The organism is Streptomyces sp. NPDC004667, from assembly GCF_040609475.1.
Lineage (GTDB): Bacteria > Actinomycetota > Actinomycetes > Streptomycetales > Streptomycetaceae > Streptomyces.
In genome coordinates this window covers 1-45,810 of sequence record NZ_JBEXKC010000064.1, presented here as the reverse complement: position 1 = coordinate 45,810, position 45,810 = coordinate 1, and the positions used below count along the sequence as shown (strand labels likewise).

The window sequence follows — 45,810 nt, the reverse complement described above, 5'->3', positions numbered from 1 at the left end:
CCGGCGCGCAGCCCGTCCCGGCGGCGGGCGGCCCGGGCCGCTCCGGGGGCGACTCCTCCTACTTCACCGAACTCCCGCCGCTGGTCAGCCCGCAGCCCCCGGCCGTGCTGCTGCCGGAGGACGGGCGGACGGCCGGGCAGCCGACGCCCGGTCCGACCCCCGACGCCGCGGCCGGGCAGGCGCCCGGGCAGAGCGTGGTGCAGGTGGTGTGGGAGGGCGCGCAGGGGATCCCCGCGAGCGTGCTCGCCGCGTACCGGGAGGCCGAGCGGAAGGTGGGGGAGGGCGACCCCGGCTGCGGGCTGCGCTGGCAACTGCTCGCCGCCATCGGCAAGGTCGAGTCGGGCCAGGCGCGCGGCGGGCAGGTCGACGCCGCCGGAACCACGCTGCGGCCCATCCTGGGGCCCGTGCTCGACGGCAACGGCTTCGCGAACATCTCCGACACGGACGGCGGGGCCTACGACGGCGACGCCCGCCACGACCGGGCCGTCGGGCCGATGCAGTTCATCCCCTCCACCTGGGCGGCCTGGGGGGCGGACGCGAACGGCGACGGCCGGCGCGACCCGAACAACGTCCACGACGCGGCCCTGGCGGCCGGCCGCTACCTGTGCGCGGGCAACCGCGACCTGCGGACCGGGGCGGGCCTGGACCGGGCGGTGCTCTCCTACAACCAGTCCGCGGAGTACCTGAGGACGGTGCGGTCCTGGTACGCGTACTACCTCCAGGGCACGCACGAGGTGCCCGACGCGGGCGGTACCGGCGCGGGCACCGGCGGCGGTTCGGGAGCGGGTACGGGTACGGGTGCCGGTGCGGGGCAGCCGACCGTCCCGACCCCGAAGCCGACTCCCACGCCGACCCCGACCCCCACGCCGAAGCCGGACCCGACGCCGAAGCCGACGCCGACTCCCACGCCGAAGCCGGACCCGACGCCGAAGCCGACGCCGACTCCCACGCCTACGCCGACCCCCACGCCGACTCCCACGCCTACGCCGACCCCCACCCCCACCCCCACGCCGAAGCCGACCCCCACCCCCACGCCGACGCCCACACCGACCCCCACCCCCTCGGCCACCCCGACGCGGACCCCCACCCCCGCCGCCTCCCCCAGCGCCAAGCCCACCGCGTCCGCCCCGCCCGCGGCGAGTCCCGCCCCCGCCCCCACGCGGACCCCGTAACACCCCCCGCCCCGGCGCCGCCGGGGACCCGCGCGCACGGTCCGCCCGTCCGCGCAGGTCCCCGGCGGTTCTCATCTCGCCCCCGCGTTGCTACGGTACGCCTCCCTGACGCCCCATCAGATATCGGAGGCCCCGGCATGCGCGCACTCGTCGCCGCCGCCATCGGGCTGGCCGCCGCGCTGGCCCTCGTCCTCGCCGTCACGGCGTTCGGGGCACCGGAGGGCAAGACCTCCCCCAAGCCCCTGCTCACCACCGCGCCCGCCGCGCCCGGAAAGTAGAGGAGGCCGGCCGTGCGACGCAGAGCGAGTCTCGTCCTGCTTGCCCTCGCCGTGTTCTGCGCAGCCCTCGCACCGCTGCTGCGCTGGTACGCGTACCCCAGGCTCGCCAAGATCCCGCCGGGCCAGTACCAGGAGATGGTCCTGGAGGCCAAGGACGCGACCCTCCTCGACTACTCGGGCGGCATGCAGCCGAAGAAGGTCGACAAGGTCACCATCGTCCAGACCCTCAAGGGCAACGTCGAGGCGTCCCGCGAGGTCGAGGCCGACGCCGGCAAGGACGTCGTCGTCTGGGACACCCTGACCTACATCATCGGGCCGGACGGCAAGATGGTCTCCCGGATCCCCGAGCGCTACCTCTTCGACGCCCACACCCAGGACCCGGTGCACGCCACCGGCGAGATGGTCGACGGGGACCCGGTCAAGCGCGAGGGCATCGAGTTCAAGTGGCCGTTCTTCACCGAACCCCGCGACTACCTCTACTTCGACGCGCAGACCCGCACCTCCTCCCCGATCCACTACGTCGGACCGCGCACCTACCGGGGCATGGAGGTCTACTACTTCGAGCAGAGCGTCCCCTGGACCAAGGTGCCCATGCCGAAGAAGATGCCCATCGAGGGCATCGACCCGGCGACGATCGAGCAGACCACCGGCACCACCCTCTGGTACACGGTCAAGGCCCGCTTCTGGGTCGACCCCGTCACCGGCGCCCCCGTCAACGCCGAGCAGGACATCCAGCAGGAGATGCGCGGCGGCATCGCGGCGAGCGCCCCCGACGGCAGGCTCACCGCCTTCGCCGGGCACGTCACGATCCGGCCCGACTACGCGAAGTACACCTTCGACCTGGTCGCCTCGAACCGTACGAAGGTCCTCGCGCTCCACACCTACGCCCCGGCCGGCCTCGCGGCGGCCGGCCTGGCGCTGCTCGCGGCCGCCCTCTGGCTGGAGGCCCGCGGCCGCCGGAGGGAGGACGGGGTCAGCGCCTGAGCCGGGCGTTGGTGTGCCGGGTCGGCTCCGCGGTCGCCGGGTCCTCGGGCCACGGGTGCTTGGGGTAGCGGCCGCGCAGCTCGGCGCGGACCGCCCGGTAGCCGCCCTGCCAGAAGGAGGCCAGGTCGGCCGTGACGGCGGCCGGCCGCCCGGCCGGCGACAACAGGTGGACCAGGACCGGTACCCCGGCCACGCGCGGGGTCTCGGCCAGCCCGAACAGCTCCTGGAGCTTGACCGCCAGGACGGGCTGCTCGGCCGCGTAGTCCACGCGGATCCGGGAACCGCTGGGCACCTCGATCCGCTCCGGGGCCAGCTCGTCGAGCCGGGCGGCCTCACCGGTCGCCCACGGCAGCAGCCGGTTCAGGGCCTGGCCCGCGTCGATCCGGGCCAGGTCGGCCCGGCGCCGGGCCCGCGAAAGCTCCGGCTCCAGCCAGTCGTCGGCCCGCTCCAGCAGTGCCGCGTCGTCCGCGACGTCGGGCCAGGCGCCGCCCAGGGTGCGGTGCAGGAACCCGAGGCGGGCCCGCAGCCCCTGCGCGTCCGCGGACCAGCGCAGCAGCCCGAGACCCTCGGCACGCAGCCCGTCCAGCAGGGCGGCCCGGACCGCCGCCGGGTCGGGGTCGCGCAGCGGGCGCGAGGCCAGCTCGATCGCACCGAGCCGGGTGACGCGGCGGGCCACGAGGTCCCCGTCCTCCCAGTGCACCTCCTCGCCCCCGGTCCGCAGGTGGGCCGCGGCGGCCAGGGCGGTGTCCTCGTCGACGACGGCGGCCAGGCGCACGCGGGCGGAAGCGGAGTGCGGGGCCCGGTCGGCGACGGCGACGGCCAGCCAGGGCGCGCTGCGCAGCCCCGACCCCTCACCGGTCTCGGCACCGGTCCCGGAGGCCATGAGGAACCCGCCGCCCCCCTTGGCCCTCGCCACCCGCTCGGGGAACGCCAGCGCGGCCACGAGCCCGGCGGCGGAGTCATCGGGGGCGGCCCCGCCGCCGGGGCTCCGCCCCGGACCCCGCTCCTCGAACGCCGCAAGGGCTGGATTCCGGCCGCTGCCGCCCGCCGGGCGCGCAGTCCCCGAAGGGTCCGGAGCGGAGCCCCGGGAGCGGCGGCCGGGGTCGCCGGCCCCGGTTTCGGGAAGGGGCGGGGTGGGGGAGGGGTCCCGCGCGTCGGCCCCGCCTCCCCGGGCCCCGGCGTCGGCCGTGTCTGCCGGGGACACCGCGCGCTCCAGCCGGCGGACCTCCGCGCGCCAGCGCCCCGCGTAGCCGTCGGCGCCCCGGCGGGCCGACCGCCAGGCGGCGGCGAGGTCGTCCCCGTACTCCCGGGGCGGTTCCTCGCTCAGCAGCGCCACCAGCTCCGCGGCCCGCCGCGCCCCCAGTGCCCGCGTACCGTCCAGCAGCGCCCGCGCCAGCCTTGGATGCAGCCCCAGCCGGGCCATCCGCAGCCCGCGCGGGGCCGGCCGGCCCGCGGGGTCGACCGCGCCGACGACCGACAGGACCTCCCGCGCCGCGGCCATGGCCCCGGTCGGCGGCGGGTCCAGCAGGGCCAGCCCGGAGGCGTCCGGGTCGCCCCAGCAGGCGGCCTGGAGCGCGAACGCCGCCAGGTCCGCGGTGCGGATCTCGGGGGAGGGGAAGGAGGGCAGCCGTGCGTCCTCCGCCTCGGCCCAGCAGCGGTACACCGTTCCCGGCGCCTCCCGCCCGGCCCGCCCGGCCCGCTGCCGGCCCGCCGCGCGCGACGCCCGTACGGTGGCCAGCGAGCCCAGGCCCCGCGCGTGGTCCACGCGGGGTTCGCGGGCGAGACCGGAGTCCACGACCACCCGTACGCCGGGCACGGTCAGGCTCGACTCCGCGACGGCGGTCGCCAGGATCACCCGGCGGTGCGCCGCCGGGGTCAGCGCCGCGTCCTGGACGGCAGCGGGCGCCCGGCCGTGCACCTGGAGCACCTCCGCGTCCACCGCGCCCAGCTGCCCGGCGACCCTGGCCAGCTCGCCCACGCCGGGCAGGAAGCACAGCACGTCGCCGGAACGTTCCGCCAGGGCCCGCCGGACCACCGACGCCACGTGCGCCAGCTGCGCCGGGTCCACCCGCATCCCGTGCGGGGGCCGCACCGGCCGGGCCGGCGGCGCCCACACCGTCTCCACCGGGTACGAGACGCCCGCGGCCTCGACCACCGGCGCCGGGGCCCCGTCCGCGCCGCCGAGCAGCCGGGCCCAGCCCGCCGCGTCGGTGGTCGCCGAGGCCGCCACCAGCCGCAGCTCCGGGCGCAGGGTCTCGCGTACGTCGAGGAGGAAGGCGGCGGCGGTGTCGGCGTCCAGGTGCCGCTCGTGGCACTCGTCCAGGACCACCACGTCCACGCCGGGCAGCTCCTGGTCCCGCTGGAGCCGCTGGAGCAGGACACCGGTGGTGACCACCTCCACGCGGGTCGAGGGCCCCACGACCCGCTCCCCGCGCACGGTGAAGCCCACCGAGGCGCCCGGCTGCTCGCCCAGCAGCCACGCCATCCGCCGCGCGGCGGCCCGGGCGGCGATCCGCCGGGGCTCGGCCACCAGCACCCGGCGCTCCGGGCCGCCCCCCACCAGCCCCACCAGCCCCGCGAGCACCAGCGGCACCAGCGTGGTCTTGCCGGTGCCGGGCGGGGCGCACAGCACCGCCGCGCCCCGGTCCTCCAGGGCGGAGAGGAGCGCGGGCAGGGCCTCCCGTACGGGCAGGGCGTCGAGGGCGGAGCTGCGGATCATGTCAGTCGCGCTCGCAGACGAAGATCGCGGTTCCCGGGATCAGGTTGCCGCGCAGCGGGGACCAGCCGCCCCACTCCTGGGTGTTCCACGCGGGCCATTCGGGCTCCACCAGGTCCAGCAGGCGGAACCCGCCCGCGACCACGTCCCGGACCCGGTCGCCGAGGGTGCGGTGGTGCTCGACGTAGACGGCGTGCCCCTGCTCGTCCTGTTCGACGTACGGGGTCCGGTCGAAGTAGGAGGCGGCGACGGAGAGGCCCTCCGGGCCCGGCTCGTCGGGGAAGGCCCAGCGCAGGGGGTGGGTGACGGAGAAGACCCAGCGGCCGCCGGGGCGCAGCACGCGGTGGACCTCGCGCATCACGTTCACCGGGTCGGCGACGAAGGGGACGGCTCCGTAGGCCGAGCAGGCCAGGTCGAAGGATCCGTCGCGGAAGGGCAGCCGGCCGGCGTCGGCCTCGACGAGCGGGACGTCCCCGCCGATGCGCAGGGCGTGCTGGAGCTGGCGGTGGGAGAGGTCCAGGGCCACGGGGCGGGCGCCGCGGGCGGCGAGCCAGCGCGAGCACTGGGCGGCTCCGGCGCCGATCTCCAGGACGTCCTTGTCCTTGAGGGAGGCGGCGGGGCCCAGCAGGGCGGCCTGCTCCTCGTCGAGGCCCTCCGGGCCCCAGACGAAGCGGTCGTCGCCGAGGAAGGCGCCGTGTTCGCTCTGGTAGTCGTCGGCGTTGCGGTCCCACCAGCCGCGGCTCGCCCGGCTGCTCTCCGCTTCCCCGGCGTCACGCCGGGTGGCCTCGGCGTCGTCCCCGTCGGTGCTTTCGGCGCCGTACGCGTCTTCGGGGGCGTAGTCCTCTTGGTTCATGGGGCCCGTCGTCGTAGTCTGCGGATGGGTTCCGGATCGCTCATCGGGGCGTCCCCGCCCACGAATTGTGCCGGTTGTGCGGTGATCTGCCCGGGGTGTGCGCCTTCGCGCATTGACCCTGTCCGGCTGCCCCCGTATGCTACAAGTTGCGCTGCGAGCCTGTGCTCCTCAGACCTAGCAGGCTGCGCTTGCATCTGTTGATGTCCCCTCGGTTTTCGAGGCCCTTCCCCCTGTGGGGAATCCGGGCTTCTTTGGCTGTCCGGCTTCTTCGGCAGATGCCGATAAGGGCTCCCGGCGTAGCAGTACCTACGACTTTCTGTCCGTAACCGGAGCCCTTTCCCACATGACGAGCAGCACCGAGACCACCGCCACCACCCCTCCGCAGGTAGCGGTCAACGACATCGGTAACGCGGAAGCCTTCCTGGCCGCGATCGACGAGACGATCAAGTACTTCAACGACGGCGACATCGTCGACGGCGTCATCGTGAAGGTCGACCGGGACGAGGTCCTGCTCGACATCGGTTACAAGACCGAAGGCGTGATCCCGAGCCGCGAGCTCTCGATCAAGCACGACGTCGACCCGAACGAGGTCGTCAAGGTCGGCGACGAGATCGAGGCCCTGGTTCTCCAGAAGGAGGACAAGGAAGGCCGCCTGATCCTGTCCAAGAAGCGCGCTCAGTACGAGCGTGCCTGGGGCACGATCGAGAAGATCAAGGAAGAAGACGGCATCGTCACCGGTACCGTCATCGAGGTCGTCAAGGGTGGTCTCATCCTCGACATCGGCCTCCGTGGCTTCCTGCCGGCCTCTCTCGTCGAGATGCGTCGCGTCCGCGACCTCCAGCCCTACGTGGGCAAGGAGCTCGAGGCGAAGATCATCGAGCTGGACAAGAACCGCAACAACGTGGTCCTGTCCCGCCGCGCCTGGCTCGAGCAGACCCAGTCCGAGGTTCGCCAGACGTTCCTCACCACCCTGCAGAAGGGTCAGGTCCGCTCCGGCGTCGTTTCCTCGATCGTCAACTTCGGTGCCTTCGTGGACCTGGGCGGCGTCGACGGTCTCGTGCACGTCTCCGAGCTGTCCTGGAAGCACATCGACCACCCGTCCGAGGTTGTCGAGGTCGGCCAGGAAGTCACCGTCGAGGTCCTCGACGTGGACATGGACCGCGAGCGCGTCTCCCTGTCGCTGAAGGCGACGCAGGAAGACCCGTGGCAGCAGTTCGCCCGGACCCACCAGATCGGTCAGGTCGTCCCGGGTAAGGTCACCAAGCTGGTTCCGTTCGGTGCGTTCGTCCGCGTGGACGAGGGCATCGAGGGTCTGGTCCACATCTCCGAGCTGGCCGAGCGCCACGTGGAGATCCCGGAGCAGGTCGTCCAGGTCAACGACGAGATCTTCGTCAAGGTCATCGACATCGACCTCGAGCGTCGCCGGATCTCGCTGTCGCTGAAGCAGGCCAACGAGTCCTTCGGTGCCGACCCGGCGTCGGTCGAGTTCGACCCGACCCTGTACGGCATGGCCGCGTCCTACGACGACCAGGGCAACTACATCTACCCCGAGGGCTTCGACCCCGAGACCAACGACTGGCTCGAGGGCTTCGACACCCAGCGCGAGACGTGGGAGCGCCAGTACGCCGAGGCGCAGGTCCGCTTCGAGCAGCACCAGGCGCAGGTCATCAAGAGCCGCGAGGCCGACGAGGCCGCTGCCGCCGAGGGCGCTGCCGCCCCGGCCGCCGGTGGCAACGCCGGTGGCGGCGCCAGCCTCTCCGGTGGTTCGTACTCCTCCGAGGGTGCGGACGAGACCTCCGGCGCCCTGGCGTCGGACGAGGCCCTGGCCGCGCTCCGCGAGAAGCTGGCCGGCGGCCAGAGCTGATCGCAGCGCAGCACCGGCATCGCGCCACGGCGTGAGCTGAGCTGAAAGACGAGGCCCGTCCCCTCCGGGGGGCGGGCCTCGTCGCGTCGTTCTTCCTGTGAATGCCGCCAACTGGGGAATGGCCGGGCCTCCTTGCACGTTGGCACCGGAGAACACGGCGCGAGGGAGGAGTGGTGAGGGTGCTTGATCCACAGGGTCTGTACGAATGGGACGCCAAGGGCCTGGCGGTGGCCGACCTGGCGCTCGCCCAGGACTCGGCCGGGCTGGTCATGCTCTACCACTTCGAGGGGTACATCGACGCGGGCGAGGCCGGCGAGCAGATCGTCGAGCGGCTCCTGGAGACCCTGCCGCACCAGGTGGTGGCCCGTTTCGACGCGGACCGGCTGGTGGACTACCGGGCCCGGCGCCCGCTGCTGACCTTCAAGCGCGACCACTGGACGGAATTCGAGGAACCCCGGCTGGAGGTCCGCCTCGTCCAGGACGCCACCGGAGCGCCCTTCCTGCTGCTCTCCGGCCCCGAGCCGGACGTGGAGTGGGAGCGCTTCGCCGTCGCCGTCCGCCAGATCGTCGAGCGGCTCGGAGTCCGGCTCTCGGTCAACTTCCACGGCATCCCCATGGGCGTCCCGCACACCCGTCCCGTCGGCATCACCCCGCACGGCAACCGGACCGACCTGATGCCCGGCCACCGCAGCCCCTTCGACGAGGCGCAGGTGCCCGGCAGCGCCGAGTCGCTGGTGGAGTTCCGCCTCGGCCAGTGGGGACACGACGTGCTGGGCGTCGCCGCGCACGTACCGCACTACGTCGCCCGCTCCGCGTACCCGGACGCCGCGCTCACCGCGCTGGAGGCGATCACCGCCGCGACCGGGCTGGTCCTGCCGGCCGTCGCGCACGCCCTGCGCACCGAGGCGCACCGCACGCAGACCGAGATCGACCGGCAGATCCGCGAGGGCGACGAGGAGCTCGTCAGCCTGGTCCAGGGCCTGGAGCACCAGTACGACGCCGCGGCCGGGGCCGAAACCCGGGGGAACATGATCGCCGAGCCCGCCGAGATCCCGTCGGCGGACGAGATCGGCCGCGAGTTCGAGCGCTTCCTCGCCGAGCGCGAGGGCGAGGCGTAGGCGGGCCGGTACCGCGGGGGCTGGTACGGCGCCGGCAGGCCTGCGGGCGGGCCGGGTGGCCTGCGGGGGCCTGGTTTTCGCCGGCCGGTGGGGCCTAGGGTTCACAGCATGTTGAAAGTGGGCCTGACAGGCGGAATCGGTGCCGGCAAGAGCGAGGTCTCGCGACTGCTGGCGGGGTACGGGGCGGTCGTCGTGGACGCCGACCGGATCGCACGGGAGGTCGTGGAGCCCGGCACCCCCGGGCTCGCGGCCGTGGTGCGGGCCTTCGGGGACGGGGTGCTGACCGCCGACGGGGCGCTCGACCGGCCCGCGCTGGGCGCCGTCGTCTTCGCCGACCAGGAGCGGCTCCGGACGCTGAACGCGATCGTCCACCCGCTGGTCGGGGCCCGGTCCGCCGAGCTGGAACGGGCCGCGGGGCCCGACGCGATCGTGGTGCACGACGTACCGCTGCTCGCGGAGAACGGCCTCGCGCCCCTGTACGACCTCGTCGTGGTCGTGGACGCCTCCCCCGCGACCCAGCTGGCCCGGCTCACCGCGTTGCGCGGCATGACCGAGGAGGAGGCGCGGGCCAGGATGGCGGCGCAGGCCACGCGGGAACAGCGGCTGGCGGTGGCCACGGTGGTCATCGACAACGACGGGCCGCTGGAGGCGCTGGAGCCGCAGGTGCGCGCGGTGTGGAAGGAACTCGTGGCGCGGGCGGCGGATTCGGTGGCCCCGCAGGCCCCGGCCGGGGACTGAGCCCGCCCGGTCGGCCGGCGGCGTGGAACGGACGCGGCGGCGGGGGGCGTTGAACGCGCCCCCGGAGGGAAGGAAAGACATCATGTCCGATACCCCGCCCCCGCCGCCCCAGCAGCCGCCCGCCCCGGGCTCGGGCTCGGGCCCGCGGGAGACCAGCCCCGAGACCCACGTCATCGACTACCGGGCCGCCGAGCGGCTGCTCGCCGCCCGCGACCCGCGCGGCGCGCTCCGGCTCCTCGACTCCGTGATAGCCGCCCACCCCGAGAACACCGCGGCCCGGCTGCTGCGCGCCCGGGCCTTCTTCGCTTCGGCGCAGCTGCGGTCGGCGGAGCGGGAGTTCGAGCTGGTGCTGGAGCGCGAGCCGGACAACGCCTTCGCCCACTTCGCGCTCGCCCGGACCCACGAGCGGTCCGGGCGGCACGAGCAGGCGCGGCGCCACTTCCGGCTCGCCGCCGCCCTCGACCCGCAGCCCGAGTACCTGGCCGCGGCCCGTTTCGAGAAGTGACTCAGGGGCGGCGGCGGGGAGGCTCGTACGGAGGCACGTCCGGCCCTGGCTGGTAGTGCGGCCCCTGGTGGATGTGCCGGGCCACGACCGCCATGTCCACCGCCGCGACCAGCACGAGGACCGCGCATGCCGCCGCCCAGCCGGGAAGGCCGGCCATCGAGAACACGGCCGTTCCGGCGGCTCCCCACAGCAGCCCCCACAGACTCAGCCAGAGCCGCAGGCGCAGCGGGCTGCGGGCGGTCACCGGCTCGTTTCCGGTACGCATGGGCATCGCCTCATGTCCATGGTCCCACCGGCGGGGAGCAGGGGGGCCGGGGCCAGGGGGCGGGCGTCGGGGATCGAGTCCGTTCACGGCCCGGGCCGCCCGTCGCGTGAGGGTGTCCGCGCAGGTCAGCGGCGGTTGTCAGAGGGCACGCCTAGACTCGGCGGCAGTGGATCCGCCATGACCGGGCGGGGCCGGACACCCGGGAGGGGGCGCCGTGAGCACGCCGCAGACCATGCCGCAGCAGTACCGGCAGGGGCCGCCGCCCGCGCCCCCGTCGCCCCTGCTCCGCAGGGCCGCCGTGTTCCTTCCCGCCGCCGTCCCCCGTGAGGGCCGGGTGGCCTTCTGGTGCCCCGACGGGGATCCGCTGCCCGAGACCGGTGCCCCCGGCCCGCTCCAGGTGGTCCGGCCGCACGGCGCGGGGGTGCGTACCCGTACCGTGCCCGCCGTGACCCTGTCCGTGGCCGAGGCCCTGCCCGTGCTCGTCGGGGCGCCCCACAGCCCCGCCGCGCATCCCGCCACCCGTGCCTGGGGCACCGCCGCCCGGCTCGCGCTGTCCCTCACCGCCCGCGGCCGCCTGCTGCCGGGGCTCACCCCCGACGGGGTCGACGCCTGGCGGGCCGGGCCGCTCGACGCCGAGGACGTCGCGTACCTGCGCGCCCTCGCGGCCGCCCTCCCCCACGAGGCGTACGCCACCCCGCTCGCCGGCCGCCGCCCGCTGACGCTGCCCGAACCGGAGGCCCTGCTCCGGGCGTTCCTCGACGCCGTGGCCGACACCCTGCCCCGTACCCCGGCCGCGCCGTTCGCCGCCGGGCGGCCGTTCGCCGCGCGGGAGCCGCAGCGGGTGCCGGGGATACGGGAGTGGGCCACGCAGGTCGCGGCCGGCGCCGATGCGGGGGTGGGCATCTCGCTGCGGCTCGACCTGTCCTCCTTCCGCCTGTTCGACGAGGCCGAGCCGCAGGACGTGCGCCGCGCCGGAGCCGCCGTCGTCCAGGTGCACAGCCTCGCCGACCCGACCCTGGTGACCGATGCCGGGCAGCTGTGGGCCGGGGCGGCCGCCGCCGGATTCGGCCCCCGCGCCCGGATCGACGCCGTGCTCGCGCTGCGCCGGGCCGCCCGGGTCTGGCCCCCGCTGCTGCGCCTGCTCGACCAGCCCGTGCCCGACGCCCTGGCCCTGTCCGACCCGGAGCTCGAAGACCTGCTGGGCGCCGCCGCGCCCCGCCTCGCGGCGGCCGGAGTGACGGTCCACTGGCCGCGCGAGCTGGCCCGTACGCTCTCGGCGACCGCCGTCGTACGGTCCACCGCGCCCGGTTCCGCCACCGACGGCACCGCCTTCTTCGACGCGGCGGGGCTGTTCGCCTTCTCCTGGGAGCTGGCCCTGGGCGGGGACCGGCTCACCCCGGGCGAGATGGACGCCCTCGCGCAGGCGCACCGGCCCGTGGTCCGGCTGCGCGACCGGTGGGTCCGGGTCGATCCGGAGCTGGTGCGCAAGGCGCGCAAGCGGGAGCTGGGGCTGCTGGACCCGGTGGAGGCGCTGGCCGCCGTGCTGAGCGGGTCCGCCGAGGTCGACGGGGAGAGCGTGCCGGCCGTCCCGGTCGGGGCGCTCGCCGCGCTGCGCGAGCGGCTGACCGGGGAGCTCGCGCCCGTTGCCCCGCCCGAGGGGTTGCGGGCGACGTTGCGGGACTACCAGCTGCGGGGTCTGGCCTGGCTGGACCTGATGACCTCGCTCGGGCTGGGCGGCTGTCTCGCCGATGACATGGGTCTGGGCAAGACGGTCACGCTGATCGCCCTGCACCTGCACCGGGCCCGGCCCGAGCCGACCCTGGTGGTCTGCCCGGCGTCCCTGCTGGGCAACTGGCAGCGGGAGATCGAGAAGTTCGCGCCGGGGACGCCGGTGCGCCGTTTCCACGGTGCGGGCCGCAGCCTGGACGGGCCGGCCGGCGGTTTCGTGCTCACCACCTACGCCACCATGCGCTCCGCGGCCGCCCAGTTGGCCGGGCAGAGCTGGGGCATGGTCGTCGCCGACGAGGCCCAGCACGTCAAGAACCCGCACTCGGCGACCGCGAAGGCGCTGCGGACCATCCCGGCGCCGGCCCGCGTGGCCCTGACGGGCACCCCGGTCGAGAACAACCTCTCGGAGCTGTGGGCCCTGCTGGACTGGACCACCCCGGGCCTGCTGGGTCCGCTCACCACCTTCCGCGCCCGCCACGCCCGCCCGGTGGAGCACCAGCAGGAGGAGGACGGGGGCAACGAGGCGGCCGTCGCCCGGCTGGCTGCGCTGGTGCGGCCGTTCCTGCTGCGCCGCAAGAAGTCCGATCCGGGCATCGCCCCCGAACTGCCGCCCAAGACCGAGACGGACCATCCGGTGTCCCTGACCCGGGAGCAGGCCTCGCTCTACCAGGCGGCGGTGGAGGAGGCGATGGCGGTGATCGAGTCGAGCGAGGGCATGGAACGGCGCGGCATGATCATGAAGCTGCTGGCCTCGCTCAAGCAGATCTGCAACCACCCCGCCCAGTACCTGAAGGAGGATCCGCCCCGGATCCCGCACCGCTCGGGGAAGCTCGCCCTGCTCGACGAGCTGCTGGACACGATCCTGGCCGAGGACGGCTCGGTCCTGGTCTTCACCCAGTACGTGACCATGGCCCGGATCCTGGAGAAGCACCTCGGCGAGCGCGGCATCCCCTGCAGGCTCCTGCACGGCGGCACCCCCGTCCCGCGTCGCGAGGAGCTGGTCGACCTCTTCCAGTCCGGTGAGGTCCCCGTCTTCCTGCTCTCCCTCAAGGCCGCCGGCACCGGTCTCAACCTCACCCGCGCCGGACACGTCGTCCACTACGACCGCTGGTGGAACCCCGCCGTGGAGGAACAGGCCACCGACCGCGCCTACCGCATCGGCCAGACCCAGCCCGTCCAGGTCCACCGGATCATCGCCGAGGGCACCGTCGAGGACCGGATCGCCGAGATGCTGGAGGCCAAGCGCGCCCTGGCCGACGCCGTGCTGGGCTCCGGCGAGTCGGCGCTGACCGAGCTGACCGACCGGGAGCTGGCCGATCTCGTCTCCCTGCGGAGGCCGGCGTGATCACCGCGCGCGACGACCGCCGCCGCACCTTCGAGACGGTGCCCGCGGGTCTGGAGGCGGTCACCTGGTGGGGCCGCTCCTGGGTGGCCGCGCTGGAGGAGCGCGCGCACGACGGGGCCCGGCTCGCACGGGGCCGTGCGTACGCCGCCGAGGGCCACGTCGACGCGGTCACGGTCACCCCGGGGCGGATCGTGGCGTACGTACGGGGCAGCCGGGCCCGCCCGTACCGGACCGAGCTGTCGCTGGCGGCCTTCACCGACACCGAGTGGGCCGAGGTCCTGGAGGAGGTGGCGGCGGACCCCGCGGCCCTGGGGGCCCTGCTGGAGCGCGAGGTCCCGCAGTCCCTCGCGGGAACGGTCCTGCCCGGCGCGGGCGAGCTCGTCGTGCGCTGCTCCTGCCCGGACGTGGGGCGGCCGCCCTGCAAGCACGCCGCGGCCCTCTGCTACCGGGCGGCCCGGCTGCTGGACGCGGACCCCTTCGTCCTGCTGCTCCTGCGCGGCCGGGGGGAGCGCGAGCTCCTGGAGGAGCTGGCCCGGCGCAACGCGGCCCACGCCGCCCGCGAGCAGCCCGACGCCGCACCGGACTTCCCCGGAGTCCCCGCCCGCGCGGCGGTGGCCCGTACCGTCCTGCCCCCGCTGCCCGCCCCGCTCGCCGCGCCCGCCGCCGTCGGCCTGCCGCCCGCCTACCCGGCGGATCCGGCCGCCCCGGACCCGCTGGCCCTGGACCAGCTCGCCACCGACGCCGCCGCCCGTGCCCTCGTCCTGCTCGGCACCGGAGCCGACCCGACCGGCGGGCTCACGCCGTGGCAGGACGCCGTCCGGCTGGCCTCCGCGCATCCCACGGCCGGCCTCACCGGCGCCGCCCGCACCCTGTACCGGGACCTGGCCCGGGCCACGGGCCGCACCAGCACCGATCTGGCCCGCGCCGCCGCGGCCTGGCGCCAGGGCGGCCTGTCGGCCCTGACCGTCCTCGACGAGCCCTGGGACCCCCCGGCCGGTCCTTTCGACCGGGCCCGGCCCGCCCTCCTCGCCGCCGGGCAGGGCTCCTTCCGGCCCGACCGCAACCGGCTCACCTGCGGCACCCACCAGCTCCGCCTGAGCCGCGAGGGCCTCTGGTACGGCTACGAATCCCGCCCCGGCGGCGACGACTGGTGGCCCGCCCCCGCCCCCGCCTCCACGGATCCCCTCACCGCCCTGCCCCGGTGACGGCCGCGGCCCACGTCGACAGGGCCGTGAAGTCGCGCTCGCGCAGGCCGTGGCGGGGGTGGACGCGCAGCAGCAGGGCCGGGGACGGATGGTGGGCGGCCACCCACGCCCGGTCGTCCGCGGTGATCATGTCGTCGACCCAGGCGAAGGGGCGGCCGGCCGCCCAGTCCAGGAGGGGCCGGGTCTTCCAGAAGAGCCCGTCGGGGTCGCGGGCGAAGAGCTCCGGCCACTCGATGACCGGAAGATCGTCGGGAAGGCCTATGCGCGGGGCGATCAGGGTGTTGGCCTGGTGCGTCCAGGCCGTGGCCCAGGCGAGGTCGAAGGGCAGGGCCAGCAGCCGGGCCCCGTGGGTGGGGTGGAGCCTGACCCGCAGGCCGCGCCGGGCGCGGCGGGACTCCGGGTCGCGGTAGGAGAGCCAGACGTCGGGGCGCATGCGGTGGCTCGCGTATCCGCGCAGGGTGGCGAAGGGGTCGCGGAAGGGGTTGAGGGGGCCGTCCACGTCCAGGAGCAGCAGCGGTCGTTCCGTCATGAAGTAGGCACTACCCAGTACACGATGGAGTGAAATGCCTACCGGCTCTATAACCCGAATGGGTTCACGGCGTTGTTTCCGGTGTGGGCGAGATGCCCCGAACCCCTTCGGAAAGCAGGAAATCTGATGCGTCACAGTCGTCGGAATGGCTTGATCGCGGCGATGGTCGCGGGCGGTGGACTGGCGGTCGCGGGGGTGGGCGCCCTCGCCCACGCCGACGCGGACGCGGGCGGGCGTGCCGAGCGCTCGCCGGGCCTCCTCTCGGGGAACCTCGTGCAGTTGCCCGTGTACGTCCCCGTGAACGTGTGCGGGAACACCGTGAGCGTCGTCGGGGTGCTCAATTCCGCGAGCGGCAACCGCTGTGCCAACGGATCCGCGGGCGAGGCGAACCCGCGGCCGCGGCCCGCCGGGCCCGGCTCGTCCACGCGGGGGTCGGCGGCGTCCTCGACGTCCGGCAACGCCGGGGGCGCGGTCGCCGACGGGCGCGGAAAGGATTCCCCGGGACTGCTCTCCGGCAACGGCCTCCAGCTCCCCGTCGACCTGCCGCTCAACATCAGCGGCAACTCGGTGAGCGTGGTCGGGGTCGGCAACGCCTCCCAGGGGAACACCTCCGTCAACGGCCAGCAGCCCCCGACCGGCGGCAAGCCGGTCCAGCCGCCCGTCGCCGTGCGGCCCGTCACCCCGCCCGCCCCGCCGGTCGCGCCCGCCCCGGCCGTACCCCCGCACCACAGCTCGGCCCTGGCCCACACGGGCTCCGAGGGCCTCGGCTACCTGCTGCCCGGCAGCGGTGTCCTGCTGCTCGGCGGGGTCGTGCTCTACCGCCGGTTCCGTGTGAACTAGGCCGGTTCCGTAGACCCGATGGGGGTCAGGCGTCCACGGGCTGCCAGGCCGGGCCGTCCCCGTCCTGGCGGACGTGTCCGAACACCACGTCGGCGAAGTGGACGCCGAAGCCGATCGTGTCGGGCTGCGCCAGCTCGGCGACGAGACGCCGGCGGTGACCGGCGGTCAGGGCGGGGTCGTGGTCGAAGGCCGAGGACCACTCCGGGTGGTCGATCTGGATCGGCGAGTGCACCGCGTCGCCGAAGGCGATCAGGCGGCGCCCGCCCCCGGTGATGACGTACTCGGCGTGCCCGACGGTGTGGCCCGGGGTGATCCGGACGTGGACGCCGGGGAAGACCTCCTGCCCGTCCGAGACCGTGCGGACCTGCGGGGCCATGGCCGCGACCTGCTCGCTCGTGCCCTGGGACTCCAGCAGGTCGCGCCGGTCCCACTCGGGCCCGGAGACCAGGAGGTCGGCGTGGGCGAACAGGAGCCGGTCGCCGCCGGGGGCGGGAAGGGACGCCCAGCCGAGGTGGTCGACGTGCAGGTGGGTGAAGGCCACCGCCTCGATGTCCTGCGGACGGCGGCCCAGTTCGGCCAGGTGCTGCGGGAGGGCGCCTCCGTGGATCACGGCGAGGGGGCCGTCCGGGGCCTGGTACGTCCGGGGGCCGAAGCCCGCGTCGATCAGGAGCGCGCGGTCGCCGTGCTCCACGAGCAGGCCGCCGATGCTCCCCACGAGGTGACCGTCTGCGTCCAGGTACTCCGGGTGCGCGGCCCACACCTCGTCGGTGGTGTCCTGGAGCAGCGGCAGCGGCCGGAGCCGCACATCGCCGTCCGGCACGTACGTCACCTTCGTGTCGCCGAGCCGTATCGAGCGGACTCCCGCCGGCCGGCTCCGTCGCCCGTCGCGGGCGTCCTGAGTCACCTGAGCCACCTGGTGCGCCTGAGTCGTCGTCACATCGGCCACGGGCCATCTCCTTTGAGCATGCGTCAGTCCGCCGCGGTCCGTCCCGCGGCGACGGCGCCCACCATAAGCATCAAGCTCGAATCATTCAAGCTGTAAACATTCAAGCTTGACGGGTTTGATAGGGTGGCGGCATGACGACGTCACCCGACCCACAGCCCATCGCCGAGCGACAGCTGTGCGGTCTGGTGAACGGACTGGCCCAGCGGATCACCGACCACGTGCGGGCGCGCGCCGCCACCCTGGGCCTCACCGCGGCCCAGGCGACCGCGCTGCGCGAGATGACCGGACCGATGACCATGCGGGAGCTCGCCGAACGCATGACCTGCGAGCCCTCCAACACCACCTTCGTCGTCGACAAGCTGGAGAAGCAGGGCCTGGTCGAGCGCCATCCGCACCCCACCGACCGCCGGGCCAAGCACCTCGTCCTCACGGCCGAGGGCGCCGAGCTGCGGACGCGCCTGCTCGAACTCCTCGTCGTGGACTCCCCGCTGTCCGGGCTCACCGACCAGGAGAAGCGGGTCTTGCACCAACTGCTGGAGCAGGCCGTCACCTTGCCGTGAACCGGCCTCAGGCGGCCGTGCGCCAGCCGTCCAGCACCGCGTCGATCAGGGGCGCCAGCCGGGCGCGGGCGGCGAACCGGGGGACACCGGACATCAGCAACGCGTCGTACTCGGTGTCGGTGTGCCGCACGGCGGCCCGTACCGCCACCGACACCGCCTGCTCGTCCAGGGCCCGGCCCGCGGCGGTGCGGCCGACCCGGCCGCTGCCGCGCACCGAGGCGTGGGCGGCGATCGCCCGCGCGCGCTCCGGAGGGCATCCGGGGAACAGCCGCAGGATCTCGGCGGCGAACGCCGCCGTGAACCGGACGTCCTCGGCCGCGCGGCGCGCCCGGTCGCGCTCCCGGCGGCGTGCCCGGGCCTCGGCGTCCGCGAGGCAGGCGCGCTCGGCGCGGGCCAGGGCCGCGTCCTCGACCAGCAGGCCCTGGCGTTCGTAACGGCGCCGCCGCCGGTGCCGGCGCACGACGACGGCGGAGAGCGAACTGGCCTCCCGGGCGCGGCGGGTGAGCGCGGCATCGCCCCGCGGCAGGTACACCAGGTGCCCCAGATCGGCACAGTCCAGGCAGCGGGGTACGCCGGCCTCGCGCACCAGACGGCGCAGCGGGCCCCGTCGGCACTCGGCGCAGTGGATCTGCTTCAGTGACTCGAAAACGACGAGACTCATGCCGTTGTGATACCGCCGGGCGGTGCGCAAATCACCTTGTACGGAAAGGCAATCGGCCCTTCGTGACATCGGCCGGGACCTGGTGGGGTCCTCCCGGCGCGCACGCCCGCGGAACCCGTGCCGTGGTGACCCCCGTCCGCCACGGCACGGCCCCGCGGGCGCGCCCCCGCCGTGGTCCTCAGACCAGCCGGCGTATCTCGCCGCGCACCCGGTAGAAGCCCCCGGACGCCGGGTGCAGCCCGTCCACCACGTACCGGGCTCCGGCCTCCCGGATCCCGCGCGGGAACTGGACGTTCCACGAGGGCTCGAAGCCCTCGGACACCACCTGCACGCGCATCCGGCCGCCCTGCTGCACGCACTCGACGACCACCGTGCCCGTCGGCACCGCGGCCACCGAGACCGTGGCCACCGCCGCGGCCGAAGCCGCCGGGGTGAACACCGGCAGGGCCGCCGCCGACTTGACGTCCACCGGCGCCGGGACGGAACCCTGCTGGGCCGCCGCGATCGCCGCCTCGCTCGCGTCCACGCACACCAGGGACCCGTCCGTGGTGACCAGGTAGAGCCGCCCGTCCAGGTACTGCATGGACAGGGCCGAACCGCTGCCCGTGCCCAGCTTCCAGAGCCTGTTCCCCTCGGCGTCGAAGCAGTACACCGACGAGGCGAGGTCACCGGCGAACACGTGCCGCCCGTCCGGGGAGGTCGCGCAGGAGTACACGGCCGCGTCGCACCGGTAGGAGGCCTCCACCGCGCCCGTCGCCTTCGACAGCCGCTGCACGGTGTTGCGCCCGGTCCCCGCGTACACGGCGTCCCGCTCCTGCCAGCCGAACAGCACCGAGCCGCTGGTGTTCGTGTGCCACAGCTGGCCGCCGCCGTCGGGGGCGTACGCCGTCACCCCCAGGCTGTGCCCGTGGTAGACGGCCCGGTCGTCGGCCCGGACCATCCAGGCGTTGGAGCCCGAGGACTTGCGCGACCACTGGAACTCGTCCTCGTGGTCGATGACCGTCAGACCGCCGTTGGCGTCCGCGACGTTCAGCACGCCCTCGCGGATGTCGAGCCAGAAGATGTCCACGTCCGCCGCGATGTCGTACGCCCCGAACGGCACCTTGGAGGACAGGTCGTACACCGTGCCGTCGTCGCAGCCCGCGTATATCCAGAACTCGTCCGCGACCAGGCACTTCACCCCGTCGGGCAGCGAGTAGCGGGCCAGCACCTCGCCGTCATGGCTCACCGTGTAGACGTCGCCCGCCTGGTTGCCGACCCAGCAGCGGTCCTCGTCCACGTGGATGCCGAAGGCCGCGGAACCGGTGCGGAAGCGCCACAGCACCGGCGCAACGGCGCGCGCCGTCGACGGCGCCGAGGTGACCTGGCGGCGGGTCACCGCGCGGGCCGCTCGGGCACCTTGTACCGCCGGCGCGTACCCCTTGCGGACCTTCTCGCCGATCTTCTTGGCGGCCGCGGCGCGGGCCTTGTCCGGCGTCGGGAACGAGGAGCTCTGCAGCTGGCCGGTCGCGCCGATGCGCCCGTAACGCACCGAGACCTCGGTGCCGTCGACGGTCACCTCGTAGAACTTGTGCGCCGCGCCGTCCTCCTGGGACAGCTCCAGGTACGTCGTCTCCCGAGCCATGACAGACCCCTCCCCACGAGCCGGGCCAACGGTTCCTTCTCACCGGTGATCCCTCGTGAAAAAAGCTACGGCCCACCACTGACAATGGGTTCGTGAAGCTCGAAGCGATCACCTGGCAGCGGATGGCGGAGCGGCTCGCCGGCCACCTCGACGACGTCCGCGCGGGCACCTCCGACGACATCGGGACCGGGTCCTGGCAGCGCGTCGGCATCGACGGCGCGCCCGCCGCCGACACCGGGCTGCTCGCGGGCCTGCTCGCCGACGCGCTGCGGCCGCGCGGCCGTTCGGTGCTCGTGGTCGCGGCCGGGGGGTTCCTGCGGCCGGCCTCGCTCCGCTTCGAGTTCGGGCGGCAGGACGTGGACGCGTACCTCGGCGGCTGGTACGACACCGGCGCGCTGTGGCGCGAGGTCTTCGGCCCGACCGACCCCGGCGGCACCGGACGGGTGCTGCCGGACCTCTGGGACCCGGTGACCGACCGCGCCACCCGCAGCCCCTACGCCGAACTGCCCGCGGGAGGCGTGCTGATCGTGCACGGGCCCCTCCTGCTGGGCCACTGGTTCCCCTTCGACCTCAGCGTGCACATCAGCCTGTCGGCGGGGGCGTTGGCGCGGCGTACGGAGGAGGGGGAGCGGTGGACCCTGCCGGCGTTCGCGCGGTACGCCCGCGAGACGGAGCCGGCCTCGGCCGCCGACGTGCTGGTGCGGGCGGACGATGTGCGGCATCCGGCGTGGAGCGGTTGCCCTGGCCGGGCGGGGACGGGGTGAGCGGGGTCGGCGACCCCTTGCCCCGGCGGGACCGGGCGGGACCGGGCGGGGTCGGGCGGGACCGGCGACCCCTTGCGCCGGCGGGACGGGGCGGATCCGGCGGGGCCGGGTGGGGGCCGGGGCCGGGGTGGGGTGTCGTCCGGGACTGCATGATTTATGGCGCCCTGTCCGGGGCTGCGGTGGTGCATCTGTACCGCGCGCCAACAAATCACGTTTTACGTCCCGGACGACACCCCACCCCGTCCCCGACCCCGGGTGCGGCCCGGGTGGGGTCAGGGGCGGCCGCCGATGCGGGTGACGGCTTCGGCGGCCGCGCGGCAGCCCGCGCGGGCCGCTTCCGCCGGGGCGGCGCCCTCCAGGCGGGCCGCGAGGAAGCCGCCGGTGAAGGCGTCGCCGGCGCCGGTGGTGTCCACCGCCTCGGCGGGCTCCGCCGCGACCTCCGCGGTGATCCGGCCCGCCTCGGCGACGAGCGCCCCGCCCGAGCCCCGGGTCACCACCACCAGCGGTACCCGCCGGCTCAGCTCCTGCGCCGCCCGCGCCACCCCGGCCGGCTCCGGCAGCCCCGCCAGCAGCCGGGCCTCGTCCTCGTTCGGCAGGAGCGCGCCGATCCCCGCCACGGCGGCCATGAACCGCTCGGGACCGAGCGCGGCCAGGAACCCCGCCGAAGCGGGGTCCACGCTCACCGGCACGCCCCGGGTCCGGGCCGCCCGCAGCGCGACCAGGGCCAGTTCCCGGCTGCTGTCCGCGAAGAAGAGGTAGCCCGACAGGTGCAGGTGCGCGGCGCCGTCCAGCAGCGCGGGCGCCCAGTCGGCGGGGGACAGCCGCAGCGAGGCCCCGCTGTCGGTCAGGAAGGTCCGCTCCGCGTCCTTGCCGACCAGGGCCACCACCGTTCCGGTCGGTTCCGCCGGGTCCACCACCAGCCGCGGCCGCACCCCCGCGTCGACCAGGGCCCGCTCGTGCCAGCGCGCCGATTCGGCGCCCACCCGGGCGAGGAGGCGCACCTCGGCCGTCCCCGTGCGGGCCGCCCAGCAGGCCGCGTTGGCGCCCGCGCCGCCCGGCAGGGTACGGATCCGGGCGGCGGTGTCGGTGGCTGGAGCCAGAGGCTCCGGATGTATCGCCACCACGTCCGTGACCACGTCGCCGACGACCACCAGCGCCCCCGGTGCCGCCGTCATGCGCGGGCCGCCCAGGCCCCGGCGATCCTCGCCCCGAGCCGCACGTTGCCCCGTACCGCGGCCAGGTTGGCCTCCAGCGAGGCCCCGCCCGTCGCCCGTACCAGGAAGTCCAGCAGGAACGGGGTCACCGCCTGCCCCGCGATCCCGCGCTCGCGGCACTCGGCGAGCGCCTCCGCCAGGACCCGGTCGTGCAGCCGCGGATTCAACTGCTCCGCCTCCGCCACCGGGTTGGCCACCAGCAGCGCCGAATCCGGGCCGCCGACGGCGTCCTGGGCGGCCATCACCGCCGCCACCTCCTCGGGGCGCTCCACCGTCCAGTCGACCGGCTCGCCGGAGTCGGCCAGGTAGAACCCGGGGAAGCGGCGCGTGCGGTAGCCGAGGATCCCCACGCCCAGGGTCTCCAGCCGCTGGAGGGTGGCCGGCACGTCCAGGATCGACTTCACCCCCGCGCACACCACCGTGATCCGGGTCCGCGCGAGCAGCGCGAGATCGGCCGACTCGTCCTGGGAGCGCGTCCACTCGCGGTGTACGCCGCCCAGCCCGCCGGTGGCGAACACCCGCAGCCCCGCCCGCGCGGCCAGCAGGGCCGTCGCGGACACCGTCGTCGCGCCGGTCGCCCCCGTCGCGAGGGCCGGGGCCAGGTCCCGGTGGCCGAGCTTGCGCACGCCCTCACCCGCGGCGATCCGCTCCAGACGGGCCTTGTCCAGGCCCGCGCGGGCCACCCCGTCCACGACCGCGACCGTCGCCGGAACTGCACCCTCCGCCCGGACCAGGGCCTCCAGTTCCAGGCCCACCTCCAGATTTCGGGGGCGCGGCAGCCCGTGCGCGATGATCGTCGATTCCAGGGCGACGACGGGCCTGCGCGCGGCCAGCGCCTCGCGCACCTCTTCCGACAGGACCGGGACCTCGGATGCTCTGTGCAGTGGCATGTCCCCATCCATGGCACGGGATTCGCGCCCCCAAACGCGCCGTCCGAGCTCCGGCGCGAACCCGTCCCGCGGCCCGACCCCGCGGGCGGCCGCGAGGTCGCCGCGCCGCAATGCCCCGGCGTACCCGCGCGGCCGCGGGCGCGCCCGTACCGCTCTGGCCGAAAAGGGGCGGGTGCCGCATCCGCTCGACGGAGTGACGCGTCCGCCGCGTCCACGCTGGACGCTCTGGTCACCCCCCGGCCCGGGAGGGTCGGATTAGGCTGACGCGCCATGAGCACCAGTGATCACACCGCCCCCGCCTCCTTCGCCGTGTCCGTCGCGGACGTCCCCGACTCCGAACTGGAGACGGAGGACCTCGACCCGGCACAGATCGTCTCCGGCACCCCCGTGGTGACGGGCAAGGTGCTGTGGGAGGCCGAGGACGGCTCGCAGATCCGGGGGATCTGGCAGATCACCCCGGGCGTGGTCACCGACACGGAGGCCAACGAGCTGTTCGTCGTGGTCGGCGGCCGGGCCACGATCGAGGTGGAGGGCGGAGCGACCCTGGAGGTCGGTCCGGGCTCCGCGTGCGTGCTCAGGGAGGGCGACAAGACCACCTGGACCGTGCACGAGACGCTCCGCAAGGCCTACCACATCAGCTACTGACGCCCTTCGCGGGCGCCGGACGCACGGGGTGGCGCCGGGCGGTGAACAGGGCCAGCGCCGCCATCGGCAGCAGCAGCGCGGCGCCGATCGCGTTGAGCCAGCCGTAGCCCGCCTGGGACATGACCAGCCCGGCCGCCGCTCCGCCGATCCCGGCGGAAGCGTTCATGGTCAGGTCGCTCAACCCCTGTACGGCGGCCCGCGCGGGCTGCGGCACCGAGTCGGTCAGCAGCGCCGATCCGGAGACCATCCCGGCGGACCAGCCCAGGCCGAGCAGGAAGAGGCCGGCCGCGCTCTGGGCGTGGTCGCCCCCCGCGGTGCCGGCGAGCAGCGCGGCGAGCGAGAGCAGTCCGGCGGCCAGTCCGATCACGGAGAGCCGGCCGAGCCGGTCGGCGAGCCAGCCCATGACGGGCGAGAAGGCGAACATGCCGGCGATGTGCCCGCTGATCACCAGGCCGACCAGCTTGAGGCCGGCGCCGTGGTGACCGAGGTCGACCGGGGTCATCACCATGATCGAGACCATGGTGGTGTGGGACACGGCGACGGTGAGCAGCGCGAGGCGGGCGCGCGGCGAGGCGCGGACGGCGCTGAACCCGGCGCGCAGCGAGCGGCTCTGCCGGGACTGCTCCTCGGGGCCGGCCAGCGCCCGGGCCGTCAGCAGCGGGTCCGGCCGCAGGAACACGGCGATCAGCGTGCCGGTGAGGACGAAGACGGCGCCGGCCCAGACGAAGGGGCCCGCCGTCTGGGGTATGGAGGTCCCGGCGAAGCTGTCGCTGGCGGGGGCGGAGAGGTTGGGGCCGAGCACCGCGCCGACGGTGGAGGCCCAGACGACCACGGAGATGGCGCGGGCCCGCCGGTCGGGCGGTGCGAGGTCGGCGGCGGCGAAGCGGGCCTGGAGGTTGGCGGAGGACGCGGCGCCGAAGGCGGCCATGCCGAGCATGAGCAGCGGGAAGCTCTTGACGGAGGCGGCCAGGACGACGAGGGCCGCGCCGAGGGTGCCGATCGCGTAGGCGACCACGAGCCCGGGGCGGCGTCCGCGCGCCGTCATCAGGGCGGCGAGCGGGAGCGAGACCAGGGCGGTGCCGATCACGGCGGCGGTGGAGGCGAAGCCGGACATGGCCTCGGTGCCGCTGATCTCGGTGGCCAGTACGGGGGCCAGGGCGATGCTGATGGGCACGCCGAGACCGCCCAGCATCTGGGCGGCGATCAGCACGCCGGAGATCCGGCGCTGCAGCCGGGGCAGGTCGGCGGCGTCGACCGGCCCGCCGTGCCCCGGCCCGGCGGCGCGGGACAGGGGGGAGGCGCCGGGGGTCGTCCCGGGGGAGGAGGTCACGCCCGACACCCCCGTATCGGGTGCGCGGCGGGCGGCACCGGGGCGGGCACGGACGCGGAGGGGCCGGTTGCGGCGGCAGGAGGGGTCACCGCCGCAGTGTCCCACCCGCCCCCGTACGGGGGAACCGGATATGCGGGCGCGGGGGCCGCGGAACGCGCAGCTCAGAACGGGCGCGGGCGGGAGGGCCGGAACGGGCGCGCGCAGGGTCAGAACAGGGGCTGGGGCAGGACCCCCTCCAGGGCGAGCAGGATCCGCTTGGTCTCCACGCCGCCGCCGAAGCCCCCGATGCCCCCGTCGTTCTCCACGACCCGGTGGCAGGGCACGACCACGGGCAGCGGGTTGGACCCCATGGCGTTGCCCACGGCCTGGGCCGCCCCCGGCTGCCCGACCCGGGCGGCCAGCTCCCCGTACCCGACCACCGATCCGTAGGGCACGGAGCGGTCGAGCTCCCGCAGCACCTGGCGGTTGAAGCCGGAGCTGAGCCGCCAGTCCAGCGGCAGCTCGAAGCGCCGCAGGGTGCCGGCGAAGTAGGCGGCGAGCTGGCGCACCGGCTCGGCCAGCAGCTCCTCCTCGCCCGGCGCCGGCCGCCGGGCGTCGGCGCCGAGCCGGGACACGAGCGGGCCGATCATCCGGTCGATCCGCTCCGGCGCGGCGTGGAACTCGACCCGGACCAGACCCTCGGGGGTCGCGGCCAGGAGGAGGGGGCCGATGTCGCTGGGGACGACGGTCCATTCGAGGTGCGGTCCGCGGGGCCGCTCGCTGGTGTCCACGCCCCCACGGTACGGCGCCCCGCCGACAGTCCCGCCGCCACCGGCCGGAATGCGCCGCCGACAGTCCCGCCGCCGATCGGAACGCGCCGCCGGTCAGAATCCGCCGACGGCCTCCCGTACGACGTCGGGCGCGTTCGTGATGACCCCGTCCACCCCCATCTCCCGTACCTTGCGGGCCGTGGCCGCGTCGTTGACGATCCAGGTGTCCACCTCCATGGCCTTGCCGTGGGCGCCCCGCAGCCCGTGCACGGCCTTCACCCAGTCCGCGGAGATCGTGGTGTGCAGCGGGTTGATCCGGTCGGTGAACCGGGCGTACTCCGGCAGGTCGGCCACGCTCGGAGTGCCCAGGAAGGCCGTGATCAGATCGGGCCGCAGCCGGTGCACGGTCCGTACGGAGTCGGCGCTGAAGCTCTGCACCACCAGGCGGTCGGCGACGTGCTGCGCGTCGAGCCAGCCCAGCCCGTCGAGCAGCTCCAGCGTCTGCTCCTCGATCCCCGGGTACAGCTCCGGCTTCTTGATCTCCAGGAGCAGCCGCTGCCCGTTGTCCTGGACCCGGTCCATGTACTCCCGCAGGGTCGGGACCCGGGCGCCCGCGAACTGCGGGCCGAACCAGCTGCCCGCGTCGAGCCGGGCGATCTCGGCCGCGGTGAAGTCCTTGACCGCCCACGGCTTGCGGTCGGGGAACACCTGCTCGACATCGGTCGTACGGGCCAGCGTGTCGTCGTGGATCACCACGAGCTCGCCGTCCCGGGTCCGCTGGACGTCGTTCTCGACCCAGGCGAAGCCCATCCAGGCGGCCCGGTCGATCGAGGCGACGGTGTTCTCCGGGGCGTACGCCGAAGCCCCCCGGTGGGCGTACACGACGGGGCCCAGGAACCGCTTCTGCGCGGTGGCGGGGGCGACGGACGTGCCGGGGGCGCCGGAGGCGGCGGACGAAGCCGTCCCGCCCAGCAGGCCGAGGGCGAGGCCCAGGAAGGCGGCGGCCGCCGCGGCGGCGGGTCGGACGACGTGCATGTGCGATCTCCTCGGGTCGTGAGGCCTGCTCTCGGCTCAAACGGGCACGGCGCCCAGGACGTTGCGGGGCGGCGCCCGCCGTGCGCCGGCGGAGGGCCGTTCCACGGCGATCATGGGGTTGACGATCACGGCCCCGCCAACGGACTACGACAAACGGACCAGACCGCGCTGAGTGTCAGTGGGGGGCCGTACGGTTGACCCATGCGGCCCGTATCGAAGATCGAACGCACGGTGGCGCCTTTCGAGGTCGTCAGCCCCTACCAGCCCAGCGGTGACCAGCCGACGGCCATCGCCGAGCTGGAGAAGCGCATCCGTGCAGGTGAGAAGGATGTCGTCCTGCTGGGTGCGACCGGCACGGGCAAGTCGGCCACCACGGCCTGGATGATCGAGAAGCTCCAGCGCCCCACCCTGGTGATGGCGCCGAACAAGACCCTGGCCGCCCAGCTGGCGAACGAGTTCCGCGAGCTCCTGCCGAACAACGCCGTCGAGTACTTCGTCTCGTACTACGACTACTACCAGCCCGAGGCGTACGTACCGCAGTCGGACACCTACATCGAGAAGGACTCCTCGATCAACGAGGAGGTGGAGCGGCTGCGCCACTCCGCTACCAACTCGCTGCTGACCCGGCGCGACGTGATCGTCGTCGCCTCCGTGTCCTGCATCTACGGCCTCGGCACCCCGCAGGAGTACGTCGACCGGATGGTCCCCCTCAAGGTCGGCGAGGAGATGGACCGCGACCAGCTGCTGCGCCGCTTCGTCGACATCCAGTACACGCGCAACGACGTGGCCTTCACCCGCGGCACCTTCCGGGTGCGCGGCGACACCATCGAGATCTTCCCGGTCTACGAGGAACTCGCCGTCCGCATCGAGATGTTCGGCGACGAGATCGAGGCCCTGTCCACCCTGCACCCGCTGACCGGCGAGGTCATCAGCGAGGACCGCGAGCTCTACGTCTTCCCCGCCAGCCACTACGTCGCCGGACCCGAGCGCATGGAGAAGGCGATCACGGGCATCGAGGCGGAGCTCGCCGAGCGCCTCGCGGAGCTGGAGAAGCAGGGCAAGATGCTGGAGGCCCAGCGGCTGCGCATGCGCACCACCTACGACCTGGAGATGATGCGCCAGATCGGGTCCTGCTCCGGCATCGAGAACTACTCGCTGCACATGGACGACCGCGAGCGCGGCTCCGCGCCGAACACCCTCATCGACTACTTCCCCGAGGACTTCCTCCTCGTCATCGACGAGTCGCACGTCACCGTGCCGCAGATCGGCGCCATGTACGAGGGCGACGCCTCGCGCAAGCGGACCCTGGTCGACCACGGCTTCCGGCTGCCGTCCGCGCTCGACAACCGGCCGCTGAAGTGGGAGGAGTTCCAGGAGCGGATCGGTCAGACGGTCTACCTGTCCGCCACCCCGGGCAAGTACGAGCTCTCCCGCGGCGACGGGTTCGTCGAGCAGATCATCCGCCCCACCGGCCTGGTCGACCCCGAGGTCGTGGTCAAGCCCACCGACGGGCAGATCGACGACCTGGTCCACGAGATCCGGCAGCGGGTGGAGAAGGACGAACGCGTCCTGGTCACCACCCTCACCAAGAAGATGGCCGAGGACCTCACCGACTACTTCCTGGAGCTCGGCATCCAGGTCCGCTACCTGCACAGCGACGTCGACACCCTGCGCCGCATCGAGCTGCTGCGCGAGCTGCGGGCCGGCGAGTACGACGTCCTGGTCGGCATCAACCTGCTGCGCGAGGGCCTCGACCTGCCCGAGGTGTCGCTGGTGGCGATCCTCGACGCCGACAAGGAGGGCTTCCTGCGTTCGGGGACCTCCCTCATCCAGACCATCGGCCGCGCCGCGCGCAACGTCTCCGGCCAGGTCCACATGTACGCGGACAAGATGACTCCGGCGATGGAGAAGGCCATCGACGAGACGAACCGGCGCCGCGAGAAGCAGATCGCCTACAACACGGCGAACGGCATCGACCCGCAGCCGCTGCGCAAGAAGATCAACGACATCGTCGCCACCATCGCCCGCGAGGAGCTGGACACCGAGGAACTGCTCGGCAGCGGCTACCGGCAGGCCAAGGACGGCAAGGGTGCCAAGGCGCCGGTGCCGGCGCTCGGCGGCAGGGCGGCCGCGGCCGTCGCCGGGGGCAAGGCGGGCAAGGGGGCCAAGGGCGCCAAGGGGGCGAAGGGCACGCAGGCGGCCGAGGTGCTCACGGACCGGCCCGCCGCCGAACTGGCCGCGCTGATCGAGCAGATGACCGAGCGGATGCGCGGCGCCGCGGCCGAGCTCCAGTTCGAGGTCGCGGCCCGGATCCGGGACGAGGTGGGCGAGCTCAAGAAGGAGCTCCGACAGATGAAGGAAGCGGGTCTCGCCTGACCCCGGGGCGGTCAGTAGGGTTGGGACACAGCCGCAGTTACACGCTGCGCGCCCGTCGGTCGGGCGGGCTATGGAGAGGGGACAGCGCGTGACGGTCAACATGACCAAGGGTCAGGCCATCAGTCTGCAGAAGTCGGACGGCGGCACGCTGACCGCGGTCCGGATGGGCCTCGGCTGGCAGGCGGCCAAGCGTCGGGGTCTGTTCGGCTCGCGGACCCGGGAGATCGACCTGGACGCCTCGGCGGTGCTCTTCGCCGACAAGCAGCCCGTGGACGTGGTGTTCTTCCGGCACCTGCAGAGCGACGACGGCTCGGTGCGCCACACCGGCGACAACCTCGTCGGCGGTGCGGGCCAGGGCGGGGACGACGAGGCCATCCTCGTCGACCTCCAGCGCGTGCCCGTGCACATCGACCAGATCGTCTTCACGGTGAACTCCTTCACCGGCCAGACCTTCCAGGAAGTGCAGAACGCCTTCTGCCGCATCGTCGACGAGACCAACGGCCAGGAGCTGGCCCGCTACACCCTCGACGGCGGTGGTCAGTACACGGCGCAGATCATGGCGAAGGTGTCCCGCGAGGGCTCCGGCTGGAAGATGACGGCCCTCGGCAACCCGGCCAACGGCCGGACCTTCCAGGACCTGATGCCGGCGATCCTGCCGCACCTGTAGCGGTACCGGGCAAGAGCGCCACGGAACAAGAGAAGAAGGCACGGGGGAGGGCTGCACGATGACGGCCGAACTGGTCCGGGGGCAGAACCACCCCCTGTCCCGCAATCGGGTGGAGATCCGGGTCTCGGCCGGCACGGCCGTGCTGGCCCTGGCCGTCACCGGCGACGAGGCGGGCCGGCCGTCCGGCCCCGGGGCCCTGGCGCATCCCGGGGCCCGGGCCCTGCCGGGCCTGGAGGTGCCGGACCGGGTCGGCGACCGCCACCGGTTCACCGTCGACCTCGACGCGGTCGGGGCGGCCGTCCACCGGGTCCGCGTCCTGCTGGTGCTGCCGCCCGGCGGGCCGGCGCGCTTCGGCGCGGTCGCCGCCCCGCACGTGACCGTGGCCGAGCCGGAGGGCGCCGAGCTCGCGGCGTACACCGTCACCGGCCTCGACTCCGAGAGCGCCGTCGTGGCCCTGGAGCTGTACCGGCGCCAGGGCGCCTGGAAGGTCCGGGCCGTGGGCCAGGGCTACGCGGGCGGCCTCGGTGCCCTCCTCGCCGACGCGGGTCTGACCGGCCCCGCCGCCGACGGGCTGACCGCCGCCGCCCTGGGCCTGACGGCCTCCGGGGACATCACCCTGGCCACCCTGCCGACCGGGGCCGCGCCGACCGTCCCGCACGGGCTGCGCACCCCGCAGGACGCGGCGCCGGGCGCCCCCGGGGGCCCCGCCGCACCGGCCCCCGAGCCACCGGACCCGCTCCCGGTCTCCCCCACCCCCTACGCGGGCACGCCCGGTCCGGTCGCGCCCGGTCCGGGCCCGGCCTCCGGGCCGTCCGGCGCGGACACCGTCGGCGGCCCCGCCGGAGCGGGCGTCGGGGCGAGCGCCGGGGTCGGGGCCGCCGCCGGGGGCCCGCCGACCATCGACTACGCCCACCCGCGCCGTCGCCGCACCAGCGCCGAGGCCCCCGAGCCGGGCCCCCGCCCCGAACCCGCCGCCGGCCCGGGGCAGCCGCCGCGTCCCGTCGCGGGGGACGCCAGTGGCTGGTCGATGGACGAGCGCCTCTACAACCAGGTCTGGGGCATGTTCGAGGACCTGGCCCGCACCGTGGCCGCCTACCGCGGCGCCGTCGACTTCGCCGACTCCCGCCTCGACCGGGAGCTCGACGAGGCCCTGTCCGACCCCCGGGGCCGGCTCGACGGCTCCGGGAACGCCGCCCGCGACACCGCCCGGGCCCGCCGCGACGACCTGGTGGCCCGGGCCCGCGCCGTCCTCGACCGCGACCTGGCCCAGCTCACCGCGGAGTCCGAGGTGGTGGAGCCCGCGCTGCCGCCCGCCTACGCCCGCTGGTCCGCTCCCGTCTGGCACGGCCGGAGCACGCCCGCCGAGGCCCCGCTGGCGCTGCGCCTGGGCGACCTGAGCCTGCCCGAGCGGCCGGAGCTGCGGATCCCCATGCTGATGCGGGTCCCGCTGGAACGCGGCCTGTGGATCGACAACGGCCGCACCGGCTCCGAGGCGGCCATGGCCATGGACACCGACCGGCTGCGCCGCGCCGCCATGGACATGGCCGTCGCGCACGCCGTGCGGCTGCTCGCGGTCCACCCCGCCGAGGCCCTCTCCGTCCATGTCGTCGACGCGGCCGGGGCGGGCGCCGCCTCCCTGGCGCCGCTGGTGCGCGCCGGGGTGCTGGCCGCGCCGCCGGCCGCGGGGGCCGAGGGGGTCACACGGACCCTGGAGCGACTGACCCGCCGGGTGGACCTCGTACAGATGGCGCTGCGCGCGGGAGCTCCGGAGGACCTGCCGCCGGACGTGGACCGGGCCGAGCAGCTGCTGATCGTGCACGACTTCCCGCACGGCTTCGACGACCGCGCCGTCACCCGGCTGCGCTACCTGGCCGACGAGGGCCCGGCGGTCGGCGTGCACCTGCTGATGGTCGCGGACCGCGACGAGGCCTCCGCCTACGGGCCGCTGCTGGATCCGCTGTGGCGCTCGCTGATGCGGCTCTCGCCGGTGCCGGACCAGCACCTCGCCGACCCCTGGGTGCAGCACGCCTGGACCTTCGAGCCGGACCTGCCCCCGCGGGACAGCCTGGTCCTGGAGCAGACGCTGGAGCGGATCGCGCGGGACCGGCGGTCCGCCCGGCGGTGAGCGGCCATGACCGGCGGCTGACCGCCTCTTGGTCTTCCCTTTACCTTTGACCCCCTCCGCGGGTATCCTGGCATCTGCGGAGGGGAGTATTCCTGCTATTTCCTGCGCGGCGTACCCGTCAATACGGACCACTGCGGTCGTGTCCCAACGCAGTCGGTCCCGGGGCGCCGGCCCCGCGGCCACACCGGGCCGTTTCGGGTGGAAGAGACCTCCGGCAGCGATGACGCTGACCCTGTGCTGAGCCATCCGCCGGAGGCGTGAATACCGTGGACGTTTCGTTGACCCTATGGGTGCTGACCATCGTCGGTCTGGGCATCCTGATCGGCGCCGATTTCTTCATCGGCCGCAAACCGCACGACGTTTCCGTCAAGGAGGCGGGCATCTGGACGGTCGTCTGGATCGTCCTGGCCGTCCTCTTCGGCCTGGGGCTGCTCCTCTTCGGCAACGGCCAGGCCTCCCAGGAGTTCTTCGCCGGCTTCATCACCGAGAAGTCCCTGAGCGTCGACAACCTCTTCGTCTTCGTCCTGATCATGGCGAAGTTCTCGGTGCCCTCGCACCTCCAGCAGCGCGTCCTGCTCGTCGGCGTACTGATCGCCCTGGTCCTGCGCGCGGTGTTCATCGCCGCCGGCGCCGCGATCATCACCAGCTTCTCGTGGGTCTTCTACATCTTCGGCGCGTTCCTCATCTACACCGCCTGGAAGCTGATCCAGGAGGCCCGCAAGGACGAGGAGGAAGAGGAGTTCGAGGAGAACCGCCTCCTCAAGTCGATCGAGCACAAGTTCGGCGTCGCCGACCGCTACCACGGCACCAAGCTCTTCATCCGTGAGAACGGCAAGCGGATCCTGACCCCGCTGATGGTCGTCATGCTCGCCATCGGCACCACCGACGTCCTCTTCGCCCTGGACTCGATCCCCGCGATCTTCGGCCTCACCCAGGACCCGTACATCGTCTTCACCGCCAACGCCTTCGCCCTGATGGGTCTGCGCCAGCTGTACTTCCTGATCGGCGGCCTGCTCAAGAAGCTGGTCCACCTCAGCTACGGCCTGTCCGTCATCCTCGGCTTCATCGGCGTCAAGCTGGTGCTGCACGCCCTGCACGAGTCCGGGGTGCACGTCCCGCAGATCTCCATCCCGGTCTCCCTCGGCGTCATCTGCGGTGTCCTGGTGATCACCACCATCACCAGCCTGATCGCCTCGAAGAAGCAGGCGGCGGCCGAAGCCGCCGCCGAGGAGACGAAGAGCATAGACGCCTGATGCCCTGAGGTCCCGGAGGGACTACGCGGGGGCGGCCGCTTCGGCCGCCCCCGTTCCCGTGTCCGCCGGGGCCCGGAGCACCGCCGGGTTCGTCTCCGGGAGCAGTGCGAAGCAGGCCAGGCTCGCCAGGCAGACCAGCGTCAGGTACACCGCCACGCCCCAGGGCGGCCCGGAGCCCTGCGCCAGGGCCGTCGCCACGACGGGCGTGAGCGCCCCGCCCAGTACCCCGCCCAGGTTGTAGCCGACGGCCGCGCCGGTGCAGCGGATCCGCGGGGCGTACAGCTCGGGCAGGTACGCGCCCACCACCGAGAAGGCCATGATCATCCCGAACAGGGTCACCACGGAGCCCAACGTGATCAGCAGCGGGTCCCCGGAGCGCAGGAGGGCCGCGAACGGGAACATCCACACCGCGCAGACCGCACTGCCGGCCAGGCACAGCGGTCGCCGCCCCCAGCGGTCGCCGAGCACCGCCAGCAGCGGGGTGGCCAGGCCCTGGACCAGGACGGCGGCCATCACGCAGGCCAGCATCACGGTGCGGTCCACGCGCAGGTGCCCGGTCGCGTACGAGAGGGACCAGGTGGTGACCGCGTAGAAGACCGCGTACCCGAACGCCATCGCGCCGCCGGTCAGCAGCAGCAGCCGCCAGTGGTCGCGCACGACCTCGGTCAGCGGGGCCTCGGCCCGCCGGCCGGTCTCGGTGAGCGCGCGGAACTCCGGGGTCTCCTCTACGGACCGCCGCAGCCACAGCCCCGCCAGTGCCAGCAGCCCCGCGCCCCAGAACGGCACCCGCCAGCCCCAGGCGCCGAACTGCGCGTCGGTCAGGGTCGCCGACAGGGCCAGCATCAGGCCGTTGGCCAGCAGGAAGCCGACCGGCGGGCCCATCTGGGGGAAGCTCGACCACAGCCCGCGCCGCCGCTCCGGGGCGTGTTCGGCGGTCAGCAGCACCGCCCCGCCCCACTCGCCGCCGAGTCCGAGGCCCTGCAGGAAGCGCAGCAGGAGCAGCAGGACGGGTGCGGCGATGCCGATCGAGGCGTACGTCGGCACGCAGCCGACGGCCACCGTGGCGACGCCGGTGAGCAGCAGCGAGCCCAGCAGCACCGGCCGGCGCCCGTAGCGGTCGCCGACGTGGCCGAAGACGACGGAGCCGAGGGGGCGGGCGAGGAAGCCGATGCCGAAGGTGCCGAAGGCGGCGAGCGTGGCGGCCAGCGGGGAGAAGGCGGGGAAGAACAGCGGGCCGAGGACCAGGGCGGCGGCCGTGCCGTAGGCGAAGAAGTCGTAGAACTCGATGGCGGTGCCGGCGAGCGAGGCCGAGGCGATCCGCACCATCGAGGGGGAGGAGCCGGGGGAGGGGACGGGGTGTTGTTGCATGGTGCAGCAACTACCCCGCCCCGCCCCTCGGGACGGGCGTTCGGTGATCATCGACCGGAAGGAGTGCACGTCCGTCCGGTGTTGACCCCGGTGGTGCTTCCGGTGCGGGTCCGGATCACCAGCCGCGTTCGCGCCACTCGGCCAGGTGCGGGCGCTCGGCGCCGAGCATGGTGTCGTTGCCGTGGCCGGGGTAGACCCAGGTCTCGTCCGGCAGCTCGCCGAAGAGCTTCGTCTCGACGTCGTCGAGCAGGCTGGTGAAGGCCTCCGCGTCGCCGTGGGTGTTGCCGACGCCGCCCGGGAAGAGGCAGTCGCCGGTGAACACGTGGGGGTGGCCGTGCGGGTCGTCGTAGACCAGCGCGATCGAGCCGGGGGTGTGGCCGACCAGGTGGCGCGCGGTCAGTTCCACCCGGCCGACCGTGATCTTGTCCCCGTCCCCGACCGGGACGTCCGTGGCGACGGGGATGCCCTCCGCGTCGAGGGCGCCCGCGTAGGTGCGGGCCCCGGTGCTCTCCACGACCTCGGCGAGGGCGCCCCAGTGGTCGCCGTGCCGGTGGGTGGTGACGACGGACTCGATGCCGTCGTCACCGATCAGGCCGATCAGCGTGTCCGCCTCGGCGGCCGCGTCGATCAGCAGCTGCGCGCCGGTGGCCCGGCAGCGCAGCAGGTACGCGTTGTTGTTCATGGGGCCCACGGCGACCTTGGAGATCATCAGGTCCGCGAGTTCGTGGACGTCGGCAGGGCCGCCGACCTTCACCGCTCCGGTGTACGTCATGTCGTTGATCCTAAGGGGGTGCGGTCCTAGAGCGGGGGGAGCTCGGGCAGGCCGTCGCCGGCCTCGACGGCGAGGTGGGCGCCCCGCCGGCCGCGGCCCGCGAGCCAGCCGAGCAGCTCGTCCGTGGAGCCGGAGAGGGTCACCGGGGTGCCCTCCGTGCCGCCGGTGTGCCAGACCTGGCCGGGTCCGCCCTCCAGGGTCACCGGAGGGACCTCCGGGCGGCCGGACCAGCGGTCCGCGAGGAAGGCGATCTCCCGGTCGGTGAACTCCTCGGAGAGGTCGCCGAGCTCGTAGCCGATGTTCAGGTCGACGTGGTGGAGCTCGACCTCCACGAGGCGGCGGAACGGCACGTTGGAGGCGAGGTCGGTGACTCCGTTGCGCAGCTCGACCGTGCGCGACCAGTCCTGGGCGGGCTCGGTCGTGGCCAGGAAGCGGGCGCCGGAATCACGGAGGTCCGTGAGGTGTTCTTCCAGGGGCCGGGCGGCGTCGCGCTCGATGTCCGCGTCGCGGGCGGTGCCGCTCTCGTACATGGGGCGGCCCTCGAAGACGTTCACGAGGGCGTCCGCGTTGCGTGCGAGGTGGGCCAGGATGTGGCCACGGCTCCAGCCGGGGAGGTGTGACTCCTCGGCCAGGGCGGCGTTGTCCAGTTTCGCGACCGCGGTCAGCAGCCGGTCCGTGGCTTCACGTACAGATCGCAGGTCGTGCACATGATCAGTCATGGAACCGAGCCTAGTGGCCCGGGGGCCCGCGCCACACGATCGGGTGAAGAGGTCTTGGGAGTGCCGTAAATCGAATGTGCGTGCTATACGCTCGGAAGTCCAGACCCACTCCGTCGCAGAGGCGCCCCCCATACCCTGGATAGCCGGGGCCCGTGCCCCCGCTTCTCTCAAGAAAGGTGCGGACCGGCGTGACCGACCGTCTCATCGTTCGTGGCGCTCGCGAGCACAACCTGAAGAACGTCTCGCTCGACCTGCCCCGCGATTCCCTCATCGTCTTCACCGGACTCTCCGGCTCGGGCAAGTCCTCCCTGGCCTTCGACACGATCTTCGCCGAGGGCCAGCGCCGCTACGTCGAGTCGCTCTCCTCCTACGCCCGCCAGTTCCTGGGGCAGATGGACAAGCCCGACGTCGACTTCATCGAGGGCCTCTCCCCGGCCGTCTCGATCGACCAGAAGTCGACCTCGCGCAACCCCCGCTCCACCGTCGGCACCATCACCGAGGTCTACGACTACCTCCGCCTGCTCTTCGCGCGCATCGGCAAGCCGCACTGCCCCGAGTGCCGCCGTCCGATCTCCCGGCAGTCGCCGCAGGCGATCGTCGACAAGGTCCTCGCCCTGCCCGAGGGCAGCCGGTTCCAGGTGCTGTCGCCGCTGGTGCGCGAGCGCAAGGGCGAGTTCGTCGACCTCTTCGCGGACCTCCAGACCAAGGGCTACAGCCGGGCCCGGGTGGACGGCCAGACCGTCCAGCTCTCCGAGCCCCCCACGCTGAAGAAGCAGGAGAAGCACACCATCGAGGTGGTCATCGACCGCCTCACCGTCAAGGACAGCGCCAAGCGCCGGCTCACCGACTCCGTCGAGACCGCGCTGGGCCTCTCCGGCGGCATGGTCATCCTGGACTTCGTCGACCTCGCCGAGGACGACCCCGAGCGTGAGCGGATGTACTCCGAGCACCTCTACTGCCCCTACGACGACCTCTCCTTCGAGGAGCTGGAGCCCCGCTCCTTCTCCTTCAACTCCCCCTTCGGCGCCTGCCCCGAGTGCACCGGCATCGGCACGCGCATGGAGGTGGACCCGGAGCTGATCGTCCCGGACGAGGACAAGTCCCTGGACGAGGGTGCCGTCTCGCCCTGGTCGCTCGGGCACACCAAGGACTACTTCCAGCGGCTCGTCGGCGCGCTCGCGCAGGAGCTGGGCTTCCGTACGGACATCGCGTGGGCCGGGCTGCCGCTGCGCGCCAGGAAGGCCCTGCTGTACGGGCACAAGACGCAGATCGAGGTCCGCTACCGCAACCGCTACGGGCGCGAGCGCGCGTACACCACCGCCTTCGAGGGTGCCGTTCCCTTCGTCAAACGCCGGCACGCGGAGTCCGAGAGCGACGCCAGCCGGGAGCGCTTCGAGGGCTACATGCGCGAGGTGCCCTGCCCGACCTGCGACGGGACCAGGCTCAAGCCGATCGTCCTCGCCGTGACGGTGATGGAGCGGTCCATCGCCGAGGTCGCCGCCATGTCGATCAGCGAATGCGCGGACTTCCTGGGGCGGCTGACCCTCGACGCCCGCGACCGGAAGATCGCCGAGCGGGTCCTGAAGGAGGTCAACGAGCGGCTCCGCTTCCTCGTCGACGTCGGCCTGGACTACCTCTCGCTGAACCGCGCCGCCGGCACCCTCTCGGGTGGCGAGGCCCAGCGCATCCGCCTCGCGACGCAGATCGGATCCGGCCTCGTCGGCGTGCTCTACGTACTCGACGAGCCGTCCATCGGCCTCCACCAGCGGGACAACCACCGGCTGATCGAGACGCTGGTGCGGCTGCGGGACATGGGCAACACCCTGATCGTCGTCGAGCACGACGAGGACACCATCAAGGTGGCCGACTGGGTCGTCGACATCGGCCCCGGCGCCGGTGAGCACGGCGGCAAGGTGGTCCACAGCGGTTCACTCAAGGAGCTGCTGAAGAACTCCGAGTCGATGACCGGGCAGTACCTGTCGGGCAAGCGGTCCATCCCGGTGCCGGACGTCCGCCGTCCCGTGAACGGCGAGCGCAGGCTCACCGTGCATGGCGCCAAGGAGAACAACCTGCGGGACATCGACGTGTCCTTCCCGCTGGGCGTGCTCACCGCGGTGACGGGCGTATCGGGCTCCGGCAAGTCGACGCTGGTCAACGACATCCTGTACACGCACCTGGCCCGCGAGCTCAACGGCGCCCGGTCGGTCCCCGGCCGGCACACGCGGGTGGACGGCGACGACCTCGTCGACAAGGTCGTGCACGTGGACCAGTCGCCGATCGGCCGCACCCCGCGGTCCAACCCGGCGACGTACACGGGCGTCTTCGACCACGTGCGCAGGCTCTTCGCGGAGACGATGGAGGCGAAGGTGCGCGGCTACCTGCCGGGCCGCTTCTCCTTCAACGTCAAGGGCGGCCGGTGCGAGAACTGCTCCGGCGACGGCACGATCAAGATCGAGATGAATTTCCTGCCGGACGTCTACGTCCCCTGCGAGGTCTGCCACGGCGACCGCTACAACCGGGAGACGCTGGAGGTCCACTACAAGGGCAAGTCCATCGCGGAAGTCCTGAACATGCCGATCGAGGAGGCACTGGACTTCTTCGAGGCCGTGCCGACGATCGCGCGGCACCTGCGCACGCTGAACGAGGTCGGTCTGGGCTACGTCCGGCTCGGCCAGTCCGCGCCGACCCTGTCGGGCGGCGAGGCGCAGCGCGTGAAGCTGGCGTCGGAGCTGCAGAAGCGGTCGACGGGCCGGACGGTGTACGTCCTGGACGAGCCGACGACCGGTCTGCACTTCGAGGACATCAGCAAGCTCATCAAGGTGCTGTCGGGGCTGGTGGACAAGGGCAACTCGGTGATCGTCATCGAGCACAACCTGGACGTCATCAAGACCGCGGACTGGGTCGTCGACATGGGCCCGGAGGGTGGCTACGGCGGCGGTCTCGTCGTCGCCGAGGGCACCCCGGAGCAGGTGGCGTCCGTGGGCGCGAGCCACACGGGCAAGTTCCTGCGGGACATCCTGGGAGCGGACCGGGTCTCGGACGCGGCCGAGCCGCCGGTGCGGACGGCGAAGAAGGCGGCGCCGGCGAAGAAGGCCGTCGCCGCGAAGAAGACGGCCGCCGCCGGGACGAAGGCGGCCACAGCCAAGAAGGCGGCCACCGCGGAGAAGGCGGCCCCGGCGAAGAAGGCGGCGCGCGCCCGCAAGGCGTAGCCGCCGCACCGGGAACGGCGGGAAGGCCGACGGGCGGTGCCCCCGCTTCCGCGCGGCGACCGGGGCCGACCCGACCCCCGAGCGGGTGGGCCCCGGCGGGCAGGATCCGCCGGCCGTCGTCGGGGCGCTGCCGGACGCGTCAGGACGCGGCCCGGCCGCCCCTCGGTGGACGCCCGGGCCGGACCGCCGGGTCAGGCCGCGACGCCCACGGCGTGACACTCCGTCGACGGGTCGGTCAGGGTGACCAGCAGGGCGTCCGCCACGTCCGCGCGGGCGATGACCTTGCCGCCGGGCACATTGGCGTCGAGGGCACGGCGGTAGCGGCCCGTGTGCGGCCGGTCCAGCAGGCGCGGCGGCCGGACCACGGTCCACCGGACGCCGCTCGCGCGCAGGGTGTCCTCCATGACCGCGAGGTCCGCGTACAGGTCGCGCAGGGCCCGCCGCAGCACCGGGTAGAGCACCGCGCGCAGGAGCAGGCCGTCCCCCGGGGAGTCGGGCCCCAGCGGGGCGGCGCTGACCGCCGACAGCCGTGTCACGCCCGCCCGGTCCATCGCGGAGACGATCGCCCGCAGGGCCGGCCCGGTGACCGGGCTGAGCCGTGCCTGCCTGTTGCCCGCGGCGCCGAGCGCGGAGACCACCGCGTCCCGCCCGGCCAGGACCGGGACCAGCGCGTCCTCGTCCGTCAGGTCGGTCACCACCGCCACCCGGAGCCGTTCGTGCGGCGGGACGTCCAGCCGGGCCGGGTCGCGGACGACCGCCGTCACCCCGTGGCCCGCCGCCAGGGCCTGACGGACGACCTCGCGGCCCACGCCGCCCGTGGCTCCGAACACCGTGAGTTCCATCGTGACTCCCTGGCCTCCTGGCCGCACCGTGGTGGGTGAGTATTTACTCACCCCTGTCTCCATTAGAGTGAGTGAATGCTCACCCCGAAGTCAAGCCGGCCCACCCCCGAGCGTCTCCTGGACGCGGGTGAAACCCTCATGCGCACCATCGGCCTCGCCAACACCACCACCAAGGCGATCGCCCGCGAGGCGGGCTGCTCGGAGGCCGCGCTCTACAAGCACTACGCCAACAAGGAAGAGCTGTTCGTCCGCGTCCTGATGGAGCGCACCCCCAACGCCGGCCCGCTCATGGCCGCGCTCACCGCCGGGCCGGGGGAGGAGACCGTGGAGGAGGCGCTCACCGAGATCGCCCGCCGCGCCTCGCTCTTCTACGCCGACGCCATGCCCCTGGCGGCCTCGCTCTTCGCCGAACCCGTCCTGCTCGGCCGCCACCGCGAGGGCGTCCGGGAGATCGGCGCGGGCCCCCACGTGGTGCTGGAAGCCCTGGAGGGGCGGCTGGCCCGGGAGCGGGACGCGGGCCGGCTCCGGGACGGCGCCGACCCGCGCGCCGCAGCCTGCCTGCTGCTCGGCGCCTGCTTCCAGCGGGCCTTCTTCCTGCACTTCTCCGGCGTCGAAGCGGTCCAGCCGGTCGAGGAGTTCGCCCCCGCGGTCGCCCGCACCCTGTGGGCCGCTATCGGCTGAGCCCCAGCTCCGCCGCGTACGGGGGCTCGGCGCCCGCCCGGGTGCAGGTCAGCGCGGCGGCCCGCGCCGCGAAGTCCAGGACGGCCGGCCAGTCCACCGGGCCGGCGGCGCCCGCGAGCCGGTGCAGCAGGGCCGCGTTGACCGTGTCCCCGGCCCCGATGGTGTCGGCGACGGTGACGGGACGGGCCGCGGCGCCGTACTCCTCGCCCTCCGCCGTCCACACGGTCAGCCCCGCCGCGCCCCGGGTCAGCACCACCGCCGAGGGCCCGGCCGCCAGCCAGTCGCCGATCCGGCCGCCCAGCCAGGCGGCGTCCTCCTCCGACAGCTTGAGCACCGACACGTACGGCAGCCAGCCCAGGAACCGCTCCCGGTAGGCCGCCGGGTCGGCGATCAGCGCCGGGCGGACGTTGGGGTCGAGCAGGGTCGGCAGCCCGCGCCGCGACTCCCGCCGCAGCAGGGCCTCGTAGGCGCTCGCACCCGGCTCCAGCACCAGCGAGCACGTCCCGAGCGCGAGGGCCCGTACGCCCGGCGGCAGCGATGGCGGCAGGGCGAAGAGCCGGTCGGCGGTCCCCTCGGTGTAGAAGCGGTACGCGGCCGAGCCGTCCGGGGCGAGCGAGGGCACGGCCAGCGTGGTCGGCTCGGGGCCGCGCTGCACGAGCGAGAGGTCCACCCCGGCGGCCCGCAGCCCGGCGAGGAGGCCCTCGCCGAAGCCGTCCGACGACACCCGGGAGCAGAAGGCCACCTCGGCGCCGAGCCGGCCCAGGGCCAGCGCCGTGTTGTACGGCCCGCCACCGGGCCGGGGCAGCAGCGCGCCCGGCGGCTCCGCGACGGGCACCAGGTCGATCAGGGCTTCTCCACCGACGACGATCACGCGGGGGAAGGTATCCCATCGGGCGCCGGTATCGTCGGGTGGGCCCGGCCCCGGGCACCGCACCCTCGCGCCAGGAGAACCGCATGTCCGCGTCGCAGTCCGCCGCCCGCCGTACCGTCCTCAAGGGCGCCGCAGCGCTCGCCGGGGCCGTGGGCGCGGGGGCGACGCTCTCCGCCTGTTCCACCGCGACCGACAGCGGCGCGGGCAGCCCGGCCGTGCCCAAGGAACCGGTCGAGCTGGGCCCCGCGGCCGACGTCCCCGTGGGCGGCTCGAAGCTGTTCCGTGAGCGCAAGGTCGTCGTCAGCTGCCCGGCGGAGGGCCAGTACAAGGCCTTCAGCGCCCAGTGCACGCACGCCGGCTGCGTCCTGGACAAGATCGTCGAGGGTGAGGGCAACTGCCCCTGCCACGGCAGCCGTTTCGACGTGACCACCGGCAAGGTGCTGCGCGGCCCGGCGAGCGACCCGCTCCCGGCCGTCCCGGTCAAGGCGGAGAACGGCAAGCTCATCGCCGGCTGAGCCGGGGCCGCGCCTCGGGCGGCGCCGGGTCCGGGAAGGGCCGGGCGCGGACCCCTCCGGTTCCGCGTCCGGAACCTACGGAGCGGGTTCGGCCAGGACGATGTGGTTCCGCTCCCGGTCGGCCGTCACGATCCGTACGCGCAGCTCCCGGCCCTCGCGGAAGGCCTCGGCGGAGGCGGCCGGCCCGGTGAGCGGAAGGAGTCCCTCGACGCAGTGGCCGAGGCGCACGAAGACTCCGATGGACGCGATCTTCGTGATCCGCCCGACGACGACCTGGCCGGCGCGGAAACGGGGCAGCGGGTCCTCGTGCCCGGCCCACTCCGCGAGCACGATCCCCACCTGGTGGTTGTGGTCGGCGTGCCACGCGACCTCGCCGGTGACGCGCCGCCCGACGGGCGGCAGCTCCATGCACCCGGGCATCCGGTCGATCCGGGCCAGACCCACGGCGTCGGGGTGGCCGTCGACGGCGAGGAAGACGCCGAACGGCTGCCGGCCGATGACCTCACCGGTGACACGCGTGCCGAGGGGCAGATCGCGGACGGTCGCGGGCCAGGCCGCGGCCGCGCCGGGCACGGGCCTGCCGTTCTCCCCGGGCCAGGAGTACTCGCTCATCCGCGCAGCATGGCATGCGCGCTCGCGCCCGTCGGGCCTAGGCGGAGTCGAGGCGGGCGGCCCACCACGGGGTGTCGGGCGGGGCGGACGGGTCGGGCAGGGTGCGGGTGAGGAAGCGGGCGTCCAGCGGGGCGAGTACGGCGCGCAGCTCGCGGGCGGCGCGGGGCGGGAGCGCCCGGCAGGCGGCCTCCAGTACGGCCCGTACCTCCGCCCCCGCGAAGGGGTCGCAGCACGGGCAGACCTCGTCCACGGCGTACATGACCCACGGACCGGGGCGGTGGGCGAGGGCGTGCCAGCGGCGCCAGGCCTCGTGGACGGGACCGGGCCAGGAGGGCCGGCGTTCGAGGCGGGCGATCTCGGCGACGGTCCTGCCGGACAGGCCGGGTACCGCCTGCCGCCGGTCCGCCGGGCGGGTGTGCGGGGGCGCGTTCCTCCTGACCCGCGCCGGGTTCCTACGCGGCATGTGCCTTTCGGGTGTCGTTCATGGGGTCATGGTGCCCGGAACCGGCCCCTGGGGGCCTCCCGTTTTCCGCGGACCGTCTAGTCCCAGTCCCAGGCGATGCCCAGGATCCCGCGCCGGACGGTCTGTTCCACCAGGTGCACGGCCCGGTGCCGGCCGCTCGGGGTGAGGTCCGCCAGGCCCGTGCGCGGGGACTGCGGGCCGGTGCGGGCGAAGCGGCGGCAGCGCACCGGCAGGGCCGCCTCGTCGAAGCGGACCTGGAGCATGTACTGGCCGCCCGCGTAGCTGAAGCCCCGCACGTACTCGGTGCTGCGCGCGCCCGTGCCGTCCTCGATCCCGTAGCCGAAGACGTACGTGTCCCCGCACCGCAGCCGGGTGTCGAAGAGCAGCTCGGCGACCACCACCCCGGCCTCCGGGTGGTGGCGCACCCGGCCCGTGCGGCAGTTCTCGTACGCCGTCACCCGCATCCGGGACGAGTCGCAGCCGGGGTCCCCGTGGTGGACGGCCAGGTAGCGGTCGACGCCGTCGCGGTGGGCCCGGACGATCTGCTGCGACTCCCGGTCGCACAGCTCGCCGGCCGGGCCGATGCGGACCCGCTCGTGGTGGCCGACCGAGTGCAGCCCGCCGTCGGCCGGGAGCTCCATCGCGTCCAGCAGCTGCTCCACCGCCGCGCCGACGCTCACCAGCGCCCGGTACGAGCGGGCCGCCGGCCGGCCGCCGGGCCCGGTGGCGCGGCCGGTGCCGGTGAGCAGGCGCAGGAGGGCGCCGTCGGGCAGTTCCAGGATCTGCTCCAGGGCGGCGACGGCCCGCAGGGACTCGGGGTGGCGCGGGCGGCGGGCGCCCTGCTGCCAGTAACTGAGGCTGGTGACGCCGACCTTGATGCCGCGTGCCGCGAGCCGGTGCTGCACCCGGTGCAGGGGCAGGCCGCGGACGGCGAGGGCGGTGCGCAGGGCGAGGTGGAAGGGGCCCTCGCGGAGCAGGCGGCGGAGTTCGGCCATGACGGCCGTGTCCGCCGTACCTCCGGCCGTGCCGCCGCCCGTCGCGCCGCCCGTCGTCCAGGTCCGGTCGCCGGTCGGTCGCATGGCGACTCCTTCGTGAACGTTCACACGCGCCGGCGTGGGGACCGGGCGGGGCCGGGCCGGTGGTTCCGGGGGAGCTGGTGGAACGACAGCAACCGTTCACACCACAGCCCCACCGTTCACACTGCGATGTCACCGCGTATTGAAGCCTGTTGACCTGATCGCGACAACTCCCCGATGCTCCTCAGCAGCGTCCGGACGCGCTCCTCCATCCCCCCACTTCCCACCTCGGGTCCCCACCTCGGGAGGAACGCGATGCGCACCGACAGAACCAGGCGGCTGTCCCCGGCCGCCCTGCTCGCCGCCCTGCTCCTCGTCCTGCTGCCCCTCGGCGCCGGCAGCGCCACCGCCGCCACGGGTACGGGCGCCGCAGCGGCGACCCCAGCCGCCACCGCCCCGGACACCCCCGGCGCGGCCCTCGCGTACAAGCGCCTGAACATCACCATGCAGGCCCAGCAGAAGACCAACTGGTGCTGGGCCGCGAGCGGCAACACCGTCGCCACCTGGTTCGGTCGCGGCTACAGCCAGAACCAGTTCTGCAACGCCGCCTTCAACCGCCGGCAGGGCACCGAGTGCCCCAACGACCAGGCCACCCTCGGCAACGTCCAGACGGCCCTGCGCTGGGCCGGCATCAACTCCGGCAGCTACGTGACCGGCTGGCTCCAGTACTCCACCGTCCAGAGCGAGATCAACAACGACCGGCCGGTCGAGACCCGCATCCAGTGGTCGAACGGCGGCGGCCACATGCACGTCATCTACGGCTACGACACCGCCGACAGCCGGGTGTACTGGGGCGACCCCTGGCCCTCCAGTGACCGCTACAACTGGGCCTCGCACGCCTGGTACGTGGACAACGGCACCTTCTCCTGGACCCACTCCCTCTACCGGATCGGGGCGTGACCGCCATGACCGTGCGCCCCGCCGCCGCGGCCGCCCTCGCGGCCGCCGCCACCGCCGCCCTCCTCGCCCTGGCCGGGCCGGCAACTGCGGCCCCCGTACCGCAGCCGCAGACCGCCACCGCCGAGACCCTCGCGGCGGCCCACGAGGCGGCCGTCGCCCCCGGCACCCTGGCCACCCTCTCCCGGTTCTTCGCCCGCGAGGGCAGGGTGACGGTGGCCGCCGCGAAGCCCCGCATCGAGGGCGGGGCGATCCCGGTCAGCTACCTCAACCCGGACTTCGTCGCGGGCCGGGCCGGTGCGCCGGTCGCCCGGCTGGAGTTCCTCGCCAGCCGGGCCGTCTCCTCCGACGGACAGCCGGCCGCCCTGTGGACCGCGAAGACCGCGGACGGCTGGCAGGTGGTGAACATCGCCACCGGCGACGACGAATTCCGCTACGCCCGGCTCGGCGCCGGGAAACTCCCCGGCGGCACCGTCTTCCGCGAACCGCAGACCGACGCCTGGTACGTGGCCGGGGGCGAGCGGGTGCTCCCGCTGGACGAGGACGCCGTACGGGCCGTGGGCGACCGGGGCACGACGCTCGCCGCCTACCGGGCCCGGGTGACGAAGGCCTACGGGGACAAGCTCCCCGGCTCGGCCTACGCGAAGGCCGGTGCGGCGGGCGGTTTCGCCGAGCCCGCACCGGACCCGGCCGGACCGCCTCCGACGGCGGTGCTGGCGGGCGGCGGCGCCGGGGCACTCGCGCTGGCCGCGGCGGGCTCGCTCCTGCTGCGCAGGCGCCGCCGCACCACCCGGGCCTGACCCCCG

The 45,810-nt window shown here is 74.1% G+C and carries 42 protein-coding genes; 22 read left to right on the top strand and 20 right to left on the bottom strand.

All coding sequences use genetic code 11. From position 1 onward, the window contains the following. The 3 genes from ABZW32_RS28810 to ABZW32_RS28800 all read left to right on the top strand — a co-directional run. Positions 1–1,172, top strand: a 1,172-nt coding sequence (locus tag ABZW32_RS28810; RefSeq protein WP_356221202.1) for a lytic transglycosylase domain-containing protein, incomplete at its 5' end; no start/stop codon positions are given. 137 nt (positions 1,173–1,309) lie between these two features. After that, positions 1,310–1,450: an SPW_0924 family protein gene (locus ABZW32_RS28805; RefSeq protein WP_106979781.1), complete on the top strand. Its 141-nt coding sequence runs from the start codon at positions 1,310–1,312 to the stop codon at positions 1,448–1,450. Positions 1,451–1,462: 12 nt separating this feature from the next. Further along, positions 1,463–2,434 (top strand): DUF3068 domain-containing protein, encoded by a 972-nt coding sequence (locus tag ABZW32_RS28800; protein WP_356221200.1) that lies wholly within the window; start codon positions 1,463–1,465, stop codon positions 2,432–2,434. Here the strand turns inward: ABZW32_RS28800 and ABZW32_RS28795 are convergent. Both ABZW32_RS28795 and ABZW32_RS28790 read right to left on the bottom strand, forming a co-directional pair. Continuing rightward, a complete protein-coding gene (locus ABZW32_RS28795) occupies positions 2,424–5,153 on the bottom strand; it encodes an ATP-dependent helicase C-terminal domain-containing protein (protein WP_356221197.1) in 2,730 nt (909 codons plus the stop codon). The genes ABZW32_RS28800 and ABZW32_RS28795 overlap by 11 nt on opposite strands. A gap of 1 nt (position 5,154) precedes the next feature. After that, positions 5,155–6,003, bottom strand: a complete 849-nt coding sequence (locus tag ABZW32_RS28790) for a class I SAM-dependent methyltransferase (protein WP_356221194.1) — start codon at positions 6,001–6,003, stop codon at positions 5,155–5,157. 343 nt (positions 6,004–6,346) lie between these two features. Here ABZW32_RS28790 and rpsA point away from each other — a divergent pair, with 343 nt between their 5' ends. From rpsA to ABZW32_RS28770, 4 genes are all read left to right on the top strand, one after another. Further along, positions 6,347–7,867, top strand: a complete 1,521-nt coding sequence (rpsA, locus tag ABZW32_RS28785) for a 30S ribosomal protein S1 (protein WP_356221191.1) — start codon at positions 6,347–6,349, stop codon at positions 7,865–7,867. Positions 7,868–8,046: 179 nt separating this feature from the next. Continuing rightward, positions 8,047–8,985: a PAC2 family protein gene (locus ABZW32_RS28780; protein WP_356221189.1), complete on the top strand. Its 939-nt coding sequence runs from the start codon at positions 8,047–8,049 to the stop codon at positions 8,983–8,985. Positions 8,986–9,093: 108 nt separating this feature from the next. After that, positions 9,094–9,723: a dephospho-CoA kinase gene (coaE, locus tag ABZW32_RS28775; RefSeq protein WP_356221186.1), complete on the top strand. Its 630-nt coding sequence runs from the start codon at positions 9,094–9,096 to the stop codon at positions 9,721–9,723. An 82-nt stretch (positions 9,724–9,805) separates the two neighbouring features. Next, a complete protein-coding gene (locus tag ABZW32_RS28770) occupies positions 9,806–10,228 on the top strand; it encodes a tetratricopeptide repeat protein (protein ID WP_356221183.1) in 423 nt (140 codons plus the stop codon). Position 10,229: 1 nt separating this feature from the next. Here the strand turns inward: ABZW32_RS28770 and ABZW32_RS28765 are convergent, their stop codons facing one another. Next, entirely contained in the window at positions 10,230–10,493 is a 264-nt protein-coding gene (locus ABZW32_RS28765; RefSeq protein ID WP_356221181.1) for a DUF6343 family protein, read from the bottom strand. Positions 10,494–10,725: 232 nt separating this feature from the next. On the opposite strand from ABZW32_RS28765, the gene ABZW32_RS28760 reads away from it, so the two are divergent. Beyond that, positions 10,726–13,566, top strand: a complete 2,841-nt coding sequence (locus ABZW32_RS28760) for a DEAD/DEAH box helicase (RefSeq protein WP_356221215.1) — start codon at positions 10,726–10,728, stop codon at positions 13,564–13,566. Beyond that, positions 13,563–14,771: an SWIM zinc finger family protein gene (locus ABZW32_RS28755; protein ID WP_356221178.1), complete on the top strand. Its 1,209-nt coding sequence runs from the start codon at positions 13,563–13,565 to the stop codon at positions 14,769–14,771. Before ABZW32_RS28760 ends, ABZW32_RS28755 begins: the two co-directional genes overlap by 4 nt. Here ABZW32_RS28755 and ABZW32_RS28750 read toward each other — a convergent pair. Next, entirely contained in the window at positions 14,752–15,300 is a 549-nt protein-coding gene (locus ABZW32_RS28750) for a hypothetical protein (RefSeq protein ID WP_356221175.1), read from the bottom strand. The two genes, ABZW32_RS28755 and ABZW32_RS28750, sit on opposite strands and share 20 nt — an antisense overlap. A gap of 126 nt (positions 15,301–15,426) precedes the next feature. On the opposite strand from ABZW32_RS28750, the gene ABZW32_RS28745 reads away from it, so the two are divergent. After that, positions 15,427–16,140, top strand: coding sequence for a chaplin (locus ABZW32_RS28745; protein ID WP_356221173.1), 714 nt, complete (start codon positions 15,427–15,429; stop codon positions 16,138–16,140). Between the two features lie 25 nt (positions 16,141–16,165). On the opposite strand, the gene ABZW32_RS28740 is transcribed toward ABZW32_RS28745, so the two are convergent. Next, positions 16,166–16,990 (bottom strand): MBL fold metallo-hydrolase, encoded by an 825-nt coding sequence (locus tag ABZW32_RS28740; protein WP_356221212.1) that lies wholly within the window; start codon positions 16,988–16,990, stop codon positions 16,166–16,168. A gap of 227 nt (positions 16,991–17,217) precedes the next feature. Between ABZW32_RS28740 and ABZW32_RS28735 the strand changes: the two genes are divergently transcribed. Then, entirely contained in the window at positions 17,218–17,646 is a 429-nt protein-coding gene (locus ABZW32_RS28735; protein WP_356221170.1) for a MarR family transcriptional regulator, read from the top strand. A gap of 7 nt (positions 17,647–17,653) precedes the next feature. Here ABZW32_RS28735 and ABZW32_RS28730 read toward each other — a convergent pair whose 3' ends face one another. After that, on the bottom strand, positions 17,654–18,307 hold the full coding sequence (locus ABZW32_RS28730) for a DUF2293 domain-containing protein (RefSeq protein ID WP_356221167.1): 654 nt from the start codon (positions 18,305–18,307) through the stop codon (positions 17,654–17,656). A gap of 178 nt (positions 18,308–18,485) precedes the next feature. Further along, positions 18,486–19,931, bottom strand: a complete 1,446-nt coding sequence (locus ABZW32_RS28725) for a WGR domain-containing protein (protein ID WP_356221165.1) — start codon at positions 19,929–19,931, stop codon at positions 18,486–18,488. Between the two features lie 92 nt (positions 19,932–20,023). On the opposite strand from ABZW32_RS28725, the gene ABZW32_RS28720 reads away from it, so the two are divergent. Then, positions 20,024–20,695 (top strand): uridine kinase, encoded by a 672-nt coding sequence (locus tag ABZW32_RS28720; protein ID WP_356221163.1) that lies wholly within the window; start codon positions 20,024–20,026, stop codon positions 20,693–20,695. A gap of 272 nt (positions 20,696–20,967) precedes the next feature. Here the strand turns inward: ABZW32_RS28720 and ABZW32_RS28715 are convergent, their stop codons facing one another. Both ABZW32_RS28715 and ABZW32_RS28710 read right to left on the bottom strand, forming a co-directional pair. After that, on the bottom strand, positions 20,968–21,870 hold the full coding sequence (locus tag ABZW32_RS28715) for a PfkB family carbohydrate kinase (protein WP_356221161.1): 903 nt from the start codon (positions 21,868–21,870) through the stop codon (positions 20,968–20,970). Next, positions 21,867–22,811 carry a pseudouridine-5'-phosphate glycosidase gene (locus tag ABZW32_RS28710; RefSeq protein WP_356221158.1) on the bottom strand — a complete coding sequence of 315 codons (945 nt, stop codon included), beginning with the start codon at positions 22,809–22,811 and terminating at the stop codon, positions 21,867–21,869. The genes ABZW32_RS28715 and ABZW32_RS28710 overlap by 4 nt, the downstream gene beginning before the upstream one ends. A gap of 258 nt (positions 22,812–23,069) precedes the next feature. Here ABZW32_RS28710 and ABZW32_RS28705 point away from each other — a divergent pair, with 258 nt between their 5' ends. After that, positions 23,070–23,444 (top strand): cupin domain-containing protein, encoded by a 375-nt coding sequence (locus tag ABZW32_RS28705; protein WP_356221155.1) that lies wholly within the window; start codon positions 23,070–23,072, stop codon positions 23,442–23,444. Here the strand turns inward: ABZW32_RS28705 and ABZW32_RS28700 are convergent. From ABZW32_RS28700 to ABZW32_RS28690, 3 genes are all read right to left on the bottom strand, one after another. Further along, entirely contained in the window at positions 23,434–24,735 is a 1,302-nt protein-coding gene (locus ABZW32_RS28700; RefSeq protein ID WP_356221210.1) for an MFS transporter, read from the bottom strand. The genes ABZW32_RS28705 and ABZW32_RS28700 overlap by 11 nt on opposite strands. Before the next feature lie 245 nt (positions 24,736–24,980). Then, a complete protein-coding gene (locus ABZW32_RS28695) occupies positions 24,981–25,544 on the bottom strand; it encodes a methylated-DNA--[protein]-cysteine S-methyltransferase (RefSeq protein ID WP_356221153.1) in 564 nt (187 codons plus the stop codon). A gap of 93 nt (positions 25,545–25,637) precedes the next feature. Beyond that, positions 25,638–26,558 carry a glycerophosphodiester phosphodiesterase family protein gene (locus ABZW32_RS28690; protein WP_356221150.1) on the bottom strand — a complete coding sequence of 307 codons (921 nt, stop codon included), beginning with the start codon at positions 26,556–26,558 and terminating at the stop codon, positions 25,638–25,640. A 201-nt stretch (positions 26,559–26,759) separates the two neighbouring features. On the opposite strand from ABZW32_RS28690, the gene uvrB reads away from it, so the two are divergent. The 4 genes from uvrB (at position 26,760) to ABZW32_RS28670 (ending at position 32,979) form a co-directional block, all read left to right on the top strand. Next, a complete protein-coding gene (gene uvrB / locus ABZW32_RS28685) occupies positions 26,760–28,934 on the top strand; it encodes an excinuclease ABC subunit UvrB (protein ID WP_356221148.1) in 2,175 nt (724 codons plus the stop codon). An 88-nt stretch (positions 28,935–29,022) separates the two neighbouring features. Continuing rightward, positions 29,023–29,601, top strand: a complete 579-nt coding sequence (locus tag ABZW32_RS28680) for a TerD family protein (protein ID WP_356221145.1) — start codon at positions 29,023–29,025, stop codon at positions 29,599–29,601. A gap of 58 nt (positions 29,602–29,659) precedes the next feature. Then, positions 29,660–31,726: a TerD family protein gene (locus ABZW32_RS28675; RefSeq protein WP_356221143.1), complete on the top strand. Its 2,067-nt coding sequence runs from the start codon at positions 29,660–29,662 to the stop codon at positions 31,724–31,726. A 266-nt stretch (positions 31,727–31,992) separates the two neighbouring features. Beyond that, positions 31,993–32,979, top strand: coding sequence for a TerC family protein (locus ABZW32_RS28670; RefSeq protein ID WP_356221141.1), 987 nt, complete (start codon positions 31,993–31,995; stop codon positions 32,977–32,979). 21 nt (positions 32,980–33,000) lie between these two features. Here the strand turns inward: ABZW32_RS28670 and ABZW32_RS28665 are convergent, their stop codons facing one another. The 3 genes from ABZW32_RS28665 to ABZW32_RS28655 all read right to left on the bottom strand — a co-directional run bounded on the left by ABZW32_RS28665 (position 33,001) and on the right by ABZW32_RS28655 (position 35,838). Further along, positions 33,001–34,347, bottom strand: a complete 1,347-nt coding sequence (locus tag ABZW32_RS28665; protein WP_356221139.1) for an MFS transporter — start codon at positions 34,345–34,347, stop codon at positions 33,001–33,003. A gap of 115 nt (positions 34,348–34,462) precedes the next feature. Further along, positions 34,463–35,119 carry an MBL fold metallo-hydrolase gene (locus ABZW32_RS28660; RefSeq protein WP_356221136.1) on the bottom strand — a complete coding sequence of 219 codons (657 nt, stop codon included), beginning with the start codon at positions 35,117–35,119 and terminating at the stop codon, positions 34,463–34,465. 26 nt (positions 35,120–35,145) lie between these two features. Further along, entirely contained in the window at positions 35,146–35,838 is a 693-nt protein-coding gene (locus tag ABZW32_RS28655) for a maleylpyruvate isomerase family mycothiol-dependent enzyme (protein ID WP_356221134.1), read from the bottom strand. 188 nt (positions 35,839–36,026) lie between these two features. Between ABZW32_RS28655 and uvrA the strand changes: the two genes are divergently transcribed. Next, positions 36,027–39,047: an excinuclease ABC subunit UvrA gene (gene uvrA, locus ABZW32_RS28650; RefSeq protein ID WP_356221131.1), complete on the top strand. Its 3,021-nt coding sequence runs from the start codon at positions 36,027–36,029 to the stop codon at positions 39,045–39,047. Between the two features lie 191 nt (positions 39,048–39,238). Here the strand turns inward: uvrA and ABZW32_RS28645 are convergent, their stop codons facing one another. Further along, positions 39,239–39,889 (bottom strand): NAD(P)H-binding protein, encoded by a 651-nt coding sequence (locus ABZW32_RS28645; RefSeq protein WP_356221128.1) that lies wholly within the window; start codon positions 39,887–39,889, stop codon positions 39,239–39,241. A 75-nt stretch (positions 39,890–39,964) separates the two neighbouring features. Here ABZW32_RS28645 and ABZW32_RS28640 point away from each other — a divergent pair, with 75 nt between their 5' ends. Continuing rightward, a complete protein-coding gene (locus tag ABZW32_RS28640) occupies positions 39,965–40,570 on the top strand; it encodes a TetR/AcrR family transcriptional regulator (RefSeq protein ID WP_356221126.1) in 606 nt (201 codons plus the stop codon). On the opposite strand, the gene ABZW32_RS28635 is transcribed toward ABZW32_RS28640, so the two are convergent. Then, positions 40,560–41,441, bottom strand: a complete 882-nt coding sequence (locus ABZW32_RS28635; protein WP_356221123.1) for a carbohydrate kinase — start codon at positions 41,439–41,441, stop codon at positions 40,560–40,562. The genes ABZW32_RS28640 and ABZW32_RS28635 overlap by 11 nt on opposite strands. Before the next feature lie 83 nt (positions 41,442–41,524). On the opposite strand from ABZW32_RS28635, the gene ABZW32_RS28630 reads away from it, so the two are divergent. Next, a complete protein-coding gene (locus tag ABZW32_RS28630; protein WP_356221120.1) occupies positions 41,525–41,956 on the top strand; it encodes a Rieske (2Fe-2S) protein in 432 nt (143 codons plus the stop codon). 75 nt (positions 41,957–42,031) lie between these two features. Here the strand turns inward: ABZW32_RS28630 and ABZW32_RS28625 are convergent, their stop codons facing one another. The 3 genes from ABZW32_RS28625 to ABZW32_RS28615 form a co-directional block, all read right to left on the bottom strand. Beyond that, positions 42,032–42,568, bottom strand: a complete 537-nt coding sequence (locus tag ABZW32_RS28625) for a S1 RNA-binding domain-containing protein (protein WP_356221118.1) — start codon at positions 42,566–42,568, stop codon at positions 42,032–42,034. 37 nt (positions 42,569–42,605) lie between these two features. Further along, on the bottom strand, positions 42,606–43,031 hold the full coding sequence (locus ABZW32_RS28620; protein WP_356221115.1) for a hypothetical protein: 426 nt from the start codon (positions 43,029–43,031) through the stop codon (positions 42,606–42,608). Positions 43,032–43,108: 77 nt separating this feature from the next. Beyond that, positions 43,109–44,026, bottom strand: a complete 918-nt coding sequence (locus ABZW32_RS28615; RefSeq protein WP_356221207.1) for a hypothetical protein — start codon at positions 44,024–44,026, stop codon at positions 43,109–43,111. A 336-nt stretch (positions 44,027–44,362) separates the two neighbouring features. Here ABZW32_RS28615 and ABZW32_RS28610 point away from each other — a divergent pair, with 336 nt between their 5' ends. Together ABZW32_RS28610 and ABZW32_RS28605 are read left to right on the top strand one after the other, a co-directional pair. After that, positions 44,363–45,007, top strand: coding sequence for a papain-like cysteine protease family protein (locus ABZW32_RS28610; protein ID WP_356221113.1), 645 nt, complete (start codon positions 44,363–44,365; stop codon positions 45,005–45,007). A gap of 5 nt (positions 45,008–45,012) precedes the next feature. Next, positions 45,013–45,804, top strand: a complete 792-nt coding sequence (locus ABZW32_RS28605; RefSeq protein WP_356221205.1) for a hypothetical protein — start codon at positions 45,013–45,015, stop codon at positions 45,802–45,804. Positions 45,805–45,810 lie beyond the last annotated feature (6 nt).

Excerpts from the sequence above, each read along its gene's own strand:
- ABZW32_RS28805 (WP_106979781.1), top strand. The coding sequence starts at position 1,310 with ATGCGCGCACTCGTCGCCGCCGCCATCGGGCTGGCCGCCGCGCTGGCC.
- ABZW32_RS28795 (WP_356221197.1), bottom strand. The coding sequence starts at position 5,153 with ATGATCCGCAGCTCCGCCCTCGACGCCCTGCCCGTACGGGAGGCCCTG.
- ABZW32_RS28790 (WP_356221194.1), bottom strand. The coding sequence starts at position 6,003 with ATGAACCAAGAGGACTACGCCCCCGAAGACGCGTACGGCGCCGAAAGC.
- rpsA (WP_356221191.1), top strand. The coding sequence starts at position 6,347 with ATGACGAGCAGCACCGAGACCACCGCCACCACCCCTCCGCAGGTAGCG.
- coaE (WP_356221186.1), top strand. The coding sequence starts at position 9,094 with ATGTTGAAAGTGGGCCTGACAGGCGGAATCGGTGCCGGCAAGAGCGAG.
- ABZW32_RS28770 (WP_356221183.1), top strand. The coding sequence starts at position 9,806 with ATGTCCGATACCCCGCCCCCGCCGCCCCAGCAGCCGCCCGCCCCGGGC.
- ABZW32_RS28765 (WP_356221181.1), bottom strand. The coding sequence starts at position 10,493 with ATGCGTACCGGAAACGAGCCGGTGACCGCCCGCAGCCCGCTGCGCCTG.
- ABZW32_RS28760 (WP_356221215.1), top strand. The coding sequence starts at position 10,726 with ATGCCGCAGCAGTACCGGCAGGGGCCGCCGCCCGCGCCCCCGTCGCCC.
- ABZW32_RS28750 (WP_356221175.1), bottom strand. The coding sequence starts at position 15,300 with ATGACGGAACGACCGCTGCTGCTCCTGGACGTGGACGGCCCCCTCAAC.
- ABZW32_RS28745 (WP_356221173.1), top strand. The coding sequence starts at position 15,427 with ATGCGTCACAGTCGTCGGAATGGCTTGATCGCGGCGATGGTCGCGGGC.
- ABZW32_RS28735 (WP_356221170.1), top strand. The coding sequence starts at position 17,218 with ATGACGACGTCACCCGACCCACAGCCCATCGCCGAGCGACAGCTGTGC.
- ABZW32_RS28730 (WP_356221167.1), bottom strand. The coding sequence starts at position 18,307 with ATGAGTCTCGTCGTTTTCGAGTCACTGAAGCAGATCCACTGCGCCGAG.
- ABZW32_RS28725 (WP_356221165.1), bottom strand. The coding sequence starts at position 19,931 with ATGGCTCGGGAGACGACGTACCTGGAGCTGTCCCAGGAGGACGGCGCG.
- ABZW32_RS28715 (WP_356221161.1), bottom strand. The coding sequence starts at position 21,870 with ATGACGGCGGCACCGGGGGCGCTGGTGGTCGTCGGCGACGTGGTCACG.
- ABZW32_RS28710 (WP_356221158.1), bottom strand. The coding sequence starts at position 22,811 with ATGGATGGGGACATGCCACTGCACAGAGCATCCGAGGTCCCGGTCCTG.
- ABZW32_RS28705 (WP_356221155.1), top strand. The coding sequence starts at position 23,070 with ATGAGCACCAGTGATCACACCGCCCCCGCCTCCTTCGCCGTGTCCGTC.
- ABZW32_RS28690 (WP_356221150.1), bottom strand. The coding sequence starts at position 26,558 with ATGCACGTCGTCCGACCCGCCGCCGCGGCGGCCGCCGCCTTCCTGGGC.
- uvrB (WP_356221148.1), top strand. The coding sequence starts at position 26,760 with ATGCGGCCCGTATCGAAGATCGAACGCACGGTGGCGCCTTTCGAGGTC.
- ABZW32_RS28675 (WP_356221143.1), top strand. The coding sequence starts at position 29,660 with ATGACGGCCGAACTGGTCCGGGGGCAGAACCACCCCCTGTCCCGCAAT.
- ABZW32_RS28665 (WP_356221139.1), bottom strand. The coding sequence starts at position 34,347 with ATGCAACAACACCCCGTCCCCTCCCCCGGCTCCTCCCCCTCGATGGTG.
- ABZW32_RS28660 (WP_356221136.1), bottom strand. The coding sequence starts at position 35,119 with ATGACGTACACCGGAGCGGTGAAGGTCGGCGGCCCTGCCGACGTCCAC.
- ABZW32_RS28655 (WP_356221134.1), bottom strand. The coding sequence starts at position 35,838 with ATGACTGATCATGTGCACGACCTGCGATCTGTACGTGAAGCCACGGAC.
- ABZW32_RS28645 (WP_356221128.1), bottom strand. The coding sequence starts at position 39,889 with ATGGAACTCACGGTGTTCGGAGCCACGGGCGGCGTGGGCCGCGAGGTC.
- ABZW32_RS28640 (WP_356221126.1), top strand. The coding sequence starts at position 39,965 with ATGCTCACCCCGAAGTCAAGCCGGCCCACCCCCGAGCGTCTCCTGGAC.
- ABZW32_RS28630 (WP_356221120.1), top strand. The coding sequence starts at position 41,525 with ATGTCCGCGTCGCAGTCCGCCGCCCGCCGTACCGTCCTCAAGGGCGCC.
- ABZW32_RS28625 (WP_356221118.1), bottom strand. The coding sequence starts at position 42,568 with ATGAGCGAGTACTCCTGGCCCGGGGAGAACGGCAGGCCCGTGCCCGGC.
- ABZW32_RS28620 (WP_356221115.1), bottom strand. The coding sequence starts at position 43,031 with ATGCCGCGTAGGAACCCGGCGCGGGTCAGGAGGAACGCGCCCCCGCAC.
- ABZW32_RS28615 (WP_356221207.1), bottom strand. The coding sequence starts at position 44,026 with ATGGCCGAACTCCGCCGCCTGCTCCGCGAGGGCCCCTTCCACCTCGCC.
- ABZW32_RS28610 (WP_356221113.1), top strand. The coding sequence starts at position 44,363 with ATGCGCACCGACAGAACCAGGCGGCTGTCCCCGGCCGCCCTGCTCGCC.
- ABZW32_RS28605 (WP_356221205.1), top strand. The coding sequence starts at position 45,013 with ATGACCGTGCGCCCCGCCGCCGCGGCCGCCCTCGCGGCCGCCGCCACC.